The sequence below is a fragment of the Thermococcus sp. EP1 genome (genome assembly GCF_001317345.1).
Lineage (GTDB): Archaea > Methanobacteriota_B > Thermococci > Thermococcales > Thermococcaceae > Thermococcus_A.
On the sequence record NZ_JXCG01000004.1, the window covers coordinates 111,363 to 167,356 of the forward strand.

Consider the following 55,994-nt stretch of genomic DNA (forward strand, 5'->3'; position numbering starts at 1 on the left):
GAGTAGCTAAAAGTATAGAGGAAAAAATTAATCGTAGGGATATATTTGGCTCTTCTCCCCCGAGTATTTTCGTTGGAGAATACGGCTATCCAAAAGTTCGCATTGGCCCTTTAGTGCCACCTATAGAAGGGAATACCTCCCACCTCGACAGCCCTTTAAAATGGGCAGATAAAACAATAAAAGACATTCTTTACTATCGCTCTTTACTTGTTATGGGTGAGATGAAAGCGGATGTCAATATAAGGAAAAGTGGAAGACTTCTAAGTGAAGTACAAGAATTAGCCATGTCAATAAAACCTGTGGATAGTGAGATTCTACTTAAAAAGAAGCCCGTGTTGAAAGTTCTCCCAAGTGAATTTGCACCTCCCATAGGCCCAAAAGCCGAACTCCTCGACTTTGAACTCACTGAAAATCCAAAAATTCCAAAAAGAACGGACTATATCGTTAATGACGAGTTAAAAGCTGAACCAGCTATTATGCGTCTATATAACTGGGGGTTTGATGAGTACTATATCATAAGACTTCTTTCTGCCGGAATCTTAGGACTCCACAGAAAACTTGTCCCTACAAGATGGAGTATCACAGCTGTACAAGATACTATAGGGAAAAAACTTAGAAAAGAAGTTCTTCATTACGAACTAATAAATGAATTTGAGGTCTATTTTCATGAATTTCTTGGAAACAGATACGCTGTTATCCTACTGCCAGAAAGCTACGCATTTGAACTCCTTGAAGTATGGCTTAAGGGATCCCTCTTTGGAAGTGGGGAACCTGAGGTTCTTCATGACTATGAAGACTTTCGTGGAATTAAAGGATATGCAGAGCAAACTACTGGAGCGTACTACGCTGCCCGCCTAAGTGTTCTTGAAACTCTGAGAAAAAGAAGAAGACAAGCTCGGATACTAGTATTTAGGGAAATTACCCCAAGATACTATGCCCCTGTGGGAGTTTGGCAGATAAGAGTGGGAGTAAAGAAGGCTATGGAAAACCTCATAGGAAGATTCAACACACTACAAGAAGCCTTAAACGAAGTTAAAAAGTTCCTTGAACATCCATTTAATCAGTATCTTAAAAAAAGCTGGATTCTAAAGATGGAAAAACAAAGAACCCTCGATTACTACTTAAATTACCATAAGGTAACTTTTATATAGCTCCAAAGCTTAACATAAATAGGCCTTATTCTGCTAGAGGGGCCCCAAGAAGGGATGGACTATGGCTGACCTAATAGGAGCTATCAATGCAATTGGAAACTTAATCCTTCGGTTTATTATCGTAGCCCTAGCCCTCCTGGTTCGAAGAGAACTTAGGAAGAGAGATCTACATATCCTCAAGTTTTATGATCTATTGGTAATTAGTTTCATCGTCTATGCTATATCAAAGATATTCTTTTTACCTCTCAACTTAGATAGAGCTGGTCTCATTGATATAGATGAGAAAACTGCTAGAACATTAAATGGTATTGCTAACTTCCTAATAAACATTTTTGGGATACTTTTAGTCTATGCTTGGATAAAGCTGTTTAAGGGTTTAACTCAAAGATATAGGCTTATACCTATTGTCCAACCATTCCCTGGCGAACTCGCTAAGACCCTTCCCCCGGGAGTTTATATAACAAAGCACTCAGGAGAATTCTGTGAAAAGTGCAAAACTCTGTTACAAGGAAGAAAAGCGATCATAATAACACGACGGAAACCTGAAGACCTAAAATCAAAACTAGGGGTCGAAGTTCCAATTCTCTGGTTAGCAAAAGTTGAAGGTCCTGGTGTAATTTATCCACGCAATCTCGAACGCCTTGCACACGAACTCATCTCTTTTATGAGATCAGAAAAAGGACCAAAAAGTATCATAATTGATGGTCTTGAATACCTAATGGTTGAGAATGATTTTGAATCAGTGTTTAAGTTCTTGACGTCTCTAAAAGATTACGCTATCCTCACCGATACCGTGATAATCGTTCCAGTGAAGAAAGAAGCCCTTGAGAAAAGGAAATATGCATTACTTTTAAGAGAATTCCCAAAATTGGAAGAGCTTGAAGCTGTTCAAAAGGAATATTAGAGATACAAACTACCTCCAAGCTTCACCAAAGTTAAACTTTTTAACTTTTTTATTTCACTTTTACCCATGAGAAAAAAACTAGCCTTGATAAGTATTGACGGCAATGGGATGTATAATCTAAAACACATGCCCTTTTTAAGTGAACTTGCAGAAAAAGGTTTCTTCGAAGTTGTAGAGTCTATTTTCCCAACCCTTACAGATTTAGTTCATACAAGTGTTGTGACTGGAGTTACTCCCAAAAAACATGGTGTGGTTGAGAATGGATATTATGATAGAATAGCTGACAGAAAAGTAAACTTTTACGAGTATGAAGTGGCGTTTAATCCTCATGAAGTTATAAAAGCAAAGACAATAATCGATATTTTAAGAGAAACAGGAATAAAAAGTGCCTCTGTAACAGCGTATACAATGCCCCCTTTTAGTAACACTCACATTAGAATCTTTCCGCCATTCTTCAGTGATAACAATCTTTATCGTAAACATGGAAGGGATTGGAGAAAAGATCGCTGGGTTTTGAATTCAGCTCTCTATTTATACGAGGAATGCAAACCCGACCTCTTATTAGTACATTTTGCTTCTATAGACGGAATGCAACATGATTACGGCCCTCTAAGTGATGAGACTATGAAAGCTGTGGAAACTGTTGATACCGCCCTAAATACACTCTGGGAAAGATTGAGAGATGAGTATGCTTTTATAATCTTTGCTGACCACGGGCAAGAAAGTGTTCATACATGGGTTAATCTAAGGGTTTATCTCAAAAAACATGGTATTGAAACACTACGGGTTTCCTCTGGTGGAGGGGTTCATGTCTATTTAAAAGACTCTAATGAGGCTGAAGAAGCATATTATCTATTAAAACGAGCACCAGGGACTAAATATGTATTTTTCAGAGAGGATTTGCCCCATTTAGATACTCCTCAAAGTGGAGAACTCATAGTCTCAGCCAAAGAAGGTTACTGGTTCTGTTCCCACAAAGTATGTAACGGGATAAAAGGATCAAGTTACTGGGTAAAAGGCATGCATGGGTCTCTAAATGAACCCGTGATAAAAGTCCCCTTGATTTTATGGGGCTTTGAGAAAGCAAACTTAGAAAATGCAACTCTTTATGATATCGCTCCTACAATACTAAAGTTCTTTGGCATGGAAAAGCCGAAGGAAATGATCGGAAAAAGCTTACTATGAAACTATGGAACTCGTAAAGTAAAACCAAAATATTTCTAATATTCAGCCAAAACCGTATATACCTTGAGGTTCACTTTCTCAATAGAAAAATCAACTCTTTGTAATCACATTTTTTAATCAATCAATGAAAGGAGGTAATTTTACGGAATATGAATATATAGTGGTAGGTTCCGGTGCCGGAGGGGCAACCATAGCAAGAGAACTCAGTAAAAGAGGAAAAAATGTCCTAATTGTCGAAGCTGGGAAATATGAAAGGAAAATCGGAACATTTAAGGATTCTCTCAGGTATTTTGAAACGACCGGATACAAAACTCCAAGAACTTCCAAGGAAGGAGTTATTCTGTGGAGAACTATAATGGCTGGTGGTTCTACTGTTGTTTCCTGTGCAAATGGAACAAGGTGCCTTCAAGAAGAGTTTAAAGACTTTGGAATAAACCTAGAAAAAGAATTCCAGGAAGCAGAAAAAGAAATGAAAATTGCTCCCACCCCAGAGAGTCTATTATCAGAAGCTTCCTTAAGGATTAAAGAAGCATCAGAAGAACTAGGGTATACAATGGAACCAATGCCTAAATTTTTAGACTTTGCTAAATGTGCCAGATGTGGGAGTTGTACTTTTGGATGCTTTCAAGGAGCAAAGTGGACTGCATTGGATTACCTAAATGACGCCATAGCTAACGGTGCCAATGTGATTTACGAAACTAAGGTAGAGCAGATCATCTCAGAAAACGGAAATGCTAGAGGCATTAGGGGAAAAGGAAAGAATGGATACGTGGAGATTAAAGGTGACAATATCATACTAGCAGCAGGTGCCTTAAGTACCCCTATAATTCTCCAAAACTCTGGAATATCCGAGGCAGGAAGAAATTTGTTCATTGATATTCTTGTAAACGTGTACGGGAAAGCAAAAGGGTTGAACCAAGTAAGCGAACCCCTTATGGCTCTTGTGAATCATGAGTTTCATGAGGAAAAAGGATTCATTCTCTCCCCCCATATAAACGCTAACAAAACAGTTAGATTCATGGAAGCGGGAATGAAAGGCTTCATGATGCCCACAAACAAGCTCGTAGGAATAATGGTAAAAACTGCAGATGATGCATCAGGTAGAGTTTACCCTGATGGAAGTGTTTCAAAAGCAATGACCAAAGATGATTGGAAACGAGTAAATGAGGGTTCATCAATAGCAAAGGAAATCTTAGAAAATATCGGAGCTGAGCCTAAGTCTATATTAGTCTCAAAACCCCAAGGGGCACACGTCGGAGGAGTAGCTGCTATTGGAAATGTAGTTGATGAGAATCTTGAAACAAAAATAAGAAATCTATATGTCTGTGATGCAAGTGTTTTGCCAAAAGCTCCTGGATTGCCACCTATTTTGACAATAGTGGCTTTAGCTAAGTGGCTTGGGAAAACATTAGTTCACTAACTTTCTCTTTTTCCAGAAATTTGAGAATAGAGAAGAAAAGAAAATATCATCTAGAGGATTGTGCAATCCTCTCAATTTCTTCTTTCTTGCTGTATGCGAAACTCTTTGTATCTTTGTTAGCTGCAGCTATAATTTCTTCAGCCAAAGCTTCAGCGTAACTTATCTTGTTCTTATAACACTTAGCGCTTGCACCAAGGGCAATATTTCTTAATGCAACATCAAGCCTTCTCATTGGAGAAATGTCGACAGCAAGGTGGTATCTAACTCCACCAAACATGATGTTTGTGGTATCTTCTCTTGGAGCAGAGTTCTCAAGAGCCTTAACAAGAACTTGAATTGGGTTCTGCTTTGTTCTTTGCTCAATAATCTTGAATGCCTCTTTTACAACTTCATAAGCCTTTACCTTTTTGCTCATCAATGAGCGGTGTTCTCTCCTCATGAAGTGACCGCCAATTTTGTAACTTGAAGCACCACTTCTCATGACCTTGTTAATTAGTCTTTCAACTACGTGAACGTTCGCTTTGCCAAACTGTTTCTTCGCATGCCTTCCGTGGCTGTGGGGAAGGATTCTTGGTTCAAGATTAATGTAAGGTCTAAGAGATGGATCCTCAACGACAACTTCCTCAACACTCCATCTACCAAAGACCTTGAGATCTTTTGGTATGAAAAATCTCTCTTCTAGTGATTTGGCCATTAGCATCACCTTCTTGGCTTTTCTTTTTTACCTTTAACTATTTCTTTGAGGGAAGTTCTGTTAACAATGACAACCTTGTATCTAATTCCTGGGATATCACCCATAGATCCACCTTTTGGACCACCAATTCCCTCAATGATAACCTCATCGTGCTCGTCAATGTGTTTAATAGCACCATCACCAGGAGTGAACGCAGTGATTACCTTACCATTCTTGATAAGTTGGACTCTAACAGCCTTTCTCATACCTGAGTTTGGTTGCTTAGCTTCAACTGCTATTTTTTCTAAGACTATTCCTCTCGCCTGTGGTGCACCCTCAAGAGGATCGCTCTTCTCCTTAAGTCTAAGTACTCTTCTCTTATAAGTTATGTCACTCCATCTGAACTTCTTTCTCTTAAGTTTAAGCTTTCTTCCAGCAAATTCACCGTAAGGGGCTTTCTTTCCAGCCATGATCATCACCTCAAATTACTACAACTTCCTCAATTCCATGATGCCTCTCCATTAGTTCCTTGACAAGATTTATATTTTGCCCTCCCTTACCAATGGCTCTCGGCTTATCACGCTGATTGACATCAAGGAGGGCAACCTTTTTCCCATTTTTCTTTTCAGTTATGTGTACTTTTTTAACCCTTACGCCCATTGTTTTATAAATGTTCTTAATGAATTCTTCTGGATTTTCAGAATGCTCTATTAATTCAATATCCTTACCAATCATGCCTTGTACCCTTTTAACATTGCTTCCTCTTTTTCCTAATGCTAGACCCATCTCACCATTCTTTATAACGAGGACTAGCCTGTTCCTTGCCGTGTCAATTAAACAGTCGAGAACTGTAGCTCCTGTAAGACTCTCAAATAGTGCAATATATTTTATCTGATCAGTGTTTAGTTTTAGTGGCATTTTCACTTACCTCCAGCTAATGAGAGTATTTTACTTTCTCCTGGCTCTACTATTGCCATTGAAGCTATTACGAAGGGTTTACCTAGGAGCGTTCCTAGTTCCACACTAGTCCCCTCAAATTCATATACCGGTATGCTGCTGAGCTTTGCATAATAGTTGATATCATCCTTAACCTCCTTTGGTGCATTTTTAGCTATGATTATAAGCTTAGCTTCACCTGTCTTGGCAAGCCTTATAGTCTCATTTGATCCAAGGATAACCTTCCCTGTCTCAATAGCTTTTCTAAGTTCGAATGCTAAATCCATTACCTACACCTCCTTTACTCTTCTTCCACCGGTTTTTTAATTGGTAATTTCATTGCCAACCTAACGATCCCCGTTCCTACTGGAACGGGTTGACCAATTAGGACATTCTCCACAACTCCATTGAGGGGATCTACTTCTCCCCTTTCAGCAGCTTGAATCAAATGCTGAACAGTAATCTCAAACGCCGCTCTTGCGAGCACGCTTGCCTTTGCACCTACGATACCATGTCTTCCAATAGGTCTCACAATACCATCAATAGTCATCATATCAGCGACGAGCATGATGTGTCTCACATCAACCTCAAGACCTTGCTCCTGCATTGTGTTAACTATTTCCTCAATTATTGCGTTTCTTGCTGCTTCAATACCAAGTACCTGAGCTATTTCGTGAATATTGTTTGTTTTCGTCCTTGTGGGATCAACACCCGGAACTTTGAGTACTTGCTTGAAGTTTGAGCCCTCTGTGTAGATAACGTATTCGTCACCCTCTTTTCTGATGACTGTTTTTCCTACGCCTGAGAGTCCTTTTAAGCGATGCTTTTTAACTTTATCGGCAAGTCTTCTAAGAGTTGAAACATTCTTAGCTTTTTTCAGTCTAATTGTCAAGGTAGTACCTTCGGACTCTATCTCGGCAGATTTAAATGAGCGTTCAATTTTCGCTTGAATCTTCTCCATGGTTAAACCACTTTTTTCAAGTCGCTCTGGATCTATATCAACTACAAATTCCATGTTAAGTATATCTAGAGTCATGCTTCTTGCAAGACTTTCTAGTGTAGTTCCCTCAATCCGTTTTGCAACTTCACGGGCTTTTTCACTATCATACCTATGCTCTTCATCAAGATACACTGTCATAATTGGTGTTGATGGATTCTTTCTAGCATCCACTATCTCAATGATTCTTGGCAAACCTAAGGTAACGTTAATTTCAGCTACACCAGCATAATGGAAAGTGTTTAGCGTCATCTGTGTAGAGGGTTCTCCTATGGATTGCGCTGTCACAGTGCCCACAGCCTCTCCAGGCTCTACTAAGGCATGTTCATATTCCTGAACGACTTCATTAATTATTGCCTCAACTTCTGCCTTTTTCAGTTTGTATTTCTCACTATAGGAGACCAACTTCTCCAAGAGCTCCTCCCTCAACTTCTCTGGCAGGTTGGAGGCTTTACTTTCAACAAGCTTTTTGATAGTTGATCGTGATACCATGACCTTCACCCCTTCTCCCTGAGCTTTATCAATGTTCTTGTTATAATCCTATCAATATCAACAGTTTTTCCTCCCCAACTCTTCATTGGGTCCACTCCGTCCTCACCGTATCTGAACTGCACAACAATTCCTGTTGGGTCTCTCACAGTCCCATCATAGTCTACTTTGAGATCCTGCAGGGCGTTTATAAGTCTACGTTGCATGTAACCACTTTGTGCTGTTCTAACAGCAGTGTCAACGAGACCTTCTCTACCACCCATTGCGTGGAAGAAGTACTCCTGAGGTGTTAAACCGCTCTTATATGAGTTTACTATGAAACCTTTTGCTCTTGCACCAAGGTCTCCAGGCTTGAAGTGGCTTAATACTCTGCTCCTATACCCTCTATACAGCCTCTTACCTCTAATAGACTGCTGACCAAGCATAGCGGCCATCTGAGTGATGTTGAGAATCTTACCTCTTGCTCCAGTTTTGGCCATGATGACAGTGTGATTATTCATACCTAAGTACTTCTCTGCCACTTTACCAGCGTTATCTCTAGCCTCAGATAGAACCGCCATTATCCTACTTTCAAGAGTTTCCTCTAAGGTTTTACCTGGTAAAGGCTCTAACTCTCCATTCCTGTATGCCTCTATAAGTCTCCGTACTTTATCCTCTGCTTCCATTATTATTTCTCTAATTCTTGCCTTAGCCTCTCCAGGAAGATCTTCATCGTCTATTCCAGTAGTGAATCCTTTGTGGGTGATAACCCATATTGCCAATTTCGTCACTTGATCGAGGAACTGTCTAGCTCTCTCAACACCATACTCTCTAACTATAATGTCCAACAACTTACCATCTTCTCTACCATATGCCTTCTTGTCTATTGCACCACTAAGCAATTTACCTTTTAAGATGTAAACAAATCCGTCTGTAGCCACCTTTCTAATCTCTTCTTCGCTTGGAATGAGTTTCTCTTCAATAAGCTTTTCAATAGGCTCACATTGAGACGGGTCATCACATAATTTGTTTTTATACCATACTGTTAGGTCTTCAGGGAGTAGCAGGGAGAATATAGTCTTTCCACTCCAGTATTCAACGCCATTTTCAACTTTATCTGGTTTTGGAAGCTCTTTTACCTCAACTCCTGCGAACATTAGCATATGCTCCACTTCATATTTAGTGAAATATGCCCCTTCCCTAGTTAGGAGGTATCCTCCCGATATGTGGTCTTGAATACCTCCAATAATTGGCCCACCGTACCTTGGAGATAAAATATGATTCTGGACTTCCATCAAAATCCTAGCTTCTGCTTGGGCCTCTTCTGTTTGTGGTACGTGAAGGTTCATTTCATCTCCATCGAAATCAGCGTTATACGGTGGACAAACTGCTAGATTGAGCCTAAACGTCCTATATGGCATTACTCTAACCCTATGGGCCATGATACTCATTCTGTGAAGTGAGGGTTGTCTATTGAACAGAACAATATCCCCATCTAGGAGATGTCTTTCAACAGTCCACCCAATATCAATCATGTTGGCGATAGTCTCTCTATTGCTTTCCATGAGACGAATCCTTCTACCTTGTGGGTCTATAACATAGTTTGCTCCAGGATATTTTTCTGGGCCATTGAGAATCATTTTCCTTAATTTTTCAATATTGAATTCAGTGACTTTTTCTGGAATAGTAAGCTCCATTGCCACTACCAAAGGAACTCCCACTTCATTTATACTTATCATGGGGTCTGGACTGATTACTGTACGAGCAGAGAAGTTAACACGCTTACCACTAAGGTTCTTCCTGAATCTTCCCTCCTTACCCTTAAGTCTTTGGGCAAGAGTCTTAAGAGGCCTTCCACTTTTGTGTTTTGCCGGAGGAATTCCTGAGGTTTCATTGTCAAAATATGTAGTAACGTGATATTGCAGAAGATCCCAAAGGTCTTCGATAATAAGTTGTGGGGCTCCAGCTTCAATGTTTTGCTTTAAACGTGCGTTAATTCTTATAATATCAACAAGTTTGTGTGTAAGGTCATCCTCAGCCCTTATACCACTTTCAAGTGTTATTGAAGGTCTCACATTGACTGGTGGAACTGGCAGAACTGTAAGTATCATCCACTCAGGCCGTGATTTCTCAGGATCAAGTCCCAAAAGTGGCAAATCCTTATCGATAATCTTCTCAAACCTATCTCTTATCTCACTAGGCATCATTCTGTGTCTATATTCGTTTCCTTCTTCGTCAGTTCTTATCTCCCAATATATTGTTGGTCTCTCAAATTTTATTGGAAATTGAGGGGCCCCACAGTGAGGGCATACCATTCTTTCTTTTGCTTTTTTATGAATCTCTGAGATTAATGCATCAATTTCGCTCTTTCTAGCCTCGTTTATACTCAACTTAGCCATATACTCTTCAATCTCATCATCTGTAAGCTTAATTCTTCCACATTCCCTACAAGTGCTCTCAAGAGTCCTGTAAATTGTTTTAGCAAATCCAACGTGGATCACTGGTCTTGCGAGTTCTATATGTCCAAAATGACCAGGACACTCCTTATAATTGGCACCACAAGTTTCACATCTAAGATTAGGGTCTATGACCCCCAATCTTCTATCCATTAGACCCCCATCTATTGGATAGCCATCCTCTGAGTAAGTGTCTGGAACTGTGATTTCTGCAGCACTCATTTTTCTAATTTCTTGAGGGGAGAGCACACCAAACTCAATACTCCCAATGACCTTTTTCATTGAATGCATGACTATCACACCCTCTCCTTAAGTTTTAATGATGGTCTAATACCCATCGCCTTTATCTCGTCAAGCAACAACTTGAATGCATAACTCATCTCTACCCTACTTATATTCTCCTCTTCTCCACATACGGGGCAGTAAACCTTATCCCTACGCTTATCTTCGACTGCTAAATGTCCACAGCTCTCACATACCCATACTTCTGTCTTATCGCTTTCCTCTAGCAATCTTTCAACTAATAGCATTGATGCCCCATGTCCTATAAGCACATCACGTTCCATTTCACCAAATCTTAAACCACCTTCTCTAGCTCTACCCTCAGTTGGTTGCTTTGTAAGAACCTGTACTGGTCCTCTTGAACGGGCGTGGAGTTTATCAGCTACCATATGGTGGAGTCTCTGGTAGTAGATGACACCTACAAAGATATCTGCCTCAAGCTTTCTCCCTGTGATTCCATCATACATAACTTCTCTTCCAGAGTGCTTGAAGCCAAGTTCTTCTAGTTCTTTTCTAAGTTTTTCCTCTGGTTCTCCAATAAATGCAGTTCCATCGATCCTTCTTCCTTTTAGAGATGCTACCTTTCCACCTATTGCTTCAATTAGCTGACCAACAGTCATACGAGATGGAATACCGTGTGGATTAACTATGAGATCGGGTACTATTCCATTCTCTGTCCAAGGCATGTCCTCCTGAGGAACTATAAGTCCAATCACACCCTTCTGTCCATGTCTTGAGGCAAACTTATCTCCAAACTCTGGGATTCTAAGGTCTCTAACGGTTACCTTAACGAGTTTAGTACCATCTCCTGTTTCGGTGATAATAACCTTGTCCACAATACCCTCTTCTCCGGGTCTCATTGTAACACTTGTTTCTCTTCTTCCCTGTAAGATTCCAGCTCCCAAACTGGTTTGTTCTTCAAGGAATCTCGGTGGAGATGTTCTTGCAACTAGAACATCTTTTCCCCCAACCTTTGATTCTGGGAATGCTATTCCATCTTCATCAAGATTTCTATAGTACTTTTCACCTAAGAATCCTCTAACGGTTGGATCTGGGATTTCAAACTTATCAGTTTGTCCACCCATGTATTTCTTTTCTTCAGCTTCATATGTCCTGAAGAATGTTGATCTTGCCAGTCCTCTCTCAATTGAGGCCTTATTCATAATAACAGCATCTTCCATGTTATATCCACTATAGCTAAGAATTGCAACAACAAAGTTTTGACCAGCAGGCCTTTGTTCAAAACCTACAGCTTCCATAATTCTCGAGTTAACAAGTGGAACCTGTGGGTAATGCATCAAATGACCTCTAGTATCAACTCTTATTCTGAAGTTAGCCCATCCCAAACCAAGGCTCTGCTTGGCCATACCAGCTCCATAGGTGTTTCTTGGAGCAGCATTGTGCTCCGGATATGGAACGAGCGAAGCAGGTAATCCTAGGATGGCAGCAGGCATTATTTCCAAATGTGTATGCTCCTCACTAACTTCCCACGGCCAAGTGGCAACGTAAGCATTCTCTTCTTCCTCAGCATCGAGGTATTCAATAACACCCATTCTCACCAAATCGCTCCATTTTAATGTTCCGTTCTTTATCGCTTCTATATGCTCCTTGGTCAATTTTGGAACACCATTTTCCACTATAATGAGGGGTCTTCTGACTCTACCATCGTCGCTGTTGATGTAAATTTCCCTGACATCTTCATAGTATGCTACGTTTATCACATCGCTTATCCTTCCTGCCCGTCTGTCGTCTTTTATTCTGTTAACCAATGCCACACCATCTCTGTAAGTACCAATAAGAACTCCATTAAGGTAAATTCTCCAGTCCTCCGGTTCAGGCCTTTTCTCCTCAATATGAACTATTCCAAGACTCTCTAAATATGCAAACACTTCTTCCTCAGAAATTGCTGTAGTAATCTGGGCCATAAGAGATAAGTTCTTAACCAGTCCACAATTGGGACCTTCTGGGGTCTCAGTGGGGCATATTCTTCCCCAATGGGTTCCATGCAGATCTCTTGCCTCAAAATGAGGCTGATCTCTGCTTAATGGAGAAGTAACTCTTCTTAAGTGAGAAAGTGTGGACATGTAGTTAGTTCTATCAAGCAATTGACTAACACCAGTCCTTCCTCCCGGCCAAGCCCCGGTTGCAAGAGCATGTTCAATTCTTTCAGTTAATACATCCGGTCTCACAGAGTTCCTCACAAACCTTTGGATATCCTGAAAAGTATATTTTTCTCCTTTTCTTTGGTAAGTCTTAGTTAGTTGATATTGCATGTCCTTCACAAGTTGACCAAATGCAACTCTGAAGAGATCTCTTAAAAGGTCACCAGCGAGTTTAAGTCTTTTACTGGCATAGTGGTCTTTATCGTCTTCGCCTCTTAGTCCAAGTGAAAGTTCAATAACTTTGAGTGCCATCATTCCTAGATAGTATGCCTTCTTTATCCTGTCTTCAGGGGTCACTCCCATGTGTGGAAGGAGATTGTTGTCAATTATTGATTGGGCCCTTCTAAGCCGGTATTCTCTTGGTTGTCCAGGCATTGCTTTTTTCCCAATGTAATCCAAAGCCTCTTCTTGAGTTTGTACATCACTTGCATCTTCCAAGTTATCAAAGAGAACTTGTTGAACTTCAGGGTTATTGCTCACGGCATCAACTATCTCTTTATCACTTTCGAGTCCAAGGGCCCTCATAAGGTGCACAAACTTAATAACTCCTGGTACATTGGGGATTGAAACATACAACAACCCATCTTTTCTTCTTTCCACAGTTATTAATGCCCTATAACCATGCCTATATGAGAAACACTTTGCTATATACCTATTCTGCCTTTCATCAATTTCAACAAGAGTTCTGTTTGGAGCTAAATCCTCGATAGATACAATAACCCTTTCAGAACCATTAATAATGAAATATCCTCCTGGATCTCTTGGATCCTCTCCATATGCTATAAGCTCTTCAGCACTTAGGTTGTAAAGGCGACAGATTTTAGACTTAAGCATTACCGGAAGTTCTCCAATCCTAACTTCCACAGGTTCTTGTTCAATTCCCTTTACGACTGGTATCATCTCCAAGAAAATTGGAGCGGAGTAAGTTAAATTTCTAATTCTAGCATCTATAGGGTATAAAGGTTTTCTTTGCCCGTGGGCTTCCTGGAATTCTGGCTCTCCAAGCCTTATCCTTCCAAATTTAACTTCAAAGTCTGGTATATCTGGCTTAACCCCACCAAATTCGTTAATTACCTCTTGCATTCCATGGTCAATAAAGGCATTATAAGAATCAAGATGCTGTCTTACAAGCCCTTTTTCATTCCAGTAGCTTTTCATAACATGCCAAAGATCATCCGGAGTAACCTCAACAACAGTAGGACCTCTCATGTTCTCACCTCAAAACCTCAATCTTCAACAACAATCCTATAATAGTAATAAACCCCCGCAGTAGGGCTTTTTCTTTTTATTTCTATTACATCCCCAACCTTAGCCTCAAGTGCTTGAACTACCGGATCACTTGCCTTGATTTGTGGTAACTGAGAAGGCTTAATATTGTATTTTTTCAGTAATTCTTCCTTCTCTTCCTCATTGAGTACCCTATGCTCAGGAACTAACACATGATCAAATATTGTAAAGGTTTTTTTCGCCGTCACAGAGAATTGCCCCCTTTAAAATTTTTTAGAAGGTACACCCTCTCACTACCTCCAGCTTTTAATTTGAGTATATAAGCTTTTCGAGAGTTTAGTCTGAAGGAGGGTTTATATTGTTTGCGTAAAGTTTAAGAATTCCCTTGAAACGCATGAGAGGCTATTGATGTGCGCTTATGCACATTTTGATGGTGGGGCCGCCGAGATTTGAACTCGGGTCACGGGCTCCCAAAGCCCGCAGGATAGACCAAGCTACCCCACGGCCCCATTGTAATGACTGGAGCCCCGGGCGGGATTTGAACCCGCGGCCTGCGGATTACAAGTCCGCCGCCCCACCAGGCTAGGCTACCGGGGCACCGAAATGAAGAAGGCCCTAGTGAGTATATAAACTTTTCGCTAAAACCATACCGTAAGCTTTATAAATGCACTTATACTCCCTATCATTGGGTTCGTGCCGCCGTAGCTTAGTCGGTAGAGCGCCGGACTGTTAATCCGGTGGTCGCCCGTTCAAGTCGGGCCGGCGGCGCCAATCAATTATGGGCCCGTAGCTCAGCCTGGTCAGAGCGCGCGGCTCATAACCGCGTGGTCGGGGGTTCAAAGCCCCCCGGGCCCACCACTTCCTTTTCAAAAACAAGCCACTCTTCTTGAGACTCTAAATCCACTAAATATCCGTATAATAAACCTTCTTCAAATTCTAACTTTAATACGCACTTTCGTTTAGTTAAAAGTCTTTTATGAACCCATTCAGGAAGTTTTTCTGGATCTATCCAGATGAGGAAATCCTCAACATAAATTCCAATTAAGTGATGATTTTTGAAGAGATATCCTCTAATGTGTAATAGTTCAAAATACCTAGTTTTACCAGATTCCATAATAGAAAAATATTTCACTTCTGATGCCATAGGATCCCACCACAATAAACTTAGAACTTAAAAGATTTTAGGAACTCGGTGAAACGAAAGTTCCACAGATCACAGTTTCTCATTAAAGAATTTAAGAGTTTAAAATAACTTGATTGTTCAAAAGAAACCATGAGAAACAGGTGTTTTGGCGGGCCCGCCGGGATTCGAACCCGGGACCTTCGGCTCCGAAGGCCGACGCCCAATCCCCTAGGCCACGGGCCCTCAAAAAAGTTATAACAAGTGTATACATAAAAGTTGCGGTGATAAAATGATACTGCCAGATCATAAAATTAAGAAAGAAATATTAATCGAACCTTTCAATGAAAAGTCTCTTCAGCCAGCAGGCTATGATCTAAGGGTTGGAAAGGAAGCTATGGTAAATGGGAAGTTCATAAATGTCGAGGAGGAAGGAAAAGTCATTATCCCTCCCAAAGGCCATGCATTGATACTAACCTTAGAAAGAGTAAAACTCCCTGATGACGTCATGGGAGATATGAGACTAAGGAGTACCTTTGCAAGAGAAGGCCTTTTAGGGAGTTTTGCTTGGGTTGATCCAGGATGGGATGGAAATCTCACCTTGGCATTGTTCAATAGTTCTGAAGAAGAAGTAGTACTCCATTATGAAGAGCGGTTCGTACAAATAGCATTCCATCGCCTTGAGGAACCCTCAAGCAACCCTTATCGTGGTAGTTACCAAGGCAGTCAACACTTAAAGCTTTCAAAAAGAAAAATAAGATAAGCTTTATTCTCTTCAATTTTCATAGTTAGATTAGTACTATTACCATGCTACAAGAACCTCAAAAATGGTTTTACATAGAAATATAAGTGAAAGGAGAAAATAGAAGGGAGTTCAGCCGAAGAGTGCACCAAGTCCAGCGAGAGCCTCTTCTTCCTTCTCCTCTTCCTCTTCTTCCTCTTCTGCTGGAGCTTCTTCTGCTGCAGCCTCAGCAGCTGGAGCTGCAGCTGGAGCAGCTGCAACTGCAACTGGCATTGCAGCTTTCTCAATGACTTCCTCAATGTTAACTCCCTCAAGGGCTGCAACTAGAGCCTTCACTCTTGCTTCATCAACTTCCACACCAGCAGCTTGAAGGAGGTTCTTTATGTTCTCCTCAGTTATCTCCTTACCAGCAGCGTGTAACAATAAAGCAGCGTATACATACTCCATCTCCTTACACCTCCAAGTTATCTTTATTTTCCCATTATTAGATGCGCATCAGCCAAATAAGGCTCCCAAACCAGCGAGAGCCTCCTCTTCTTCCTTCTCCTCTTCCTCTTCTTCTTCAACTTTTTCCTCAGCCTCTTCAGCTGGCTGAGGCTGAGCCGCTATAACTTGTGCTTGTTGGTTTAAAAGCTCTTTGGTCTTCTCGTCAAGCAACTCCTCTGGTAACTCTTGAGCTATGAGCAATGCAATTCTGAAGGCCTTGCCAAGTATATCTCCAGCAGTCTCTTTGGTAACATAGCCTGCTTCCACAGCGACATTCTTTGCACCAAGGAATGCCTTTTGTATAATTGCTTCAATTGTTTGCTTTGTTGGATATGCTACGTTAACTGACAAGTTAAACGCGTGCATATAAGCTTGTTGAAGCATGCTAATGTATTGTGCCTCATCAATTGCAAGTACCTCTGGAGTGTAAACAATACCATCCTCATAAGCTGCGAGTAGCTTGAGACCTACTTCAAGAGGCTCAATTCCAAGCTGGTTAAGTATATTAGCCAGTTGAGGAGTTATAATCTCGCCTGCTTTTAATACAACTGTATCTTTTTGTATTGATACCTTACCTTTCTCAATTCTTGCAGGAATTCCTAAAGCTTGCATCTCACCAACAAGGGGTCCGGGGGACAGTGGTGTCGGACCTGCTGGAACTACAATGTCTCTTGGTGCTGGAACTCCAGGTTTTGCTGGAGCTGGCTTTTTGCTTTCTTCAAGGAATTTATAGAGCTTAAAGGGATTCATTTCAGTTACAAGTATTCCTGCTCCACCCTGAATGTGATCAACAAGCTTCTCAATCTCAGGATTTCCAAGTTCTTGTGCTGCCTTTCTGAGGGCAATTTCAATTAATGTATTTCTTGAAACCCTGAAAATTGCCTTACCCCTGAGGCTCTCTCTCATCTTTGATAATGGATAAGCTGGAACATCTGCCACATCTACCAGTGCAATTACTGGATAACTTTTGATAAGCTCAGCAAGTTCTTCTACTTCTTTTTTCTTCCACTCAGCAACATGAGCCATCTATATCACCCCTCTATTTTTACAGCTGGGCCCATTGTCGTTTTGACGTATGCTGACTTGACTTGGTTTTCTCCTCTCTCAAGTTTTCCTATTATTGCATTGAGCACTGTCTCAATGTTTTCAGCGAGTTTCTCGTCTTCCATAGCCTCAGTGCCAACTGGGGCATGAACTACTGGGTTGTTCTTAAGTTGTATTCTAACGGTCTTTTTAAGTTTCTCAACAAATGGGGTAAGGTCTGTCACCATTGGAGGAACTACTACAGGCATTTTGTTTCTTGGACCTAAATACCTACCCAGATACCTACCAATCTTTGGCATCAATGGGGCAGCCGCAATGAAAAAGTCGTAGTTCTTTGCTATTTTCCTCGCAGCCCTTGGATTGCTCCCCAATTCTTCTAATTCCTCACCACTAATTACCCTAAGCCCGAGCTTTTTAGCCGCCTCGGCAACGGCACCATCAGCGATGACCGCGATTTTTGGTTCCTTCCCACGACCATGTGGCAGAATAACCTCAAGCTTAAACCTATTCTCAGGTTTTTTAAGGTCAATATCCTTGAGGTTTACTGCCACTTCGAGGGTCTGTGTGAAGTTACGCGGCTTAGCCCGGGCCTTTGCCTCCTTCACCGCTTCCACGATTTTTTGCCTATCAAAGGCCATTTTTCTGACCTCCCTCTTTTTTATTTAAACTGGAAGGAAAAATCAAAAATTCGTAAAAGAGGAGATTTTTAAACTTTTCCCTCACTCTTCCTTTGCAAATACTTCATCATAAATTCCTTCATCAATCTCTTTCTGCACTTCTCTTGGATCCTTGCCTTCAATAGTGACACCCATGCTTAAAGCCGTCCCGATAACCTCCTTAGCAGCTGCTTTTAAGTCAGCTGCTAACATTTGCTGTTTCTTTGCTCTTGCAATTTTAATTACTTGCTCCATTGTTAGATTACCCACAATGTTTCTTGTAGGCTCATCCGATCCTTTTTCTAGACCCAGTTCCTTCTTTATGAGTTGGCTTACTGGTGGGGTTCCTACTTCTATCTCAAATTGCCTTGTCACTGGGTCAACAATGATCTTAACTGGAACCTGCATTCCAGCGAAGTCTTTAGTTGCTTCATTTATCCTGTCAACAACTTGCTTAACATTTAATCCCAGTGGACCAATAGCTGGACCCAATGGAGGACCGGGAGTAGCTTTACCACCTTCAACTAACACCTCAACGATTTGTTTCTTTGCCATTCTCTTCACCCCTCTACTCCTCTGAGCGTTTGCTTATAAGCCTAACGTATTCTCCCCTAACAGTTACGGGGATTGGTACTATTGCTCCAATTAGTTCAACAACAATCTCATCTTTTGATTCATCAACTCTGACAACTTTAGCTTTCTCACCCTTAAATGGACCAGCAATTAATTCAACGATATCTCCTGGCTCAAATCCACTAACAGCAGGTTTCTCTTCGAGAAAATGCTCTATTTCACTAAATGAGATTGGCCCTGGAAGTGTACCTTTCGCATGCCTGATGCCTCTTATTGCCTCATCCACCGCAGCTTTTTCTATGGCCTCAACAAAAATATATCCCCTAACTTTTGAGGGGGATAATATAGCCATAATGGGCAAGCTGTAAGTTTTGGCCTTACTGTAAATAAGCTTGGCTGTATTCTCCTCTTGGCCTACTGTTACACGTACTGCAAATATTTTGTTCTCACTCATCTTTATCACCGATTAATCTTCAAGTTCCTTGAACTAAAGAGCCAATAACACGGATGAGCATCCCAATAATGCCAACCAAAATTATTCCAATGCCCGTTATTTTAGCAGCAAGTTTGTATTCTTTCCAACCCGGTTTTTTTGTGACTAGGAAAACCCTCTTGGACTCAGAGAGGAAACTTTTAAACTTTTCCATATAGCTCTCTGCCATTTTCCACACCCCTCACAACCTTCAGAGTTGACTATTCATAGAGTATTTAAAAGTTATCCTTATTACCCATTAGACCTACAACTTTAGGAAAAATTCATGAAAAAGTAAAAGACAAAACAAAACCCTCTAAAGCTCAGTTAAATCAATTTTAACGACCTTTCTTTCCTCTTCAAAAGAATATGGTGCCTCTGCTTCTTCAACAACAGCATATGGGGAGCTTACTCCAGTAACGACAACCATCACTCTTATTGTCTTCTCAAGATCATGGTCTAACTGAATTCCCCAAATAACCTGGGCTTCTGGATCAAGTTTACTTGTAACCAGTTCTATTATTTGTTGGGCTTCCTCAAGTTTAACATCGCTTCCAGCAATACTTATCAATGCTCCCTTAGCACCACTTATATCAACATCCAAGAGAGGACTGTTCAAAGCCTGGTTTGCAGCTTCTAATGCCCTCTTTTCACTGTCGCTCTCTCCAATACCGATCATAGCAATGCCACCGTCTTTCATCACGGCCCTTACATCAGCAAAGTCCAAGTTGATTAGACCTGGTCTGGTTATGAGTTCTGTGATGCCTTTAACAGCTTGCACAAGAATCTCATCTGAAACCTTAAATGCCATTTGGATTGGCAAATTCGGAGCAACTTCCATAAGTTTATCATTGGGGATCACAATTACAGTATCACTGTTCTTTCTGAGTCTCTCAAGACCATACTCTGCATTTTTAATCCTTCTTATTCCCTCAACTGTGAATGGGAGTGTGACTACTGAAACTGTTAGAGCTCCCATTTTCTTTGCAAGCTCGGCAACTATTGGGGCCGCACCAGTACCAGTACCCCCACCAAGACCACAAGTGATGAATACCATATCGGCCCCTTCAAGAGCATCCCTAATATCCCTTTCACTTTCTTTCGCTGCTTCTTCACCAACTTTTGGATTGTTTCCTGCACCAAGTCCTCTTGTAAGGTCCTTTCCAATCAAGATCTTTTTATGTGCTCTTACCTTTAAAAGGTCTTGAGCATCAGTATTGACAGCAATTACTCTTGCTCCTTGAATCCCAACTTCCATCATCCTATTGATAGTATTACATCCAGCCCCACCAACACCAATAACATAGATTTTTGCTTGCACCTGTTCCAAAATTCTCTTAAGTTCTTCATCAATGTCAGAAGTTGGTGTTTGAACTTCAACTGGAGTACTTGCTCCTGCAGATGTTCTTTCTATTGCATTTTCAATCAATTTCAACATCTTTTCACCCTCCGGCCGATAACAGTTCTAAATGTTTTTTCACATTCTCTACATATATAAACCTTAGCTAAGTTAGTTCAACTGATATTTAAATGTGTACTTTTAAACCTTTAAACATTTCGCTTCTTTGTTAGTCCTTAATAAACTCCAAATCAAATTCTTCTGCAATAGCCCTAGCCATCTGTTTCGTTTCCCCTTTACTACCTTTCCAATCTACGTAAATACCATTTACTACACCTGAAGTTCTGTTTATAGCTTTAAGAAGCATTTCCTTTGAAATAGGATGTGCATATTTTGCCACTATGTGAGAAAATGCAAGTTCCGAATTTAAAGCAGCCTTGGTTTGTTTTGGAGCATAATGGCCGCCACCAATCCCAATTACTGTTTTAAAGTTGTGATTTCTATCATAATTGTTAATCACGTACAAGATAGTCTCTGCAACAATCTCCCCTGCTTTATCGTTTTTCCACTCGTCCTCACTAGATCCAATTTCTATAAATAAAGATGGCACATTAAGTTCACTTGGTCCGTGGTGCGTGGCTTCATAACATACTGTCCATCCCAAATCATTAAGTTCACTTAGCTTTAAAAGTGCCAGTTTCATCGCTACTGGTTGGGAAAGAGCCAAACTCTCGTCTTTTCCTCCATACATAGCTTTTCCCCAGTTACCTGTAACATGCGTTGTTAAAGCGGGCAATCTTTGCTGACTTGAGTGCCTTGATGCAAATACTATAATCTCAGGAGTTATTCCAAGCTGTCTTTTTATCTCCAAATCAAGGTTATCATAGTATATCATTTCCCTATTTGTAGTTAGTAAGATGATCTCTCTGTTCTGATAGACCACACTATCATCAAATTCTTGGTCGGTTTCTTTAAATCCGAAATTTTCAGTTAATTTTTGTCTAATGTTCATAGAAGCCAAATCCACTTTTGTTGTCATTACAACTTTCATTTTATATCCCCTACAAATCACTGAGAAAAATCATAAAAACTTTTGCCTACTTCTTAAGTGGGATGATAGTCTTTTCCTTAATCGTGGAGCCATCTCAAAAACAGAAAATGGAAAGAAAATGGAAAGAAAATGTACTCAGTAACCTATGAATCAATAATAAACACAGGAAAACTAGTACTGGTGTTATGTAATGTACCTACTAGCAATCTCCTTAACAGAATGTTCCAAAAAACCTAAGAAAAGAAATAAGATTGATTATTGATGCAATAGGATTGACAGGTGCAACACTTCATCTCGTCCCAGTAGCCCTAGGAGGTACCGTAATTATTGCTCTTAAGTTATTTAGAAAACTCAGAAGTTAACCTCCTCCCCTTCTTGCTTTTTCTAATTCTTGAATAATTGTTTGAGTTAAGTTTTGAATGTTTTGAGCTGCATTTAATACTGTCTGCCTAACTATTCGAATTACCACAAAAACAATTATCAATATAATAGCTACCATCATCAAATACTCTATGGCTGCTTGAGCATTTCTTTTCATGTTTATCCCCCAAATGCTTGAGCTATTTGCTTTGCCACGAAACCTGATGCAATAATAAACCCAACTGCAACTGCACTAGTTATGATCACAAAGTCCACTAATTTGTCCAATACATACATTAATATCTTTTTCTCTTTTTCATCCATTCTAACCACCATATAAAGAATAACTATCAAAGATCTTAATAAATGTTTAGTCAAAAAGAAAAGATGGTTAATAAAGCATAACTTCAAAACCAAGTTCACTCAAAAGGTCCGCAAGTTCTTCACTATCCACATACACTAGCAGATGATGGTTCCCTAGAGTTCCATCAACGAAATCTTTTGCTTCTTCTATTTTAAGCTTTAATTGGGTTCTACATCTATATTCACTCCTCTCTTGACCCAAAACTTCAACTCCTGCTACCACTGCCTTTCTTCCTCTGATTTTTAGTAAAGAGGCCTTCCCTTTTGGAAGATTTACTGCAACACCCACGCCTTTTCCACTTTCAAAGTGTGATCTTAAAATATAGTTGGCAATTAGTGGAGCAGTACAGTGAGCCAAGATTATATGATTCTCTCCATAATCTGCTATGTTACCCATAAAAGCTGGTTTATCAAAGAATCTTCTCACTATAAGCATCCCCAATAGAGAATTTAGCTCCCCTTCACATGCGGCGGGAATTCCCTCTGCATTCAACATTGCTAATGCCAAACAGGGAGTTGCATTAAGTTTGTTAAGCATTTCAAAGCATCCTATGGCAAATCCATCCAATTTGTAATCATTAATTATTTTCTTAAGAGCCACATATATTCTACCAGCTTTTACAAGATCTTCCCTTTGTGGCTCTTTAATCTCCTTGGCTTTTGCAATAATTTCCTCCACAGCCTTCCAGCCTTCAGCTTCAGTAGTTGCATCATAATACTCATAGAATTTTTTCAAACTTATATGAATATAAGGAAGTCCGAATTTCTCATTTATCAGCCAAATCGAAGTCCTTCCTATAAGACCCAACCTAATGTTGAGGAATTTATCAAGCATGTTTTTTATATCCTCATACCCTAAAAGGGCTGCTTTTAGTTCACTAATACTCTTCACAAGTGCTGTCGGGATTAGGTTGTCCCTAAAATATTCCCTAAGCTCAATAGCCGCAGCAATGGAGTTATTGAAAGAGTCTCCAAAAAGAATTATCGGCTTTCTGTAATAAACAAATTCTTTCAAAGCATTTTCAGTCCCTCCTGTAAGAGGATAAATAACAATGATGTCTACATCCTTAAAGTCCACCTCTCTAGTGTCTGATTTTGAAGATATAAAAGTGCCTCCTTCTATTTCAAATTCATCCACAAGTTTCATTAAAAACTTGGAAGCTTTTTCTTCAAAGGCCTTAGGGTCTGCTATTTCACTAATTCCAAACGCTATTCCTACTTTCATCTCACCAACCTCCAGAATGTTAAGGAGTAGAAAGAATTTAAGGTTACCGTTTTAAGGTCTGAGATACAATAATAGAGTGTGATAAAAATGATTCGCTTTATCCTTGATACAAGTATTTTTGTAAATCCCGATATTAGAAATAAGTTTGGAGAAAACCCTACCGAAGCTATGAAAAAATTCTTAGAATATGCTGAGCGTCTTTTTGGGAGAGTAGAGTTCTATATGCCACCTGGAATTTACAAAGAGGTCACCCATTTTGTTGAACTTGAAGAGGTTTCTCCAAATATAGAAATTTATATTGTAAAGAAACCACCCAATGTTCATGATATTAAAATCCCTGCTTTCGTTGTTTATGAACTTATTGAGGACATACGAAGAAGAATTGATAAAGGACTTAGAGTCGCAGAAAAGGCAGTTAGAGAGAGTGTAGTAGATAGTCAGAACGTAAATACAATAATACAAAAACTTCGGAGAAATTATAGAAAAGCTTTAAGAGAGGGAATAGTTGATAGCAAAGAAGATTTTGAGCTTATATTACTTGCCAAAGAACTGGACGCCACAATAGTCTCTGCAGATGTCGGTATTCTAACATGGGCCCAGAAAATGGGTATTAAATGGATCGATGCTGCCCGGTTCAAGGAAGTTCTAGATGAGTTAATAGAAAAGGTCTGAACTTTTTCCAAACTAACCTCTTGGAATTAAAAGACATGTTTATGAAAGAATTAGAGAAGAATCAAATTTGTTCTAGAAGTTTCTTCCTCTTTTCTTCATACTCCTCCTGAGAGAGCACGCCCATATCGTAGAGTTCTTTGAGCTTTTTAAGCTTTTCAAGCGGATCTTCTTGTTTAATTGTGGTTTTCCTTGGCTCCATTCGTATCCCCCTACTCACGATTTCCCTTGGCTTATGAATTATCCACTCCTCACTCATTAAGTGTTTCTTTCTCTCAATTAAAACCGGTTCAACAGCAATTTCGTTTAGTGCATCTCTTATGGCCCCTATTGCTTTTTTTGCTTCCTCTTTATCCATTCTTGGTAGTACAATTTCACTTCCATCTTCCCTTTTGATTAGAAATTCAGAATAGAGCTTTCCAACTTTGGTATAAACTAGTTCAAGTTTCTCATACGGTATCGCTGTTAGTTCATATCTCCCCAGAATTTTCTCATCTATGTACATAATCCTTCTATCAGTTACCACAAGCCACTTAGGCTTTGCTTCAAGACTAAATTTCTTTCTTATTGCATAGAGAACCTTTTCATCTGGGGCAAGGTTTTCCAAGACTCCTTTCGGAAGTTTTTCTTTCATGCACTCTCACCATTTTACATTTCCCATTTAAGAATATATAACCTTGTCCGTTGCTTTCTTAAATTAATAAAAGAAAACAAATAGAAAATTCACTTTCTTCTCCCTGACCTCCTCCCCGCCGTAACATTCAGTATACCTCAATATTTGTCAAAATTAACTGAAACAAAAGGCAAAATCGGGATTGGTAATTATATTACCCCCAAGATGCTCAATGAATAAAGTTTATTATGCCAAATAACTTAACTTATGGTTAGGTGATTTCATGAATTTTGAAAGAAAAGTTCTCATTGGGATGGTTCATCTCAAATCCCTGCCAGGCTCATATCTTTATGAAGAAAACTTTGATGTAGTGCTCGAACATGCCATCAGAGAAGCAGAAAAGCTTGAACAAGCAGGTTTTGATGCAATAATGATTGAAAACTTCAATGACATACCGTTTTCAAAAACTGTTGAACCAATAACGATTGCTGCTATGAGCGTTATTTCAAAGTCTATTAAAGACGTGATTTCACTACCACTTGGCATAAATGTACTGAGAAACGATGCCATAGCAGCCTATTCAATAGCATATACAGTGAAAGCTGATTTCATTAGGGTGAACGTACTAACTGGAGTTGCTTATACAGATCAAGGAGTGATTGAGGGAGTAGCCAATGAACTTGCTAAGCTGAGAAAATTGCTTCCATCAAAAATAAAAATCTTTGCCGATGTCCACGTCAAGCATGGATATCATTTTGGGGATTTTGAAGAAGCTCTAAATGATACGATCGAAAGAGGTTTAGCAGATGCTGTAATAATAAGTGGACAACGAACGGGAAGTGAAGTAGATTTAAAAAAGCTAAAGATAGCTAAAAATATTTCAAATGTTCCAGTCTTAGTTGGTTCTGGCACCACTTATAATAACTTACCAAATCTCTGGCCATATGCAGATGGATTCATTATTGGAACATGGATCAAAAAAGATGGGAAAAGCCAAAATGATATTGATCCAGAACGAGCAAGAAAAATTGTTGAGCTAGCAACAAGACTTCGGAAAAATCTTTGAGATATCTTTCCCCGATCTCACCTTTTTGATATATTATCTGGGCTAATGCTCAGTTTTCAATATACCAGTTCTAAATGAAAACACCCTGTCTTGAGGAGGACTTTCAGAAGGTAATGAGATATTACTTATAGAAGTCTCTCTTCTAAATCCAACTAATAACTCGATGAGAGGTCTTTTCAATCTTCCGGTTTTGGTGCACAGACAAAGGAGGTATTGATAATGAAAAAAGGTTGGATATTATTGAGCTTAATGATCAGTCTAAGCTTGATATTATCTTCAGTTACTGCACACTTCGATCCTCCGGGTTCTCCTGCGATCCAAGTAGACGTTTATCTTCTCGGAGTTTCCCTTAGCGAAGATATGGACGATGGGTGGAACGGCTATGCTGATATCGTAGGAAACTATAAAATAGTTCATAAGGGTCACGAAAGTAAGAACGGGAACATTGAAATGATATACTATGACTGGGACACTCTAAAAGGAAAAATGGGCTACATCCGCAAGAGACTACTCTACAGCCATAAAGAGTGTTCTCCACTGAATGAGATAACTATTGACGTGGATTTGGAGGAATACAACGACATTTTATCTAATAGTGCAATAGGGTCTGGTTCTATAAAGATAAGCAAGCCGGGGAAATACACAATAGATTCCGGAAAAGGAAAGCTATTAATAGAAGTTAAAACTACTCCAGCAGTTCTTTATTCCGATGAGTGCTCATATTTCTATGATCAACCAAATGACTATGCAAGCAGCATTGTGACGAGCTCTGGGGGATATGTTTACGACTGGCAACTTGCAAACATGATGAAGATGTGGATAGCCAAGAGAACGGGCTATGCGAATATGGTCTTCATCTTCAACCAGTGCTTTGGCGGAGGAATGATTGATGACCTTAAAGAAAAGCTTAAAGGCACAGGCGATGCGGCCTTTTTGAGCGCATCTAAACATGATGAACCTGCGTGGGGCCTTGCTGATGGGTACACACCAGCCAGCTGGCCCGAAATGGGGAGAAGAGGATTCACTCGACCTGAGGGTTACTACCCAAAGGAAATTGGAGAGGAGTTAGAAAGGACAGGTGGAGATGCCCCAACAATGAAAGAAATGGCCAAAAGAGCCGAGCAACAAGATGCACGCGGCCCCTATGGGTTAGGGTTCAAGGAAACTCCTCAGTACACTTCGGTGGGAAATGGAGATAATATTAAGATAGGAAAAAAAGCTGATGGTTCAGATGTTGCAAGCAAGCATGCTATCCTCTTTGCTGGAGACGCGGATAGCAAGAGGCACTGGAACAACCTCGATAGAGCATATAAAGCACTTAAAAAACAGGGTTTTACGGATGCCAATATAATAACTCTGGCTGGAAATGGGAAAACCATGCCAGACGGCACAAATGTCCCGAACTATGTGGATGGGCCAGGGACAAAAAAGGCCCTTTTTGAGGCTATTATAAACGTGAGCAAAAAAATGAACAAAAACGAGCAGCTCATATTTTGGGTCTCTGATCATGGAAATAGAGAAAGGACAGAAACAGCCCTTGATAAAGCGATAAAAGATCCCGTAAAGCAGACGGTGCCCCCACGGGAGACTGCTAAAAGACCCGAACAAATTTCTTGGGATCTGGATGAGGAATTTTTAAAAGTGATAAAGCTCGATCCGAACAACCAACCCTACGTAAGCATACTCGTTGAAGCAACTCCTGTGGTTATTGAATATGGAGAGTATTTCCTTGAGAATATAAAACTCTATGTAAATGAGAACGAGTTAGAGTTAGAGCTAATCGAGCCCATCATTGCATATGATGAGGAACCAGATTTGGATGCCTATGAACTTGTGTATCTTGTGGATGAGAGGATTCTGAGAGAAGAAAACCTCATTGAGGTTGAATGGTCAGGAAATGCAGAAATGTTCGTTGAGTACAATATAATGGGGCTCATGATAAGCACAGGAGGCATAAATGAGCTTGAACCCGAAGTCATTGAAGTTGTTGAGGAACAAACTCTCTTTGAGCTTCTGAGAGAATATGTGCCCATATACAATGAAAATGCCGATAATCTGCCAGGATTTATCAAAAGAATAGCTGGAAATGAGAGGATAGACCTCGAGATAACGCTTGAAAACAAAAGCATCCTCAACATGGGCGTCGTGACGGAAAATGGCCGCATAGTGGAATTTTCAAAAGGCAAAATTTCAAAGCCGACGATGAGGGCATGGACAAGTGAAGACGTTGCAAGAAGAATCATAAACTCAGAACATCCTGTAAGTACTGGAGTAAACGCTCTAAAAATGGGGGAGATAAGATACAGCGGTGTCGGGTTTAGGAGAACTCTAAGGATCCTTGCTGTGAAAATAGTGATAAAAGTGTACAGGATCGTGGAGGTCATAGGAGATCTTTTTGGTTAATTTTTTTCCTTTTTGAGTTTTTCTATTATATATTCCGCATACCACTCAGGCCAGTTTTCGTCCCTCTTTCCAAGCTTCTTTTCATATTCAGCATGTGCCGTTTCGGCTTCTTTTAGAAGTTGAATAAGCTTTTCTTTTGTAATATTACACATCAATGTCACCAAGAAAGAAGTGAACTTACTAATATTTAAGAATTTAGAGAACAGAAAACCTCCAAAAACAAATTGTGGTGCGGTGGCCGGGATTCGAACCCGGGTCACCGGCTTGGAAGGCCGGTGTCCTAGACCAGGCTAGACTACCACCGCATGTAGCTGTTTTAACATGAGTGGATTTGGATTTATAAAGTTTGCGATGAGGAAGGTTTTTAAATCACTTCCAGAACAAGGTTATGTACATGTAAAAATCGGTTTTAGGTGAAGGATATGAAGAAGCTTGCAATTATTTTAAGTCTTGTACTTATGGCAACAGCACTGGGATGCATCAATCAACAAACACAAACAACCCAGACAGAAGAGCAAAAACTCGTTGTTTACTCGTACGACAGCTTTGAATATCTTGCAAGCGAAGTAATTCCAAAGTTCGAGGAGAAGTATGGGGTCAAAGTTGAACTACAACTTATCGGGGATGCTGGAGAGGTACTAAACAGACTTATCCTAGAAAAAGACAGTCCAAGAGCAGACTTGGTTATAGGCATAGATAACAGTCTTTTGGCAAAAGCTATCGAAGCTGGAGTCCTAGAAACATATAAACCTGAGAACATAAAACTCATTCCCGAAAACCTAATATTTGATCCAACATTCCATTTAACTCCTTATGACTATGGATACATAGCAATAAACTATAGAGAAGATATGATCCAGAACCCACCAAAGAGTCTTGAAGATCTTACAAAACCAGAATGGAAAGGCAAACTTGTTATTGAAGACCCAAGAACAAGTTCTCCTGGTGCAGCGTTTCTCCTATGGACAATAGCAGTTTATGGTGACGAAGGATATCTCTACTACTGGCAAAAGCTTAAGGAGAATGATGTTCACATAGTTAAGGGATGGACAGAAGCTTGGACAGCATTTATGAACGGTGAATTCCCTCTCGTGCTTAGCTATGCAACTTCTCCTGCTGCAACAGTCTATTATGATAATATAACCTATGTAAAGGCCATAGCATTCGAAGAAGGCAACTACATGCAAATAGAAGGAGCGGGAATAATAAAAGGAGCAAAGAACAAGGAGTTAGCAAAGAAATTCATAGAATTTATGCTCACTGAAGAGTTCCAGAGTGCAATTCCCACTAACCAGTGGATGTACCCAGTGAATCCAAATGTCAAACTTCCAGAAGTCTTTGAATACGCAGTACAACCAAATGAGATAAAGCCAGTAACTCTCGAGCCAACTTACATCAAAGAAAACTTTGAACGCTGGATCAAAGAGTGGACCGCACTTATGGTAGAAGGAAAAAGTCCAGAAGAGATAATAAATGCTCGTACGTGATCTTTTTCTTTTATCCAATTATTGAAAACTGCTTTATTCTTACTCCCACTCTTTTTGGTAGATTTTTGATAGAGAATGGAATTTCACTTAGAAAGCGTTCTGCTATTATTATTTTTCCCTCTACATCGATTTTAAATCTTATTCTACCAGGCGAAAGCTCGTAACTCACTATCTCACCGGTTTTTCCTTCTTCGATATACACACTTTCAGGTCTAAAAAATATCTTCACCTTTCCTTCTCTTCCAACATTGAAACAAAGTTCCCCAAGACACGCTTTTCCCTCTACAGCTTTAAGTTCTAAGATGTTTGATAGTCCAAGAAACTGAGCTACAAACTCAGTGTTTGGATTATAGTAGAGTTCTAATGGAGTCCCAATCTGTTCAACTTTTCCAATATTCATCACAGCAATTCTATCACTTATTGCCATTGCTTCCTCTTGATCATGGGTAACATAAATTGTGGTTATCCCAAGTTCCCGCTGAATTCTCTTTATCTCACCTCTAAGTCTCTCACGAATCTTTGCATCAAGATTTGAGAGAGGTTCATCCAAAAGAAGAACTTGGGGTTCTATTACCAGAGCTCTGGCCAAGGCCACTCTTTGTTGTTGGCCTCCGCTAAGCTGTTCTGGATATCTCTTCTCAAAGCCTTTTAGCCCTACTAATTCAAGTGCCCAGATCACTTTTTTCTCTATTTCATTCCTAGAGATCTTCCTGACCTTTAACCCAAATGCTATATTATCAAAAACATTCATATGAGGAAACAAAGCATAATCTTGGAAAACTATACCAATATTCCTTTCGTATGGTGGAACGTTATTCATAAGCTTCTCACCAAAGTAGACTGCCCCTTTATCTGGCCTTTCAAAGCCAGCGATTATTCTTAGCGTTGTGGTTTTTCCACAACCACTCGGTCCAAGAAGAGTCAAGAATTCTCCTGCTTTTGCCTCTAGATGGGGAATCTCAAGCTGGAAATCTTCCCAAGACATCTTTATCCCTTCAAGCCTAACCCTCACCATATCTCTTCACCCGTTCTCTCGATGACTATAAAAGCTATTGTGCTAACTAATATTAAGAGTACAGACATTGCCGAAGCCGGCCCCAATTGCCGAGAACCTAAGAATCGATAAATTGCTATTGTGATTGTGGTATATTCTGGCCTATAAATCATGTATGTGGCTCCAAGTTCAGCTATACTCATGGCAAAAGCAAAGATAGCTCCAACAATTATCCCACCAAATGCCAATGGAAGCTCAACTTTTAGAAATGCACCAAGTTCATTGACTCCCAGACTCATTGCAGCTTCCTTTAAGTTTGGATTTATTTTTTTCAGACTAGTTGAGACAGATCTTAGAACAAACGGATAGGCTATTATTGTATGAGCAAAGACTATCAAATACCATGTACCAAGAAACTCAAGTGGAGGCTTATGGAAAGCTCTTATGTATCCCAATCCAAGTGTAATTGCCGAAGAAGCTAGGGGGAGCATTACAATAGCATCGAAGAAATTTTTCCCTTTAAACCTCCACCTATACATGATGTATGCTATACTCAGGGCCAAGAACGTTGATAGAATCACTGCAGAAAAACCAAACAAAAGAGAATTCCTAATTGCAGTTATACTGTTTGCACCAAATATAGGATTATATTCAGGAGAAAAAACTCTTCTGTACCATTCGAGTGTGAAACTACCCCCATATGTGAAAGAATGATAAATAACGGCAAGGAGAGGGGATAATATAAATAGAAAAACCACAAGAGAATAAAAGATTATCAACAAACCTCTCACACTTATGAGTTTTTTAAATGTTAAATGAATAGGTTCTCTAAACACTTTTTGCTTCTCAGCTTTTGCATATAAGTCCAAACTTTTAAGGTAGAGATACATAAAAATAAGGCTTAAGAAAATTTGGATTATTGCCAGTGCAGCGCCAGTCTTAAAATCAAGGAGTGTCATTATGGAGGTAAAAATATCTACCTCTATAGTAGCATACTGGTACCCACCTAGAATAAGGGGGATAGAAAAACTCAGAAAACAGAAAACAAATGTTAACATAGAAGAAGCAAAAATAGCAGGCATGAGCATTGGTAGAGTTACTTTTCTAAAAAGTGTGAAACCCCTTGCCCCAAGGCTTATTGCAGCTTCCTCATAGTGAGGATTTATGCGTTGCCAAAGTGAAGATACCATTCGAACAACAACAGGAAAATTGTAAAACGCATGAGCAAGAATTATGGCCTTCCAAGAGTAAAGGATCCCCAAATCCCTTCCTAAAATCTGAGTTATGATCCCTACACGGCCAAAAAGGAGAATAAATCCTAAAGCAACCATAATACTTGGCATCACAAAAGGAACAGTTAGAATGGCTTTTAGAATACCTTTTCCTGGAAATTCATATTTTGCAAATATGTAAGCTCCTGGAAAACCAAGAAAGAGTGTCAAAAGTGTGGAGGCCAATGCTTGCCAAAATGTGAAAAATATAACTCTCCTATGGTAGCTGTTTGAAAGAACTTGGAGAATATACCTTAATGTGAACCCATTCTCCCACAAGCCTTCCTTTAATATACTAGTTAAAGGGAAATAGAAAAAGAGTACCAGGAAAGCTAAAGGAAATACTAAGATTGCACTCCTCCACCTCATTTTCATCGTGTTTTAGTGAGTTATAGTATTTTATAAGTCTGTTGTCCAATATGCCAAACCAATGTATCTATCAGCTCCCCCATAGTAGAGGAGAATTTTTCCACCATGTTCAACCATGCCTTCTAGGAAAACCACATTGTTAACATAACCCCATATCTCCCATTCATACTCTGGAAACATTATAGGATTCTCAGTTCGTGCAATGAGCTCTCTTGGATCATCCTTACTAAAGATCGCTGCTCCAACTCTGTACTTTAGTGTTCCTTCCTCTTTGCCAGCACTATTGTATATCAGGAGTATTTTTTCATCCATAGAAACTAAGGGCGGGCCTGGTTCTACTAAAACATTATCAAAATTTTCTTTCCTAGGAGAAAGAACTGGCTCCTCTATATATTCCCAGTTTATTAAGTCTTTTGAAACTCCCATCCAAATGTGAGAATCTCCAAAATACATGATATACTTACCTCTAAAATCTCCATCTCTAAGCTTCTCAGGAAGGATTGATCCACTTTTTGTCCACCCTTCAATATTGTTTTTCTCATATTTGAAATCCTCAAATATTGGCCCATGTTTCTTCCACGTTAAGAGATTCTTTGATGTAGCCAAGCATAATCGAGCAGTTTTTCCATCATAACCTGTGTAGGTCATGTAATATGTTTTTCCAACTTTTACAACTCGAGGATCTTCTACCCCTGCACTCTCCCATTTGTATTCGGGCTCTATGACGGGTTCGGGATGTTGTAAGAAATTAATTCCATCTTCGCTTATTGCAAGTCCAATTCTGCCTGTAATCTTGTCATCTTTGGATTCAGCCCTGTATAGCATCACAATCCTATTTCTCTCCTTAATAACAGCTGGGTTGTATGTATTTCTTGAATCAAAACCTTCCTCTGAAGGCGAGATAATTGGTTGTGGAAGTTTTTCAGGTGGTTCCACTAGAATGTTCCTTCCCTCAATCCTAAACAGTTTCTCAAAAGATTCTCCCTTCAAGTCTAACAACCTCCTTACCCTTAGCTTTAATCCAGTGTGACTTCCCTCTAAATACAACCCGAGTAGTGATTCTAATACCCTCTGGCAAAGAGGGATCTACAATAAGCTTTTCATCCACTCTTAGACCTAATAACGCTGTAAGAAATGCAAAAACACTTGCTGCACTCCAAGCTTGAGGAGCATTTGCCCGCGGACAAAGGAGAGGATACTCACTCTCAAGCCCGCTATAAAGCTCAGGGAGTTGAGCATTGGGAAGAAGCTTTGCAGCTTTAAGCACTGCCTCAGAAAGTATTCTCACTTTTTCTTTTTCTCTTCTCAAGGAAAGTCCAAGAGCTATTATTGCATTGTCGTGAGGCCATATACTCCCATTATGATAACTGAATGGATTATAGGCTTCTTCTTTTGAACTTAAAGTTCTAATGCCCCATCCAGAAAACATATCCTCTTCGAATAGTCTTTCAGATATCTCCTTTTCATACTTAGCTATGCCAGTGAATAATAGATGGCCTACGTTTGAAGATACGACTTTAGATGGGTTATTTTCACCATCTAAAGCCAAAGCATAAAAGTTCCCAGTCCAAAAGTCTTTATTAAAGCGTTTCTTTAATTTTTTAGCTTCCCTTTCGAGCATCTTTGAATCAAGGAAAGTAAGTTCAAGTAAAGCAGCATCCCTTAGAGCTTTGTAGGCATACCCCTGAACTTCAACCAAGGCAATAGGATGCTTTGTTGGAAGGCCCTTTTCAGTGGGGATCCCCTCCTTTGAGTCCTTCCATCCTTGATTTGCTAACATCCCCGCCTTATATCTTATATACCCCCCTCCCTCCTCTAGTTTTCTCAGAATCCACTCAACAGCAGCTGTTAAATTAGGTTTAAGCTTTTCTATGAGGTCCTTATCTCCGCTCCACTGTAGATATTCTGAAGCAAGAATGATGTAAAGTGGGGTGGCATCTACAGTTCCATAGTAAGGGGCAAAGGGAATTCTCTTTGCATGAGAAAGCTCTCCAAAACGAAATTCATGAGGGATTTTACCAGGTTCTTCTTCATTAAGTGGATCAAACTTCTTTCCTTGGATCTTTGCAAAGAACCTTAATGTGCCTTGGGCATATTGGGGATAATATGGAAGTAAGAACCAAGAAGTTATGATACTGTCTCTTCCAAATGGACAAGCATAGTAGGGGATCCCTGCAAATGGAACCATGCCATGGTTGGTGTATGCTGTTAAAGCAACCAAGTCCTCTACTGCTCTCTCAAAGATCCTATCTAACCAAGTCATGTTTGTAGAGACTACATTGGGCAAATTAAGACTTTTTTCAGTAAGAAAAACATCTAACCGATCTCTTGAGATTCGAGGAGAAAACTCAACATAGAAAATCTCCTTCTGAAGAGGTTCTAAGGTCACTTCAGCAAATAACATGTTCTTTTCTCTTTGAAGATTCGTTTTTAGTTTTAAATTTCTCTCAATTTTATCCTTTCCCAAATAGAGATACTCGCTTTCCTCTTTGAAAGATCGTTTGACTCGTCGTTTTATTTTCTCTCCCCCAAATTTTCTAACCTCAAAGACATCCTCAATAGGGACCTTAAATGTATACTCTATCCTAAGCTCTATGACCTCTCTCGATGTATTATATAGCTGAAATTCCTCCCTATAAGTCCAATCATCTCTTATCTCCCTTTTTCTCAGCAAAACTGCTCTGTCCCCTATTGAAAAATGAGAATACGCTTTTCTTGAACCTTCCTGAGCAGCCCCGATAAGCACGCTATGATGATTTAACTTAAGTCTAACCCCCCTCAAAAAGCGTGTGTCAAAGATGTAAAAGCCATCGTAGGTTCCTTTCATATCCCCATTTTCTCTGGTAACCACAAAAGCTCCATTGTAAGATAAGATAACTGACATCTTATCACCTCAAAATTAAAATCAGAGAGAGTGCAAAAACAACTCTACATCTCTTTCATTCCCTAGATCTATAGCCTTAACCCCCCAAAGTTTTGCCACAAATTCTATTTCACTCCTAAAATCTCCTGGAACTGCAGAGAGATGGTTTGCACCCATAACATTCAGGAACTTCTCTTTATCGAGAGGATTCTTTATGGCCGTATGCGGCCATTGTTTTCCCCATCGTAGCTTTGACTCTATTTCATCAGTTATTTCAAGGCTTTCTCCAATGAAGTAGAGAAGATAGTATTCCCCTGCTTTTCTTATGAGTCTTGCAAAAGTTAATAGTGTTGATGGAGTTCTATACGTTAAGGCTCCTCCACTTGCACCTTGGCATTGAGGCTGAATAGTAGTAGCCCTCAAGTTTTTCTCAGGCTCTTCACTAAGATCTGCATAGTATAGAGAAGAGGCTCCACAATTAGCTATTAGTACAACGTCATCATCAACATATTTTATGTCACCAAAGAGAGGTGGCTTCCCACTTAAGTAGAAAAGCAAAGCTGAGCTTATTGTTCCTTTTATGTCCCCCTCGCACGTGGCTGGAATAACCGGTTTTTCACCCTTTGCATCCCTATTGAATGGGAAGAGTGCTGGAATTAGACAAGCTGTAACACCATAAACTTCGCTTAGTTCTGGCTGGCATTTTATAGAGACTGCAGCAGTTTCTCCTTTATATTCTTCCCATATATCCTTGGCTGCCAGATATATCGCTATTTGTCTCCTTAAGACTTCTGGTGTTAACATCGTGTCATCATATTTAATATTCATGTTTTTGTGGATCCAATCAAAAAACTCCTCAACACGAATCCTTTCTTTCTCATCACTAAGCATTGAATCCGCTTTCTTAATTATAAGATACTGATCAAAAAGAAGAAAGTCCCCAATGAACCGTTTCAACCTTGGGAGATCATCCATAAGATGCTCCATTCCGAGGGTATATGGAGCTCCCCACAAAAGTAAAGACTTTCTAGAAAGCTTCGAAACTGCCTCAACTGCCCTTGCCCAGGCTTTTACTTTTTCAACATCGCCCTTAAGCCTTGTATGGTGCAAAGCATAGTAATTTACAGAACTTTCCCAAAGGGAGGCGCCAACAGATGTTATGCAAGTAGTTCCAGCCCATGCTGGATCATCATCGGCATATAAAAGAAGTGGTTTATTTGTCTCTTTTGCTAAGAGAGTTATAAGATTGCTCTCAGTCCAATGCCATAGACCAAGAATAATGCCACTGATGTCCTGTGATCCTATGAGCTTAGAGGCTCTAATTACTTCATCCTTATCCTCTATTCCGAAGTTTTTACCATTTTTCAAGGATTCATATTTTCCAAGAGCTCTGTTAACATCAAAAACCCTAAATCCAGAATCTTCCAAGTCTTTTACAAGTTTTTTGTGTTTCTCAAGAAGAGCATTTTCTCTTTCTATGGAAAGAGATGTCTTTCGTGGGTCTGTAAAGGTTACAACGGCGAGCATATCACATCACCTTATGCCCAGATAAGCATGAACTGTTTTTAAAATTTAAGGAAAGAAAAAATCTTAAAGTACTACCTTTTGTGTTGTTTTATCAAATATGTGAATCTTCTTCATGTCAAAAACAATATCGATCTCTTGTCCCTCTTTGACTAAAGATTCAGGTGGGAATTTAGCAATAAAAATCAGATCATCAGCTTTTAAGTAAACAATCTTTTCTCCTCCTAAATTTTCTATAATGTCTACAAAAACCTTGGCCATGTTCTCTCCTGGAACCTTCACTTGTGCAAACAGCGCATCATAGATATCCTCGGGCCTTATGCCAAATATAACGCTTTTACCGACATAGCCTTCCTCTTGAAGCAACTCAAACATATCGTCTAACAGTTTGAGTCTAAATGCTCCAAAATCTACAAATCCATCCTCACTTACGGTAGCCTCTAAAAAGTTCATTGGTGGAGACCCTATAAATCCAGCAACAAACATATTTGCAGGTTTATTATAAATATCAGTTGGAGTGCCCACTTGATGCAGAGCACCATTGTTCATAACAGCAATTTTATCTCCCATTGTCATGGCCTCAACTTGATCATGAGTCACGTAAATAGTGGTGACACCAAGTTGACGTTGCAATTTCTTTAACTCTGCCCTCATCCTGACCCTAAGCTTTGCATCAAGATTTGAAAGAGGCTCGTCCATAAGAAAAACCTGAGGTCTTCTTACAATAGCCCTTCCTAGCGCCACTCTCTGTCTCTGACCACCAGAGAGTTCTCTTGGTTTTCTTTTGAGCAACTCTGTTAATCCCAACATTTCAGCAACTTCTCTTACACGTTCATCAATTTCCTGCTTAGGAACCTTTCTCAGCTTTAATGGGAAGGCAATGTTATCGTAAACAGTCATATGAGGATACAGAGCATAACTCTGAAAAACCATAGCAATATCCCTATCTTTAGGTGGAATGAAAACACCTTTCTCTGGATCGACCACGAGTTTTTCACCAATGTATATCTTTCCCTTAGTAGGTTCTTCAAGACCTGAGATCATTCTAAGCGTTGTTGTCTTACCACAACCACTTGGACCTAGGAGTATTACAAACTCCCCGTCTTTAACTTCTAGATTTATATCCCTAACAGCTACGACGTCTTCAAACTTCTTCCATACACCAATGAGTTTTACCTCTGCCATTCAACTCACCCTATCATAAATTTTATGTCCGTGCTTTCATAATCTTCAATGACAGCAAAGATGCCTCCTACTTTTACTATACCCTTTTCCGTCTCTAAATGAATATTACTAACAGCTTTTCTAAAAGAGAGGGTATACCCTACAACATTTCCATAGATGTTCTCTATTTCACCAGTTTTTACGTTTCTGCCGATAATCTCTGCTATTATAGGGGTAGACTCTATATGTCTCTTAACGAAGTCTGAAGCATGAAACATTGCAAAGAATCTGATATCCTGTGGATTAGCTATGTATTCCCTCTCTAATGAAGATTCCTTGAAAATTTCAATTATGAGGCTATACTGGGAGAATATTACCTCTGGATAGGTAGCTTTAAAGCTTGGCGGAAAACTCGGTCTAAAACTCACATTTTGAATATTAACCACCTCTTTGCCATCAGCCATGCCAATCAAATGGTTTAATTTATAAAACTGTCGAACAAAGAGGTTTCCCGCTCCTTCAAATTCCAGGAGATTAGGTATTCTATCAATATAAAGGGAAACTGTTACTCCTTTTTCAAGGGTTTTTAATAGCTCCTCTTGTATATCTTCAAAAAACTCACTAGGAGTCACTACTATAACTTCATTTTTTGCTGATTTGAGGGTTTCTCTGAACATCTCAAGGGCTTCTTCAAAGCTCTGACTCCTCCATATTGCTGGTCTCTGTTCCTCACGTTTGAACTTTTTAAGCTCACTTTCCAGTTTCTCCATTATACTCTCAAGCTCTTTTTTGAACCTAAAAAAGGCTATTCTTGGGGAATATGCCGCATAAACTTTAGGAGTTCCTTCGATTTCAGTTACGAAGCCTCTAATTTTAAGAGATGAAATAGTGTCATAAACTCTATTGTAAGGAATTCCACTTTTGGAAGATATCTCCTTCGCAGTACTTGGGCCATGAACAAGGAGTGTCCAATAAGTTAGGATTTCATATTTCGTAAATCCAATTTCACTCAGCGCGTGTAAGATTTCAGGATGTATCTCCATTTTTGTCACCTAAAAATATTAAGAGTCAAGTTAAAAAGAGTTTAGGATATCAAGGTACCTCTCAAGATGTTTTGTTATAATGAAGTGTTCTTTAACCCTCTTCTTTGCCTTTTCTCCCATAGTCTTTGCTACTTCTGGATGCCTAAGAAGATAAATCGATTTTTCAACGGCCTCATTGATATCTTTTACAAGGAACCCTGTTTCACCATCGACTATTTGAAGTCTTATTCCTCCAACTGCTCTTCCAATCACTGGCTTTTCCTTCCACATAGCTTCTGTAATTGTTAACCCAAATCCCTCCCTTATGGACATCTGCAAGATTATATCACTTGCCCGTTGAAAAACATTAACTTCCCTTGCATGAACTCCAGTGAGATTCGTGAGTACCTTGACATCATAGTCCTCTCCTATTTTTCTTAGAGTCTTTTCAAAGTATATCCATCCTTCTGGGTCATCATGAGCCATCACTCCAACCAGTAAAAGTTGCACATCAGGTATTTTCTCTTTGACTTTTCTATAGACATCAATGACATCAAAAACGCCTTTCCAGGGGTCAAAACGAGCCACTTGAGTCAATATTGGCCTATCTGGATCCACATCAAATTTTTCGAGAGTTTTCAGTATCTCATTTTCGGTTAACTCTTTGTTCTTTTCACTAAGTGGATCAATTGAGGGTGGCATTATGACTACTTTTTCCTTTTCTAGATCTTCCTGAACATATTCTCCCATGTGGAATATATAACGATCGTATTTTTCCACAAACCCTCTTAAAAACTTCCAGAATTGCATATTGGGATCGCTTAGGTCAATATGACATCTCCATATCCACGGCTGTTTTTTCTCGTAGAACCCTATTAATGGTGCTGGTTGAGGGTCGTGTATTAGGACATAATCAAAAGCACTAGGATCAAACTCTTGAGCATTCCTTTTGTTGATTTCTATGTACAAAGATTTCATTTCTTCAGTTAGCTTGAGGTCTTTGTTTCCTTGAAGAGCATTATGAAAGCTCTTTGTAACATTAAAAAACTCATTCGTTCCCTCAATAACAAACCATTTTGTATCAAGCCCAACGTTCCTCATTAACGGAACCAGGTTATGTAAAATTTCCGCAACGCCTCCACCAAAAGAAGTGGAGTTAACATGAACAAAGCTTTTGTCTTTGAGATTTTCTGCCTTCTCTTTAAGTTCATATAAAGCTTTTTCCCCTATTATTTCTACATAGTCTTCAAGCCTCTTTCCTTCTCCTCCAAATTTTGTCACTTCAAACATTTTCATTCCTCCTTTCATTTTTCTGTTGACCATCCTATCATACCACTTATGTAATACCTTTGGAAAAGTGTATACACAAGCAATGGGACGAGTAAGACCAAGATTGATGCGGCTGTTAACACTCCCCAATCAACAAAATACTGTCCCCTAAGTAACGGAAGTCTTTGTGTAGCCACGTATTTTTCCGAATCCTGTAAGAAGACTAAAGCAAGGAAGAAGTCACTCCAAACCCATGTGAATTGGAGTATTGCTGCCGAAATTAGTCCTGGTAGTGCCATTGGAAGAACTATTTTATAAAATATCTTAAAATCCGATGCCCCATCTATCTTCGCGGCTTCTTCAACATCTGTTGGAAGCATTGCAAAGTAATTTCTCATGAAAAATATTATCCATGCCAAGCCCCAAGCTGAGTGAACAAGTATTAAACCCTGAAATTTGTTTAACAAATGGAGATTTCTAAGAAGGAAGTACAATGGTACTATAGTCATTTGCTGAGGTAAGGCCATTAAGAAAACTATAAAAGCAAAAAGATAGTGTTTTATAGGAAAGCTGTATCTTGCAAAAGCGTATGCAGCTAACGCAGCTACTAAAAGAGGTATAATTGTCGATGGAATTGCTATTATCAGAGAATTTTTTAGACCCTCACTTATCGGAAACATTGGATGATTAAAAGCATTAACAAAATTCTTTAGCGTTATAGTAAATGGGCTGAAATGCCACCATCCACTCACAATTTCCTTATAAGGTCTTATTGAAGCCATTAACACTCCTATGAATGGTATTAACCAAATCAACCCTAAAAACCATGCAATACTGGTTGAAACTATGTATTTTCTGAGCTTGTATTTTGGCATATCCATCTTTACCCCCTCCTCCTAATTAGCCATAGGGCAGGTATGATAGTTAGCATGGTCAATAACACTGCCACTACTGCTGCATAGTTGTAGTTGAGAGCTCTTGCAAAGTAATCCCACATTTGGAGTGCAAGAACCATTGAAGCTCCACCTGGTCCTCCTCCCGTGGCCACATAAACGATATCAAATATCTTGAGATCCCACAAGAGGGTCATTGCTACTACTACTATTGTTATTGGCTTTAACAAAGGCCATGTCACATTTTTAAAGATCTGAAACCTACTAGCACCATCTATTAAGGCCGCTTCGTAATAATCCCTAGGTATTGAAGCTAATCCTGCTGAGTACATTAGCATGCTAAAACCTGTCCATATCCAGATTGACCCCAAAATAGCTGCAAACAATGCAGTCTCTGGATACGCTGTCCAAGTGATCGCCAATCTTTCAATTCCCAATGCATTAAATATGGCTGGTACAACTCCTGCCCCTTCTTCAAAAAGAAAGCGGATGATCAAACCTCCAACAATCATAGGAATTACCATTCCCAAAAAAATTATTGATTTGATTACGGAACTCCCTTTAACCTCCTTCTTTCTTAATAAGAGAGCAATTCCTAATCCCAAAAATACAGTGACTGGAAGATGAATCGCTATCCACACCACATTATGCACAAGAGCTCCCCAAGGGGGAGACTTTGTAGGAAATCTTTCAAGATTTACAATATCAGAACTTAAAAGCACGTTTTTATAATTTTCTAACCCTACGAATTCATCACCAAAAAAGAAGCTAAGGTATATAGTCTTAAATACGGGATATATCACGAATGGAACCATTAAAATCAAAGCTGGTAAAAGAAAAAAGAGAGAAGCTAAAGACCTAGGCCTTTTCATTAGGATCCCCCTTTCATTCTTTTGGGAACTTTTCATCAAGTGTCTTTAGAACATCATTCAATCTATCTGGTTGTACCCATAGAAGTTTTAGTTGGTCCCAGAATGTTTTTTGCCATTCTCCTCCAACGCTATCATCCAAATCCGGTGCTGACTCAACGTTGGCAACAACTTTAGCAACGTCTTTCATTGGTTCCCAGTAATCATCCATTGTAACTTCTTTCCATGTTGCAAGCTTTCCAGAGCTGGTTCCAACGTGGATCCTTTGTCCTTCTGTGGCTAGGAACTTAGCAAGTTCTAATGCCTCAGTCGGATGGGTTGTGTACTTTGGTACCATGAAGTAATCCGGTGCAAGCACCATAGCCTTAACACCAGGTAACGATATAAGACCCAAGTCTGTTGGATCTTCTACCATTCCAGTTAGCCAAGTTCCCATAAAGTAGAGTGCATAATCTCCCTTCCACCAGAGATCTACAGCGGATGTCCACTCTATTGGGTCGCTGAAATAACCAGCATTCAACAGTGGAACGAGTCTCTCCTCAAATATGCTTCTTACTTGTGGGTCTTGCCACTTAACTTCACCATTTATGAGCTTTTGTTGAAGTTCTGCCCCTCCAAAAGTCAGGATAAAGTGTTCAGTTACATCAGAAATGGGCCACCCAACACTGTCTCCACTAACTATTGGTGCCTTTATCCCAGGTATCTGTTTTATTTGTTCAAGCAATGCCACAAATTCATCCCATGTCTCGGGCGGTTTTAATCCATGTTTTTCAAAGAAGGATTTTCTATACCAGAAACCGGGCTTGGCTGCTGCTGTGAATGGTGCCCCATAAATCTTTCCATCAACTGTGGTTGTGTCTAAAATCCCAGGAACATATTCGTTTGGATTAATGACTTCATTAAGTTCCATTACATGGCCTTTTTTAGCCATGTCTGCAATGAACCATCCCCACATGAAGATTATGTCCGCAGGAGTGTCTCCTGACTCAAATTGCAAGGGTAGAATTGTTGAAAGGTCTTCAGCTCTATAAGTCTTATACTCAATTTTTATGTTTGGATGCTCAGCTTCAAAGGCCTTAATAACTTCTTTGAACGCATCAAACTCGGCCCCAGACCAAGGCCCTATCACTTTCAGGGTAATTTGCTCTTGGATTTGGGTTGTAGTTGTTGTAGTAGTTGTGGTCTCTCCACCAATACATCCACTTGCTACAACTGCCACTGCCAAGAGTCCTATCAACAAAAAACTAAACCATATTTTCTTAACACTCATAGGAACACCTCAGTATGGGTATATACTAAAAGTATATATATCTTATTGCTCAAAGTTGTACATACATTTTAGGGGATATATGGATTAACCACCTACAAAAAAGCATTAAAACCATCATTTTACCTGGAACTCAAATAATTCAAACAAGTAACCAAAAACTATTCACTTTAAGTATAATAAACAAAGACATTTAAACCTTTATGACTACCTAATAAAGGGGGCAATAACATGATAATCTCGATAGGAGAAGTTTTAATAGACTTCATTGCAAAGGAAGAGGGAAAGCTAAAGAACATAAAAGAATTCGAAAGACATCCAGGAGGAGCACCAGCCAATGTTAGTGTTGGATTGAGCAGGTTGGGAGTAGAAAGTGCATTGGTAAGTAAAGTAGGAGATGACCCCTTTGGAGAATTTCTCATCGAATCTCTCAACAAGGAAGGAGTAGAAACCAAATATATAGTAAAAGATCCAGAAAAACATACTGGAGTAGTTTTCGTTCAACTCATAGGGGCAAAACCGGAATTTATACTTTACGATGGAGTGGCTTATTTTAACATGAAACCTCGAGATATAAAAGTGGATATCGAAAAAGCAGAGCTCATTCATTTTGGGAGTGTACTCTTTGCAAGAGAACCAAGTAGATCCACTATATTTAGAGTGCTCAAGAAATCTAAAGGAAAAGTTCCTATCAGTTACGATGTTAATATAAGACTTGACCTTTGGAGGGAAAGAGAAGAAGAAATGGTCAAAGATATCGAAAGAGGTCTTAAACTTGCTAATATAGTCAAAATAGGAGACGCCGAATTAGAATATCTCCAAAAAAATGGAATCGAGATAAATGATTTCAACTTTGCTCTCGTGGCAATAACAAAAGGTGCCAGAGGTTGCACCATTTTACACAGCGATCTTAAAGTTGATATCCCCTCCTATGAAATTCAACCTCTCGATACTACCGGTGCGGGGGATGCCTTTATGGCAGCTCTTTTGGCCAGTTTAAAATATATGAACAAGCTATATACTTTAGAGTTCTCAAGAGAAGAGCTGAGAGAAGCTGGACGTTTTGCTAATTTTGTGGCAGCACTTTCCACGACAACAATGGGGGCATGGAGTGTACCCACATTAGAGAAAATCAAGCGTTATGAGAAGTTTCATTTTCTTCCATGACTTCCTCTTCCTTCTTGCCAAAAAGACCAATTAAGTCATGAAGTATTGCCAAATCAATGCCAGCATTAAGAGCCTGGGAAAGCGAACCTGCCATCAACATTAAAAGGGCAAAAAAGAAGTCTATCCCTTTGTATACTATGGTAACCTTCACAGCTCGGTTTTTTCCTTTAATTATGCCCCACGCGAGGAGAAAATTTAGCAACCCAAAGCCCAAAAGCATGGACTTCTCAATTCCACTAGCTTCAGCAGAATAATACAAAAGAAAAAGCGATTGAAGAAAAAGTAAATATACTGCAAGTTTCATTAACCCCCCCTCAAGTACCTCTCAAATGCCTCAACATATTTAAACCCATCGTCGGGAAAAATCAAGACTGCTGTTCCACTGTACTCATTGCGGAGTTTTTCGAGAGCTTTGACCACTGCACCAGAGCTCAGTCCTATTAACAACCCATCTCTCCTTGCAATCTTTATTGAACCTTCCATGGCCTCCTTTTGGGTAACTTCAACCACTTGATCTATATCCACTTGGAAAAACCATTTAGGCCTCGTTTCAAGTCTTTTTATTCCTGGTATCTTCTCCCCCTTGGCTGGGACCACCCCAACGACTTTTGTATTATAGTGTTCCTTAAAGTATTTAGCAATTCCTGCTATATGGCCCGACGTTCCCACTCCAGCCACAATGACATCAGCTTGCTTTCCTATACTTTTAAGTTGCTCTTCAATTTCTCTAGCTGTATATTTATAGTGCGCCTCAAAGTTGTCATCGTTTTCAAATTGGTTTAAATTCACCGCTCCAGCCTCCTCTGCTTCCTTTTTAACAAATTCTATCATCGCTGGATCAATTGTCTCGAATTCAGTCTTTATGAGTTCTGCTCCGAGGACATTTAGAAGGATTTGCGTGCTCTTTGGTGTAGGTTTAGGAAGATATGCCCTGAATTCAATTCCTAAGATGTTTGCCATTGCTGCCATAGATATTCCAACGTTGCCTGAAGTTGCCTCAAAAAGAATCCTTGTTCCGTTGATGTCTTTACGGTCAAGAGCCTTCATGAGAAGATTGAAAACTGCTCTGTCTTTTATGCTTCTGCTGAAAGGATTAAAGAACTCTAGCTTGGCAAAATACATCCCCCCTCTCATCTGAAAGGGAAAGCCTAACTAGGGGGGTCGGCTTGAACTTTTCAAACAACTCAAGAGTATTTTGAAAAACGTTCATTTTTGATCACCGTTCGAGATTCCATATTGTGTTTATAAACATTGCTTTTGCGGCAATAACCCTAAGAAAAAACCTGAATTTAATCCTCAGATACAAATACTAAGATATCATATTATTTCTCAATATTTAAAGCCAAGAATATTATCCATGCATTTATAAAAAATGCTCCCAGAAGTTCTGGAATTGCAAGCCCTTTGAATACTTCGGTAAGATACAACATAACAAAGAATACTGTTACACTCCCAAGAACCCATAGAAATCCAGATTTCATACCTCTCTTAATCATTTTTAGACCACCATAAAGAATATCCGCAAAAATAAACAAGTAAAATGCGACTGCAAAAAGAGAGTGTGGGCTATACTCTTCGGGGAAAACCCCCACAAATATTAAACATAACATTCCAATCAGAAACAGAGGAGTAGTTAACTTTCTCCTAGCAGTTTCAATTCCAAATAAAAGTCCAAGAGAACCAACGAGAATCATTAAAGAGTTAAATACATAAGATATTGGATTATAAATAGAGCCCATATCGCTTAGAGCATTCTCAGTAACAGAAAACCAAGGATTTAGATAGATCACTATTCCAAGACCACCAAACGTAAAAATTGGAAGTAGAAGACCCAAGATTTTCAGCCACTTGGTCATTGTCGTTCCCTTTCTTTAAATCTTCGTTAAAATCAACCCCCTATAACTAGACAACTCTCATGATAGTGTCAAGGGATTTTCTTCTTGCCCTTGGGATAATCTTCTCAGTAGGATAACCAACAGGGATTACCCCAACAAGATACCAGTTATCTTCTAAGCCTGCCATCTCCCTAAGTTCCTTTTGATACTTATCAAGACTTGTTACTCCAATGTAACATGTTCCAAGGCCCAGCTCAACAGCTTTGAGCATAAGATTCTCTATTGCTCCCGCAGCACTCTCTATAGCCCACATAAATTCCAACTGAGTATATTTACTATCTTTCAAAACCCCTATTCCCTTCTCAATGAAAACACCAATATACACAGGGGCCCTATACATCCCGTTTTCAAGTATCTTTGACTTTAGCTTCTCAAGTTTTTCCTCTGGTAATCCTCGCGCTTGATAATATTCAATGTGAGATTCAAACATTATCTCATGAATTCTTTTTCTTGCTTGCTCACTTTTATAAATCACAAAGAGCCAGTTTTCCAAACCACTTGCCGTTGGAGCTCTTATTGCTGCCTCTATAAGGGCTTTTATCTTTTCCTCTTCAACCTCTCTATTATCATAATACCTTATAGACACTCTTTTGGATATCGCCTCTTTTAGTTCCATAAGCTTCACCAAAAAGAATAGAACTTCTCAAGTTAAGATATTTTCGATAGAACAAGAAGTGGTGAAGAAATTAAAATGTTGAAAGGCGTTTAACCGCCACCAATTCTCATTTCAAACTCTTCTACTGGAACTTTGAAGTCTTCTCTGCTTGTTATGTCGCCTCTGTTAAAGAGAACTTCTCTAGCCAACACCCAGTAAATAAGAGCTAATGCTTTTCTTCCTTTATTGTTTGTTGGTATTGCTAGGTCAACATAACTTAACAAGTTCTCAGTGTCTACAAGAGCGACTATTGGGATTCCAACGTCAATTGCCTCTTTCATAGCTTGGTGATCTGCCCTTGGATCTGTAACTACAAGAACATCTGGCTCAAAGAAATTCTTGACTAATGGGTTTGTCATCGTTCCTGGGAGGAACCTTCCAGGTATTGATCTTGCTCCTGTAATTTCTCCAAACTTTTTAACTGGCTTCTGACCATACAGCCTAACACTTACTGCCAATATTCTATCAGGATCAAACTTTGCAAGGAACTTACCTGCTGCCCTAAGTCTTTCATCTGTTTTTCTGACATCAAGCACATAAAGACCATCTTGTCTGACTCTGTATATAAAGCGCTTCATATCTTTTGTCTTCTGCTGTGTTCCAATGTGAACACCTGCAGCTAGATATTGATCAAGTGGAACTAAATATTCCTCCATCTTTCTTCACCCCTCAAATGTTATTATCCTTCCTCTTTCACCCAAATCCTCCGCTATCCTAATAAGCTCGTTTATTTTAATAAGAGAGCTCTCTTGGAGTATTATGGCGGGACACTTAAAGCCCACTGCCAAGTGGGACAACGCTTCATCAGCAGATTCATATTTTGCTTCAGCCAATATTGGCGCTATCCTTTCAGACTTGACATCATTAATCAAATTGTAAAGATCTGTAAGAGTTCCTAAGTTAATTGGTTTAATTGAAAGAGCGTTGTAATATCTTCTATCAAGTATATCCTTTGTTTTGAAGAGATATTCCCCATCAATAAATACTCCATGAGTCCCAGCTATAAGTTCAAGGAAGAGTTCTTCCTCCCCTAACGGCTTAATGTAAGCAATATTATAATCCTCAACCGCCTGGAGTACATCCTCAATTTTCATCTCTCTCTTTTGTATCAATCCTAGTGCAACTTCAAGTCCTAGTTCATCACCTGCCACTTCTGAAGCCTTTGAAAGTTCTTCTAAACTGATTCCTTTACTGTTCTCTTTAATTTTCACCATAGCATCAATTACATCTGAGATCTCCATTAAATCCCTGACAAGCACAATGTACTCAAAATTATCATCTTCAGCAAATTTGAGCATTGGAACTGGGAGCTCAGTGGTAAAAGTCCCTCCAATGTAACTGTACAGAGGCACTTTTTTCACGTTCGCAGCGGCCTTTGCAACAGCTACTGAAACTGCTAAAGCTGTGTTGGCACCAATATGGCTCAAATCCTCAGTCCCATCTATCTCCCAAAGATAAGAGTCTATAAGCTCTTGTTCTTGAGAATCAAAGCCAATTAACTCTGGACCAATTATTTCATCAACTTCACTCACAGCCCTGTGTGCCTCCACGATATATAAGGAGGGATTTTCGTCAATAGGGGCTGCAAATCTCCCAAAGCCGGAAGTAGTAATAACGTCAATCTCAACAGAGTATTTGCCACCTTTAAGGACTGAGATTCTGCCAACTACATTTTCAATTACTGTCATCAGATCACCTAACTAGGCCTTATAACGGTTATTGGGATTATCCCCTTTTCAAACTCTACTATTGCAGCATCCAACGGGCTCGCTCCTTCTGGAATATTAATTAACACCGGTGCGCCCATAGCTATCTGCAACGCCCTTGCACCTATAATCCTCGCCTTTTCAAATCTTGTATATCTAAACATCACATATCACCCATGCAAATTTTGGTGGGGCCGCCGGGATTTGAACCCGGGTCTCCGGCACCCCAAGCCGGGAGGATGGACCAAGCTACCCCACGGCCCCTCCAAAGAAATGTGGTTGTTTTAGTACACCCTATAATGCATGATCTCATCTATGAGTTCAACATGACTTAGGAGCATTCTTCTACAGCAATATCTTTCAAGTCCAAGGTCATCAAGGACTTTCTCTGGATCTTCTCCTTTTTCAACACGCTCTTTGAATATGTAATACTTATCTCCAATCACCTTTCCACAGGTGAAACATCTCACGGGAACTATCAAACGAACCACCTTTTTAGTTTTTAGATTTAAGGAAATTTTAAAGGGAATCAACGGTAACTCTTTTGCCTTTTTGCTCTTGGACCTTTTGTAGAGCGGTTTGGTTTGTGCGGCTCTGTTCTTCTTGAGTCACCAACAAGCATAGTTCTATCGTACTTCATAAACTTTTCTTTGAGGTTCATGTCCCCAGTCCACTCTACTAATGCTCTCGCTATTGCAATTCTGGCTGCTTCAGCTTGTCCCATAAAACCTCCGCCTTCAACCTTAACATCAATATCTACTTTACTTAGTATTTCTTCTCCAGCAAGAACTAATGGCTCCATTATTGTGAATCTGGCTATTTCTGGCTCAAGTATCTCAACAGGCTTGTAGTTAACTCTCACTCTGCCCTTCCCTTCCCTTATAGTAGCTCTCGCAACTGCACTTTTTCTTTTTCCTGCGGTTTGAATTATCCTCATTATCATCACCTCAGAATTTTCCACCAAGGAACTTAGCAACCTCTCCAACTGTCACATATTTAGGAGTTTTAATTCTTGACATGTGGGCTTCAATTATTGTTTCAAACTCCTTACCCTCAAACTCTTTTGGAACTCCTGCATATACTTTAAGCCTCTTAAATGCTTTTCGTCCTCTCTCTGTCTTCCATGGGAGCATTCCTCTGATGGTTCTCCTAACTAGTTCGTCACTTCTTTTTGGATAGAATGGTCCTTTTCTCGGATTTGTTCTTGTCCTGAGTTCTGTCCTTTGCTTATACTTTTCAAAGATAAACTCCCTGTTCCCAGTGATTATTGCCTTCTCCGCATTGACAATAATGATCTCCTCTCCTTCAAGGAGCATTTTTGCAACTTTTGATGCAAGTCTCCCAAGGATTAACCCTTCAGCATTAATAATTCTCATGGCTCATCACTCCATTATGATTACTCCACTACCTTTTGGGTTTCTCTCGACGAGATCTTCAATTGCTATCGCTTCTCCACCAGCTTGGAGGATCTTTTCTTTTGCTTTTTCACTGAACTTCCATGCTGCCACAATGACCTTATGATCTAATGTCCCAGCTCCAAGAACACTTCCAGGCACTATTACAATGTCTCCTTCCTTTGTATGCCTATTTATTCTGCTAAGGTTTACTTCAGCTCTTTGTCTTCTTGGCCTCTCTAAGCGCCAAGCTACATCCTTCCATATCTTAACATCCTCTTCATTTGACTTCTTTCTTAGATAGCGAATGAGTCTTCTCAAATTAATATCAGTTGGACCAGTCCTCTTCATGAGCATTCCTCCTTTCCTACTTCTCGCACCAAGGGACGGGGTGATCATCATGGTGCGGGGGCGGGGATTTGAACCCCGGAACCCCTACGGGACGGGACCCTAAATCCCGCGCCTTTGGCCAGGCTCGGCAACCCCCGCGCTATTCGGCTAATTTATGAAGCTCGTTTATAAATTTATCGCTCTTTCTCATTAGAATTTTAAGTGCTAAGCTTACAATTTCCTCAACAGGGAGTTCTCCGTTACTTTCCACTGTAAAGACAAATGTATTGGGGATTACCTCTTCTTTTATTTTGTTCCCAATGTACTGCTCAAATTCCCTTGGAATGTAAAAGCTTGTTATTGTAGTTAGTATCAATTCATCCTCAGTCTCTTCAATGGGGAGCTTTTTCCTTTTTGCAATTTCCTTAATCTTTTCCCAATTTGGGATTTCTTTACTTACATGAACTTTTGTTAAGTATTTGTAGTAAGCAAATCCCGGTTGCCATTTGACATGATCCTTTCCTTTTCCTAATTTTGCATATGCATTAAAAACTAAGCGTTGTCCCTCTGCGAGTTTTACTATAGGGATATTTGGAGTCACTGGCCTTACATCAGGATCATCACTCTTCAAATCACCTGAGTACACTATAGCCGGACCCTCAGCTTCTAAACTTAGAGTAACAGTGTAATCCTCTAACTCCATGCTATCTAGTTCAAATCTATCAAAGGGGGTTGTTAGAGGGATCAATGCTAGTCTATGAGCTATTATCTCATCAAAAAGGGCTGAATCATTTTCATAGAACTCCACTTCATCGATCGCAAAAGTTGGGACTTCTCCCAAGATAGTTCTCCTAAGTGCATTTGCAAACGCAACATCTACTCCTTCCAAAATAAAACGGATTGCATCATCTCTTTTTTCAAGAATCTTTATTTGCATTTTTCTCACCAAAAAAGAGGTTTTAAGGAAAAAATCAAACTCTTCTTCCCCTTCTACCGCCTTTTGGCCTTGTGCCATCGTGCGGTATAGGTGTAGCATCCTCTACTCTCCCTATTCTAAGACCTGCTCTTGCAAGTGCTCTAATTGCTGCTTGAGCACCGGGGCCTGGGTTTTTGCTTCTGCTTCCTCCAGGAGCTCTAACTTTTATATGAACTCCAGTGATGCCCTTTTCAATGGCCTCTTCTGCTGCCCTCCTAGCAGCAATCATTGCTGCATAGGGTGATGATTCATCTCTGTCTGCCTTAACTACCATCCCACCGCTCCATTTTGAAATAGTCTCAGCTCCAGTTAGATCTGTTATATGAATAATCGTGTTATTGTAAGAGGCATAGATGTGGGCCACGCCCCATTTTTCTTTTTTCTTTATATTAACAACTTGTTGTTCCTCACTCATTGTGCCTCACCCTTCTGAGCCTCTTCAATCATCATTCTTTCAGGATGTTGAGAATTCGCAAATGGTGATGCTCTTGAATATGTTATCCCGCTTTCTTCCTCTTTGAGTACTAGGTAACTTGGTGATCTGACTACTTGGCCATTTACCTCAATATGTCCGTGAACAATTAGCTGTCTTGCTTGTTTGATTGTCCTTGCTAGACCTTTTTTGAATACCAATGTTTGAAGCCTCCTCTCAAGAATATCATCTATTGTAAGTGAAAGAACATCATCAAGGTGTGCCCCTTCTGGGAGCATACCAAGTCTCACAAGTCTTTGAAGAAGCTGAGCCCTCTCAATCTCTGCCTGTTTTCCTCTCGCAGCTAGTAAACGCCTGGCTCTTCTTCTAAAGTTCTTGAGTTGAGTTTCGTGCTTCCATAGCTCCTTTTTATTTTTAAGAGCGTATTTTTGAACCAATACCCTCTCTCTATCAAGTCTTTCTTTAATCCATGGATGAGAGGGAGTTTCATACCTTTTCCTTTGTCTTTTTGGATCTCCCATTTATACCACCTCACTTCTTCCTTCTGCTAACACCAAGTGTAGAACCTCTTCTAAAGTTCGACTTAGTCCTTTGTCCTCTTAGTGGCAGACCAAGCTCATGCCTGATACCCCTGTAAGCCCTGATTCTCCTGAGCCTATTAACATCTTCACGCCATGCCATGACGAGTTTTGCCCCAGTAAGATGTAGGTCTCTTCCACTTTCATAATCTTTAGGTCTGTTAAGTATCCATCCAGGAATACCATACTTTCCAGGATCTTCAAGAACTGCTTCAATAGCCTTTACTTGCTCTTCTGTAAGATAACCCGCTTTCATCTTTGGATCTAAACCTGCAACCTTGCATATTATTGTTGCAAAGTTTACACCTATTCCTTTGATCCCAGTAAGGGCCAATCTAAGTTGTTTGTGGCCATCTATATCAACATTTGCTACACGCACGATATGTCTAAAGTCAGCCATTATAATCACACCTCCATATCTCAATCCTTTAAAGAGGATTTTGGCGCCGGGACGGGGATTTGAACCCCGGCGGGCAAACGCCCACGGGCTCTCAAGGCCCGCGCCATCCCAGGCTAGGCTATCCCGGCATACACTCTAAAGCCCGAGCCCTTCGCAAGTTCAACCACTTCTTTAAAGCTCTCCTCCATTAAAGTCTTAATATATTTTGCGCCTTGATTAGTGCGAATTACAATTTGAAGTAATCCTCCATCGTAGAGATGAAGGGGTGCATTTATAACTATTTCCCTCAACACATCCTTACCCGCATGTACTGGAGGGTTTGTAATTATGCTATGAAACTTTTCACCTGTGACGGGTTCATAAAGATAACCCCATCTTACCTCGGCATTCTTAATGTTATTGATTTTTAAGTTTTTCTTCGCTATGTTCACAGCCCTCCTATTAACATCCGTCATTACAACCCGCTTCACAAATTTAGAGGCAACTATACCAATAACACCATATCCGCAACCAAGATCAAGCACTTCCCAGTCTTTATCTAACACTGCACTCTCTATTAGGAGTTGGGTCCCTCTATCAAGCTTTCCAAAGGAAAAAACACCGCTAGCAGTGATGAATTTAAAATACTCCCCTCTAATAAATACTTCAATCATTTTAGTTTTCAGTGGTACTTGTGGTTCTTTAGAGTAATAATGGCTCATGATCGAAGGTTAGCAAAGGAGTTTATAAATCTAAGTGGGAGAAAAGAAAACACTCTACCACATTTTCGGATACCAATCTCGTGGCATAAATACCTTTTCAACATCTACTGCAATCCCTTTTGCCTTCGTTAACATCTCTTGAGTGCTCATTTTTGCTTTACCTAATGCCACAAGCTCGTCTTTGAGAGTCATTATTGCAATTAAATCACCCGGCTTAATACCTTTATGAAGCCTCACTATGCCTGGAACCGCTAAATCAGCACCATGGGTAACCGCTGCCACTGCTGAATCCCTAATCCAAACTTTAGGTAAATGTTCTACTGCCTTTTCCATTGGCTGAATTGAATTTCTAAAGTAACTCTCAATCCCATCATCTTTCCAGAAATGATAAGCATCTATTAAATCATGAAGGCTTACAAGTGTCTCATCTTCTCGGAAAGGTCCACTTCTGCTTCTTCTAAGTTCAGCCATATGTGCCCCAACACCCAAAGCAAGGCCCATGTGATGAATGAGAGAACGTATGTAAGTACCTGCTTCAACACCGACCCTAAAAAGAACGTCTTTACCATCAATTTCTAAAACTTCAATATAGTAAACTTTTCTAGTCCTTAATCTCCTTTTAACAGCACTCCTCAATGGCGGTCTTTGAATGATCTCTCCTTCAAATTCCCTCATGACAGCTCTTATCTTATCCTCTGAAACACTTCCATGAAGATGCATTAAAGCAATATACTCTTTTCCGGCAGGCAAAAGAGCCTGCACAACTCTAGTAGCCCTCTCAAGAGCTACTGGTAAAACTCCCGTAACCTTCGGGTCGAGAGTCCCCCCATGACCAGCTTTTTGAAGATTAAGCAGCTTCTTAATCCATGCCACAACCTCGTGGCTAGTTGGACCAGGAGGCTTGTCAAGATTTATCACACCAAACTGGAGATGAAGTTCAATAGGCCTCCTCTCTGGAGGATATCCCCATTTTGGATTGGTCTCAGCATTCTCATCCTTTATAACAACCTCTCTCTTGAGATCAGCAGGAAGTACGAGCTCTCGCTTTTTCCTTTTCTTAGCCATTCTCCTCACCTACAAAAAATTGAAAGAGATGGTTATAAATCTTTAGAATACTCCCATCATGATTCCTACCCCACTCTATGAGAGACTATCAAAAAGTAACCTAAAACACTTCTTCTAGGAATGAGAAAGACTAAAAAAGCCTTCTTAAGCCGGTTTTCCTTTTTTAGAGCATGTACAAGATATCGTATGAATGACTTGGATATGTATAATAAGCATGTTTTAGATCCTTAGCTGTTAGGCCCAGTTTAATTGCAAGAGCAAAGATGTTCACAATTTCCTCTGCATTTTGACCAAGCAAATGTGCTCCAAGAATCCTATTTCCTTCTCCGATTAGAATCTTATAACATGAATACTTTTGATTTATTCTAATGGAGTTGTACCATTTTGAAGTATCGCCTTTTTTTATGATGAATTTGAGGCCCTTTTTCCTAGCCTCCTCTTCCTTTAAGCCAACAGAGGCCATTGGAGGGATTGTAAAGACTACTGTAGGTATTGCAGTATAATCAATTTTCACATGGTTTCCTTTGATAATATTGTTTGCAGCTATACTTCCCTCTACTGCTGCAACTGGTGTCAATGGTAAACCACCTTTGGCGCAATCTCCAGCAGCATAAATATTCTCATTCGTTGTTTGCATATATTCATTGACCTTTATCCCTTTCTCGTCATATTCAACGCCAGCCACTTCCAGCCCGAGGTCATCCACATTGGGTATCCTCCCCGCTCCGTGAACTACGAGATTAACCTCAAAATTTCCTTGCGGAGTTTTCACAACAAATGAGTCTGCCCTTTTCTCCACTTCCTTCACGGGAGCGTTTGTCACAACCTTTATGCCCCTCTCCTCAGTGGCTTTGATGAGACTATCAACTATATAAGGCTCAAAATTCTTCAAGGGCCTTTCACTTCTGTGAAGTATTGTCACAGAACTCCCAGCGCGTGCTGCTAAATGTGCAAATTCAAATGATATATACCCCCCACCGATGAAAACTATCCTCTCCGGCAACTCATCAAGTTCAAGAAACTCATCGCTGGTTATAACATGCTCCTCTCCCGGAATGTTAAGTTTTCTCGGCTTTGCACCTGTTGCTACCAAAAACTTGTCAGAGAGTATGACCTCACCGTTTACCTCTATTCTATCCTTGTCTATAAACCGAGCGCTCCCATGGATCGTCTCCACCCCTGCTTTTTTGAAAGCCCTCTCAATCCTCTCTGGAAAACCTTTAGTCCATTCTCCCTTAAAAGCCATGAGCTTTTTCCAATTTATATACACTTTTCCTTCAATGCCTTTGTCTTTCATCCTTTCGGCCCAATCTACAAGCTCAGCTCCACCAATGAGAATTTTCTTCGGGTCACAACCTCTTAGAGCACATGTTCCCCCAAATGACCTCTCATCAACAATAGCAACACTCAGCCCAGCCCTTGCAAACTTATAAACAGCAGAAGAACCAGCTACACCAGTTCCAATAACAACCACATCAAACTTTCTCATCTTCTTCATCCCACATTATCTCAACACCCTTCCAAAAGGCAATATAATCTTTAATTGTGTTTGCCGCTTCTTTAGGATTCGGGTAATACCATGCAGCATCTTCATTTACCTTATCTCCCACAACAACATGATAGTAACTTGCTTCTCCTTTCCATGAACATGTTGTATGG

At 39.8% G+C, this 55,994-nt stretch carries 61 protein-coding genes and 9 tRNA genes (2 of these 70 cut by a window edge); 12 read left to right on the plus strand and 58 right to left on the minus strand.

What is annotated here, in order from left to right:
- The 4 genes from EP1X_RS05040 to EP1X_RS05055 form a co-directional block, all read left to right on the plus strand.
- Positions 1-1,151 carry the 3' portion of an Nre family DNA repair protein gene (locus tag EP1X_RS05040; protein WP_055282323.1) on the plus strand. The gene continues 94 nt to the left of window position 1, outside the view, so only the last 1,151 of its 1,245 coding nucleotides appear in the window; the start codon falls outside the window, past its left edge; it ends in the stop codon at positions 1,149-1,151.
- Positions 1,152-1,212: 61 nt separating this feature from the next.
- Positions 1,213-2,055, plus strand: a complete 843-nt coding sequence (locus EP1X_RS05045) for a DUF835 domain-containing protein (RefSeq protein ID WP_055282326.1) — start codon at positions 1,213-1,215, stop codon at positions 2,053-2,055.
- A 66-nt stretch (positions 2,056-2,121) separates the two neighbouring features.
- A complete protein-coding gene (locus tag EP1X_RS05050; RefSeq protein ID WP_055282327.1) occupies positions 2,122-3,240 on the plus strand; it encodes an alkaline phosphatase family protein in 1,119 nt (372 codons plus the stop codon).
- 124 nt (positions 3,241-3,364) lie between these two features.
- The gene (locus EP1X_RS05055; RefSeq protein WP_055282329.1) at positions 3,365-4,660 is read left to right on the plus strand and encodes an FAD-dependent oxidoreductase; all 1,296 of its coding nucleotides are present in this window, start codon (positions 3,365-3,367) and stop codon (positions 4,658-4,660) included.
- A 46-nt stretch (positions 4,661-4,706) separates the two neighbouring features.
- On the opposite strand, the gene EP1X_RS05060 is transcribed toward EP1X_RS05055, so the two are convergent.
- From EP1X_RS05060 to EP1X_RS05105, 10 genes are all read right to left on the minus strand, one after another.
- Positions 4,707-5,354 (minus strand): 30S ribosomal protein S7, encoded by a 648-nt coding sequence (locus tag EP1X_RS05060; protein ID WP_055282330.1) that lies wholly within the window; start codon positions 5,352-5,354, stop codon positions 4,707-4,709.
- A gap of 5 nt (positions 5,355-5,359) precedes the next feature.
- Positions 5,360-5,803 carry a 30S ribosomal protein S12 gene (locus EP1X_RS05065; RefSeq protein ID WP_055282332.1) on the minus strand — a complete coding sequence of 148 codons (444 nt, stop codon included), beginning with the start codon at positions 5,801-5,803 and terminating at the stop codon, positions 5,360-5,362.
- Between the two features lie 10 nt (positions 5,804-5,813).
- On the minus strand, positions 5,814-6,251 hold the full coding sequence (locus tag EP1X_RS05070) for a NusA-like transcription termination signal-binding factor (RefSeq protein ID WP_055282334.1): 438 nt from the start codon (positions 6,249-6,251) through the stop codon (positions 5,814-5,816).
- A gap of 2 nt (positions 6,252-6,253) precedes the next feature.
- Complete coding sequence (locus tag EP1X_RS05075) at positions 6,254-6,556, minus strand: 50S ribosomal protein L30e (RefSeq protein ID WP_055282335.1); 303 nt, start codon at positions 6,554-6,556, stop codon at positions 6,254-6,256.
- Between the two features lie 14 nt (positions 6,557-6,570).
- Positions 6,571-7,758: a DNA-directed RNA polymerase subunit A'' gene (gene rpoA2, locus EP1X_RS05080; RefSeq protein ID WP_055282337.1), complete on the minus strand. Its 1,188-nt coding sequence runs from the start codon at positions 7,756-7,758 to the stop codon at positions 6,571-6,573.
- Positions 7,759-7,763: 5 nt separating this feature from the next.
- The gene (locus tag EP1X_RS05085) at positions 7,764-10,481 is read right to left on the minus strand and encodes a DNA-directed RNA polymerase subunit A' (protein ID WP_055282535.1); all 2,718 of its coding nucleotides are present in this window, start codon (positions 10,479-10,481) and stop codon (positions 7,764-7,766) included.
- A 5-nt stretch (positions 10,482-10,486) separates the two neighbouring features.
- Positions 10,487-13,843: a DNA-directed RNA polymerase subunit B gene (locus EP1X_RS05090; RefSeq protein ID WP_055282339.1), complete on the minus strand. Its 3,357-nt coding sequence runs from the start codon at positions 13,841-13,843 to the stop codon at positions 10,487-10,489.
- 17 nt (positions 13,844-13,860) lie between these two features.
- Positions 13,861-14,109, minus strand: coding sequence for a DNA-directed RNA polymerase subunit H (locus EP1X_RS05095; protein WP_055282341.1), 249 nt, complete (start codon positions 14,107-14,109; stop codon positions 13,861-13,863).
- Positions 14,110-14,292: 183 nt separating this feature from the next.
- Positions 14,293-14,370 (minus strand) — tRNA-Pro (locus EP1X_RS05100).
- A gap of 11 nt (positions 14,371-14,381) precedes the next feature.
- Positions 14,382-14,458, minus strand: a tRNA-Thr gene (locus tag EP1X_RS05105).
- Between the two features lie 98 nt (positions 14,459-14,556).
- Between EP1X_RS05105 and EP1X_RS05110 the strand changes: the two genes are divergently transcribed.
- A tRNA-Asn gene (locus EP1X_RS05110) sits at positions 14,557-14,632 on the plus strand.
- A 9-nt stretch (positions 14,633-14,641) separates the two neighbouring features.
- Positions 14,642-14,719: transfer RNA gene (locus EP1X_RS05115), tRNA-Ile, on the plus strand.
- A gap of 432 nt (positions 14,720-15,151) precedes the next feature.
- Here the strand turns inward: EP1X_RS05115 and EP1X_RS05120 are convergent.
- A tRNA-Arg gene (locus EP1X_RS05120) sits at positions 15,152-15,227 on the minus strand.
- Positions 15,228-15,273: 46 nt separating this feature from the next.
- On the opposite strand from EP1X_RS05120, the gene dcd reads away from it, so the two are divergent.
- Positions 15,274-15,744, plus strand: coding sequence for a dCTP deaminase (gene dcd, locus EP1X_RS05125; RefSeq protein WP_055282343.1), 471 nt, complete (start codon positions 15,274-15,276; stop codon positions 15,742-15,744).
- 111 nt (positions 15,745-15,855) lie between these two features.
- Here dcd and rpl12p read toward each other — a convergent pair whose 3' ends face one another.
- From rpl12p to EP1X_RS05175, 11 genes are all read right to left on the minus strand, one after another.
- Positions 15,856-16,170 carry a 50S ribosomal protein P1 gene (gene rpl12p / locus EP1X_RS05130; protein WP_055282345.1) on the minus strand — a complete coding sequence of 105 codons (315 nt, stop codon included), beginning with the start codon at positions 16,168-16,170 and terminating at the stop codon, positions 15,856-15,858.
- A 48-nt stretch (positions 16,171-16,218) separates the two neighbouring features.
- Positions 16,219-17,235 (minus strand): 50S ribosomal protein L10, encoded by a 1,017-nt coding sequence (locus tag EP1X_RS05135; protein ID WP_055282347.1) that lies wholly within the window; start codon positions 17,233-17,235, stop codon positions 16,219-16,221.
- Between the two features lie 5 nt (positions 17,236-17,240).
- Positions 17,241-17,891 carry a 50S ribosomal protein L1 gene (locus EP1X_RS05140; protein WP_055282349.1) on the minus strand — a complete coding sequence of 217 codons (651 nt, stop codon included), beginning with the start codon at positions 17,889-17,891 and terminating at the stop codon, positions 17,241-17,243.
- Between the two features lie 81 nt (positions 17,892-17,972).
- Entirely contained in the window at positions 17,973-18,464 is a 492-nt protein-coding gene (locus tag EP1X_RS05145; protein ID WP_055282353.1) for a 50S ribosomal protein L11, read from the minus strand.
- A 13-nt stretch (positions 18,465-18,477) separates the two neighbouring features.
- Entirely contained in the window at positions 18,478-18,936 is a 459-nt protein-coding gene (locus EP1X_RS05150) for a transcription elongation factor Spt5 (RefSeq protein ID WP_055282357.1), read from the minus strand.
- Positions 18,937-18,955: 19 nt separating this feature from the next.
- Complete coding sequence (locus EP1X_RS05155; protein WP_055282362.1) at positions 18,956-19,144, minus strand: protein translocase SEC61 complex subunit gamma; 189 nt, start codon at positions 19,142-19,144, stop codon at positions 18,956-18,958.
- 126 nt (positions 19,145-19,270) lie between these two features.
- The gene (ftsZ, locus tag EP1X_RS05160) at positions 19,271-20,392 is read right to left on the minus strand and encodes a cell division protein FtsZ (RefSeq protein ID WP_055282364.1); all 1,122 of its coding nucleotides are present in this window, start codon (positions 20,390-20,392) and stop codon (positions 19,271-19,273) included.
- 130 nt (positions 20,393-20,522) lie between these two features.
- Positions 20,523-21,344, minus strand: a complete 822-nt coding sequence (locus EP1X_RS05165; RefSeq protein WP_055282366.1) for a D-aminoacyl-tRNA deacylase — start codon at positions 21,342-21,344, stop codon at positions 20,523-20,525.
- Between the two features lie 358 nt (positions 21,345-21,702).
- On the minus strand, positions 21,703-21,882 hold the full coding sequence (locus EP1X_RS05170; protein WP_055282368.1) for a class III signal peptide-containing protein: 180 nt from the start codon (positions 21,880-21,882) through the stop codon (positions 21,703-21,705).
- A 2-nt stretch (positions 21,883-21,884) separates the two neighbouring features.
- Positions 21,885-22,040, minus strand: a complete 156-nt coding sequence (locus EP1X_RS10135; RefSeq protein WP_172672597.1) for a hypothetical protein — start codon at positions 22,038-22,040, stop codon at positions 21,885-21,887.
- 55 nt (positions 22,041-22,095) lie between these two features.
- Positions 22,096-23,292: a hypothetical protein gene (locus tag EP1X_RS05175; protein WP_055282369.1), complete on the minus strand. Its 1,197-nt coding sequence runs from the start codon at positions 23,290-23,292 to the stop codon at positions 22,096-22,098.
- Between the two features lie 87 nt (positions 23,293-23,379).
- On the opposite strand from EP1X_RS05175, the gene EP1X_RS05180 reads away from it, so the two are divergent.
- The gene (locus EP1X_RS05180) at positions 23,380-23,964 is read left to right on the plus strand and encodes an RNA ligase partner protein (RefSeq protein WP_055282370.1); all 585 of its coding nucleotides are present in this window, start codon (positions 23,380-23,382) and stop codon (positions 23,962-23,964) included.
- 61 nt (positions 23,965-24,025) lie between these two features.
- On the opposite strand, the gene EP1X_RS05185 is transcribed toward EP1X_RS05180, so the two are convergent.
- Entirely contained in the window at positions 24,026-24,595 is a 570-nt protein-coding gene (locus EP1X_RS05185; RefSeq protein WP_055282373.1) for a PH domain-containing protein, read from the minus strand.
- 262 nt (positions 24,596-24,857) lie between these two features.
- On the opposite strand from EP1X_RS05185, the gene EP1X_RS05190 reads away from it, so the two are divergent.
- Positions 24,858-25,640 (plus strand): BtpA/SgcQ family protein, encoded by a 783-nt coding sequence (locus EP1X_RS05190; RefSeq protein ID WP_055282375.1) that lies wholly within the window; start codon positions 24,858-24,860, stop codon positions 25,638-25,640.
- Between the two features lie 219 nt (positions 25,641-25,859).
- Positions 25,860-28,043 carry a hypothetical protein gene (locus EP1X_RS05195; RefSeq protein ID WP_055282378.1) on the plus strand — a complete coding sequence of 728 codons (2,184 nt, stop codon included), beginning with the start codon at positions 25,860-25,862 and terminating at the stop codon, positions 28,041-28,043.
- Here EP1X_RS05195 and EP1X_RS10065 read toward each other — a convergent pair.
- Complete coding sequence (locus EP1X_RS10065) at positions 28,040-28,195, minus strand: hypothetical protein (protein WP_156300709.1); 156 nt, start codon at positions 28,193-28,195, stop codon at positions 28,040-28,042. The two genes, EP1X_RS05195 and EP1X_RS10065, sit on opposite strands and share 4 nt — an antisense overlap.
- 75 nt (positions 28,196-28,270) lie before the next feature.
- Positions 28,271-28,348, minus strand: a tRNA-Gly gene (locus tag EP1X_RS05200).
- Positions 28,349-28,465: 117 nt separating this feature from the next.
- Between EP1X_RS05200 and EP1X_RS05205 the strand changes: the two genes are divergently transcribed.
- On the plus strand, positions 28,466-29,530 hold the full coding sequence (locus tag EP1X_RS05205) for a thiamine ABC transporter substrate binding subunit (protein WP_055282380.1): 1,065 nt from the start codon (positions 28,466-28,468) through the stop codon (positions 29,528-29,530).
- Between the two features lie 10 nt (positions 29,531-29,540).
- Here EP1X_RS05205 and EP1X_RS05210 read toward each other — a convergent pair whose 3' ends face one another.
- The 11 genes from EP1X_RS05210 to EP1X_RS05260 form a co-directional block, all read right to left on the minus strand.
- Complete coding sequence (locus EP1X_RS05210; RefSeq protein ID WP_055282382.1) at positions 29,541-30,545, minus strand: ABC transporter ATP-binding protein; 1,005 nt, start codon at positions 30,543-30,545, stop codon at positions 29,541-29,543.
- The gene (locus EP1X_RS05215) at positions 30,539-32,164 is read right to left on the minus strand and encodes an iron ABC transporter permease (protein ID WP_055282384.1); all 1,626 of its coding nucleotides are present in this window, start codon (positions 32,162-32,164) and stop codon (positions 30,539-30,541) included. Before EP1X_RS05215 ends, EP1X_RS05210 begins: the two co-directional genes overlap by 7 nt.
- Positions 32,165-32,194: 30 nt before the next feature.
- A complete protein-coding gene (locus EP1X_RS05220) occupies positions 32,195-33,154 on the minus strand; it encodes a glycoside hydrolase family 130 protein (protein WP_055282386.1) in 960 nt (319 codons plus the stop codon).
- Positions 33,135-35,048, minus strand: coding sequence for an amylo-alpha-1,6-glucosidase (locus EP1X_RS05225; protein WP_055282388.1), 1,914 nt, complete (start codon positions 35,046-35,048; stop codon positions 33,135-33,137). Before EP1X_RS05225 ends, EP1X_RS05220 begins: the two co-directional genes overlap by 20 nt.
- Before the next feature lie 21 nt (positions 35,049-35,069).
- The gene (locus EP1X_RS05230) at positions 35,070-36,554 is read right to left on the minus strand and encodes an L-fucose/L-arabinose isomerase family protein (protein WP_055282390.1); all 1,485 of its coding nucleotides are present in this window, start codon (positions 36,552-36,554) and stop codon (positions 35,070-35,072) included.
- A gap of 63 nt (positions 36,555-36,617) precedes the next feature.
- Positions 36,618-37,736, minus strand: a complete 1,119-nt coding sequence (locus EP1X_RS05235; protein WP_055282392.1) for an ABC transporter ATP-binding protein — start codon at positions 37,734-37,736, stop codon at positions 36,618-36,620.
- A 5-nt stretch (positions 37,737-37,741) separates the two neighbouring features.
- The gene (trmB, locus tag EP1X_RS05240) at positions 37,742-38,758 is read right to left on the minus strand and encodes an HTH-type sugar-sensing transcriptional regulator TrmB (RefSeq protein ID WP_055282393.1); all 1,017 of its coding nucleotides are present in this window, start codon (positions 38,756-38,758) and stop codon (positions 37,742-37,744) included.
- A 30-nt stretch (positions 38,759-38,788) separates the two neighbouring features.
- Positions 38,789-40,027 (minus strand): trehalose synthase, encoded by a 1,239-nt coding sequence (gene treT, locus EP1X_RS05245; protein ID WP_055282536.1) that lies wholly within the window; start codon positions 40,025-40,027, stop codon positions 38,789-38,791.
- 14 nt (positions 40,028-40,041) lie between these two features.
- Positions 40,042-40,887 (minus strand): carbohydrate ABC transporter permease, encoded by an 846-nt coding sequence (locus tag EP1X_RS05250; protein WP_055282395.1) that lies wholly within the window; start codon positions 40,885-40,887, stop codon positions 40,042-40,044.
- Between the two features lie 2 nt (positions 40,888-40,889).
- Positions 40,890-41,771, minus strand: a complete 882-nt coding sequence (locus tag EP1X_RS05255; protein ID WP_082391486.1) for a carbohydrate ABC transporter permease — start codon at positions 41,769-41,771, stop codon at positions 40,890-40,892.
- Between the two features lie 13 nt (positions 41,772-41,784).
- Complete coding sequence (locus EP1X_RS05260) at positions 41,785-43,038, minus strand: ABC transporter substrate-binding protein (protein ID WP_055282398.1); 1,254 nt, start codon at positions 43,036-43,038, stop codon at positions 41,785-41,787.
- A gap of 228 nt (positions 43,039-43,266) precedes the next feature.
- Here EP1X_RS05260 and EP1X_RS05265 point away from each other — a divergent pair, with 228 nt between their 5' ends.
- Positions 43,267-44,202 carry a carbohydrate kinase gene (locus EP1X_RS05265; protein ID WP_055282400.1) on the plus strand — a complete coding sequence of 312 codons (936 nt, stop codon included), beginning with the start codon at positions 43,267-43,269 and terminating at the stop codon, positions 44,200-44,202.
- On the opposite strand, the gene EP1X_RS05270 is transcribed toward EP1X_RS05265, so the two are convergent.
- The 22 genes from EP1X_RS05270 to EP1X_RS05370 form a co-directional block, all read right to left on the minus strand.
- Complete coding sequence (locus tag EP1X_RS05270; RefSeq protein WP_055282401.1) at positions 44,168-44,506, minus strand: hypothetical protein; 339 nt, start codon at positions 44,504-44,506, stop codon at positions 44,168-44,170. The two genes, EP1X_RS05265 and EP1X_RS05270, sit on opposite strands and share 35 nt — an antisense overlap.
- Positions 44,506-45,324 (minus strand): cysteine synthase family protein, encoded by an 819-nt coding sequence (locus EP1X_RS05275; protein ID WP_055282403.1) that lies wholly within the window; start codon positions 45,322-45,324, stop codon positions 44,506-44,508. The genes EP1X_RS05270 and EP1X_RS05275 overlap by 1 nt, the downstream gene beginning before the upstream one ends.
- A 200-nt stretch (positions 45,325-45,524) precedes the next feature.
- A complete protein-coding gene (locus tag EP1X_RS05280) occupies positions 45,525-46,058 on the minus strand; it encodes a DUF998 domain-containing protein (protein ID WP_055282407.1) in 534 nt (177 codons plus the stop codon).
- A gap of 46 nt (positions 46,059-46,104) precedes the next feature.
- Positions 46,105-46,713, minus strand: coding sequence for a nitroreductase family protein (locus EP1X_RS05285; protein WP_055282409.1), 609 nt, complete (start codon positions 46,711-46,713; stop codon positions 46,105-46,107).
- 89 nt (positions 46,714-46,802) lie between these two features.
- Positions 46,803-47,408 carry a 30S ribosomal protein S2 gene (rpsB, locus tag EP1X_RS05290; RefSeq protein WP_055282410.1) on the minus strand — a complete coding sequence of 202 codons (606 nt, stop codon included), beginning with the start codon at positions 47,406-47,408 and terminating at the stop codon, positions 46,803-46,805.
- Between the two features lie 6 nt (positions 47,409-47,414).
- Positions 47,415-48,440, minus strand: coding sequence for a hypothetical protein (locus tag EP1X_RS05295; RefSeq protein WP_055282412.1), 1,026 nt, complete (start codon positions 48,438-48,440; stop codon positions 47,415-47,417).
- Positions 48,441-48,448: 8 nt separating this feature from the next.
- Positions 48,449-48,622 carry a DNA-directed RNA polymerase subunit K gene (locus tag EP1X_RS05300; RefSeq protein ID WP_055282413.1) on the minus strand — a complete coding sequence of 58 codons (174 nt, stop codon included), beginning with the start codon at positions 48,620-48,622 and terminating at the stop codon, positions 48,449-48,451.
- A gap of 22 nt (positions 48,623-48,644) precedes the next feature.
- Positions 48,645-48,722, minus strand: a tRNA-Pro gene (locus EP1X_RS05305).
- Positions 48,723-48,742: 20 nt separating this feature from the next.
- Complete coding sequence (locus EP1X_RS05310; RefSeq protein ID WP_055282415.1) at positions 48,743-48,940, minus strand: DNA-directed RNA polymerase subunit N; 198 nt, start codon at positions 48,938-48,940, stop codon at positions 48,743-48,745.
- Positions 48,941-48,987: 47 nt separating this feature from the next.
- A complete protein-coding gene (locus EP1X_RS05315) occupies positions 48,988-49,395 on the minus strand; it encodes a 30S ribosomal protein S9 (protein WP_055282417.1) in 408 nt (135 codons plus the stop codon).
- Between the two features lie 10 nt (positions 49,396-49,405).
- The gene (rplM, locus tag EP1X_RS05320) at positions 49,406-49,834 is read right to left on the minus strand and encodes a 50S ribosomal protein L13 (protein WP_055282419.1); all 429 of its coding nucleotides are present in this window, start codon (positions 49,832-49,834) and stop codon (positions 49,406-49,408) included.
- Between the two features lie 6 nt (positions 49,835-49,840).
- A complete protein-coding gene (locus EP1X_RS05325) occupies positions 49,841-50,203 on the minus strand; it encodes a 50S ribosomal protein L18e (RefSeq protein ID WP_055282539.1) in 363 nt (120 codons plus the stop codon).
- Between the two features lie 50 nt (positions 50,204-50,253).
- Positions 50,254-50,341: transfer RNA gene (locus EP1X_RS05330), tRNA-Leu, on the minus strand.
- Between the two features lies 1 nt (position 50,342).
- Entirely contained in the window at positions 50,343-51,119 is a 777-nt protein-coding gene (locus EP1X_RS05335) for a DNA-directed RNA polymerase subunit D (RefSeq protein ID WP_055282420.1), read from the minus strand.
- 34 nt (positions 51,120-51,153) lie between these two features.
- Positions 51,154-51,573 carry a 30S ribosomal protein S11 gene (locus tag EP1X_RS05340; RefSeq protein WP_055282422.1) on the minus strand — a complete coding sequence of 140 codons (420 nt, stop codon included), beginning with the start codon at positions 51,571-51,573 and terminating at the stop codon, positions 51,154-51,156.
- Positions 51,570-52,112, minus strand: coding sequence for a 30S ribosomal protein S4 (locus EP1X_RS05345; protein WP_055282424.1), 543 nt, complete (start codon positions 52,110-52,112; stop codon positions 51,570-51,572). Before EP1X_RS05345 ends, EP1X_RS05340 begins: the two co-directional genes overlap by 4 nt.
- 10 nt (positions 52,113-52,122) lie before the next feature.
- The gene (locus EP1X_RS05350) at positions 52,123-52,569 is read right to left on the minus strand and encodes a 30S ribosomal protein S13 (protein WP_055282541.1); all 447 of its coding nucleotides are present in this window, start codon (positions 52,567-52,569) and stop codon (positions 52,123-52,125) included.
- Between the two features lie 41 nt (positions 52,570-52,610).
- Positions 52,611-52,697 (minus strand) — tRNA-Ser (locus EP1X_RS05355).
- Positions 52,683-53,270 (minus strand): class I SAM-dependent methyltransferase, encoded by a 588-nt coding sequence (locus EP1X_RS10015; RefSeq protein WP_082391488.1) that lies wholly within the window; start codon positions 53,268-53,270, stop codon positions 52,683-52,685. Before EP1X_RS10015 ends, EP1X_RS05355 begins: the two co-directional genes overlap by 15 nt.
- A 54-nt stretch (positions 53,271-53,324) precedes the next feature.
- Complete coding sequence (locus EP1X_RS05360) at positions 53,325-54,335, minus strand: RNA-guided pseudouridylation complex pseudouridine synthase subunit Cbf5 (RefSeq protein WP_055282426.1); 1,011 nt, start codon at positions 54,333-54,335, stop codon at positions 53,325-53,327.
- A 163-nt stretch (positions 54,336-54,498) separates the two neighbouring features.
- Entirely contained in the window at positions 54,499-55,824 is a 1,326-nt protein-coding gene (locus EP1X_RS05365; RefSeq protein ID WP_055282428.1) for an NAD(P)/FAD-dependent oxidoreductase, read from the minus strand.
- Positions 55,811-55,994: the 3' portion of a DUF427 domain-containing protein gene (locus tag EP1X_RS05370; protein WP_055282430.1), read on the minus strand. Its footprint extends 128 nt past the window's final position; only the last 184 of its 312 coding nucleotides appear in the window; its start codon lies off the right edge, out of view; the stop codon is at positions 55,811-55,813. Before EP1X_RS05370 ends, EP1X_RS05365 begins: the two co-directional genes overlap by 14 nt.

Excerpts from the sequence above, each read along its gene's own strand:
- EP1X_RS05045 (WP_055282326.1), top strand. The coding sequence starts at position 1,213 with ATGGCTGACCTAATAGGAGCTATCAATGCAATTGGAAACTTAATCCTT.
- EP1X_RS05050 (WP_055282327.1), top strand. The coding sequence starts at position 2,122 with ATGAGAAAAAAACTAGCCTTGATAAGTATTGACGGCAATGGGATGTAT.
- EP1X_RS05055 (WP_055282329.1), top strand. The coding sequence starts at position 3,365 with ATGAAAGGAGGTAATTTTACGGAATATGAATATATAGTGGTAGGTTCC.
- EP1X_RS05060 (WP_055282330.1), bottom strand. The coding sequence starts at position 5,354 with ATGGCCAAATCACTAGAAGAGAGATTTTTCATACCAAAAGATCTCAAG.
- EP1X_RS05065 (WP_055282332.1), bottom strand. The coding sequence starts at position 5,803 with ATGGCTGGAAAGAAAGCCCCTTACGGTGAATTTGCTGGAAGAAAGCTT.
- EP1X_RS05070 (WP_055282334.1), bottom strand. The coding sequence starts at position 6,251 with ATGCCACTAAAACTAAACACTGATCAGATAAAATATATTGCACTATTT.
- EP1X_RS05075 (WP_055282335.1), bottom strand. The coding sequence starts at position 6,556 with ATGGATTTAGCATTCGAACTTAGAAAAGCTATTGAGACAGGGAAGGTT.
- rpoA2 (WP_055282337.1), bottom strand. The coding sequence starts at position 7,758 with ATGGTATCACGATCAACTATCAAAAAGCTTGTTGAAAGTAAAGCCTCC.
- EP1X_RS05085 (WP_055282535.1), bottom strand. The coding sequence starts at position 10,481 with ATGCATTCAATGAAAAAGGTCATTGGGAGTATTGAGTTTGGTGTGCTC.
- EP1X_RS05090 (WP_055282339.1), bottom strand. The coding sequence starts at position 13,843 with ATGAGAGGTCCTACTGTTGTTGAGGTTACTCCGGATGATCTTTGGCAT.
- dcd (WP_055282343.1), top strand. The coding sequence starts at position 15,274 with ATGATACTGCCAGATCATAAAATTAAGAAAGAAATATTAATCGAACCT.
- rpl12p (WP_055282345.1), bottom strand. The coding sequence starts at position 16,170 with ATGGAGTATGTATACGCTGCTTTATTGTTACACGCTGCTGGTAAGGAG.
- EP1X_RS05135 (WP_055282347.1), bottom strand. The coding sequence starts at position 17,235 with ATGGCTCATGTTGCTGAGTGGAAGAAAAAAGAAGTAGAAGAACTTGCT.
- EP1X_RS05140 (WP_055282349.1), bottom strand. The coding sequence starts at position 17,891 with ATGGCCTTTGATAGGCAAAAAATCGTGGAAGCGGTGAAGGAGGCAAAG.
- EP1X_RS05145 (WP_055282353.1), bottom strand. The coding sequence starts at position 18,464 with ATGGCAAAGAAACAAATCGTTGAGGTGTTAGTTGAAGGTGGTAAAGCT.
- EP1X_RS05150 (WP_055282357.1), bottom strand. The coding sequence starts at position 18,936 with ATGAGTGAGAACAAAATATTTGCAGTACGTGTAACAGTAGGCCAAGAG.
- EP1X_RS05155 (WP_055282362.1), bottom strand. The coding sequence starts at position 19,144 with ATGGCAGAGAGCTATATGGAAAAGTTTAAAAGTTTCCTCTCTGAGTCC.
- ftsZ (WP_055282364.1), bottom strand. The coding sequence starts at position 20,392 with ATGTTGAAATTGATTGAAAATGCAATAGAAAGAACATCTGCAGGAGCA.
- EP1X_RS05165 (WP_055282366.1), bottom strand. The coding sequence starts at position 21,344 with ATGAAAGTTGTAATGACAACAAAAGTGGATTTGGCTTCTATGAACATT.
- EP1X_RS05170 (WP_055282368.1), bottom strand. The coding sequence starts at position 21,882 with ATGAAAAGAAATGCTCAAGCAGCCATAGAGTATTTGATGATGGTAGCT.
- EP1X_RS10135 (WP_172672597.1), bottom strand. The coding sequence starts at position 22,040 with ATGGTGGTTAGAATGGATGAAAAAGAGAAAAAGATATTAATGTATGTA.
- EP1X_RS05175 (WP_055282369.1), bottom strand. The coding sequence starts at position 23,292 with ATGAAAGTAGGAATAGCGTTTGGAATTAGTGAAATAGCAGACCCTAAG.
- EP1X_RS05180 (WP_055282370.1), top strand. The coding sequence starts at position 23,380 with ATGATTCGCTTTATCCTTGATACAAGTATTTTTGTAAATCCCGATATT.
- EP1X_RS05185 (WP_055282373.1), bottom strand. The coding sequence starts at position 24,595 with ATGAAAGAAAAACTTCCGAAAGGAGTCTTGGAAAACCTTGCCCCAGAT.
- EP1X_RS05190 (WP_055282375.1), top strand. The coding sequence starts at position 24,858 with ATGAATTTTGAAAGAAAAGTTCTCATTGGGATGGTTCATCTCAAATCC.
- EP1X_RS05195 (WP_055282378.1), top strand. The coding sequence starts at position 25,860 with ATGAAAAAAGGTTGGATATTATTGAGCTTAATGATCAGTCTAAGCTTG.
- EP1X_RS10065 (WP_156300709.1), bottom strand. The coding sequence starts at position 28,195 with ATGTGTAATATTACAAAAGAAAAGCTTATTCAACTTCTAAAAGAAGCC.
- EP1X_RS05205 (WP_055282380.1), top strand. The coding sequence starts at position 28,466 with ATGAAGAAGCTTGCAATTATTTTAAGTCTTGTACTTATGGCAACAGCA.
- EP1X_RS05210 (WP_055282382.1), bottom strand. The coding sequence starts at position 30,545 with ATGGTGAGGGTTAGGCTTGAAGGGATAAAGATGTCTTGGGAAGATTTC.
- EP1X_RS05215 (WP_055282384.1), bottom strand. The coding sequence starts at position 32,164 with ATGAGGTGGAGGAGTGCAATCTTAGTATTTCCTTTAGCTTTCCTGGTA.
- EP1X_RS05225 (WP_055282388.1), bottom strand. The coding sequence starts at position 35,048 with ATGTCAGTTATCTTATCTTACAATGGAGCTTTTGTGGTTACCAGAGAA.
- EP1X_RS05230 (WP_055282390.1), bottom strand. The coding sequence starts at position 36,554 with ATGCTCGCCGTTGTAACCTTTACAGACCCACGAAAGACATCTCTTTCC.
- EP1X_RS05235 (WP_055282392.1), bottom strand. The coding sequence starts at position 37,736 with ATGGCAGAGGTAAAACTCATTGGTGTATGGAAGAAGTTTGAAGACGTC.
- trmB (WP_055282393.1), bottom strand. The coding sequence starts at position 38,758 with ATGGAGATACATCCTGAAATCTTACACGCGCTGAGTGAAATTGGATTT.
- treT (WP_055282536.1), bottom strand. The coding sequence starts at position 40,027 with ATGTTTGAAGTGACAAAATTTGGAGGAGAAGGAAAGAGGCTTGAAGAC.
- EP1X_RS05250 (WP_055282395.1), bottom strand. The coding sequence starts at position 40,887 with ATGGATATGCCAAAATACAAGCTCAGAAAATACATAGTTTCAACCAGT.
- EP1X_RS05255 (WP_082391486.1), bottom strand. The coding sequence starts at position 41,771 with ATGAAAAGGCCTAGGTCTTTAGCTTCTCTCTTTTTTCTTTTACCAGCT.
- EP1X_RS05260 (WP_055282398.1), bottom strand. The coding sequence starts at position 43,038 with ATGAGTGTTAAGAAAATATGGTTTAGTTTTTTGTTGATAGGACTCTTG.
- EP1X_RS05265 (WP_055282400.1), top strand. The coding sequence starts at position 43,267 with ATGATAATCTCGATAGGAGAAGTTTTAATAGACTTCATTGCAAAGGAA.
- EP1X_RS05270 (WP_055282401.1), bottom strand. The coding sequence starts at position 44,506 with ATGAAACTTGCAGTATATTTACTTTTTCTTCAATCGCTTTTTCTTTTG.
- EP1X_RS05275 (WP_055282403.1), bottom strand. The coding sequence starts at position 45,324 with ATGTATTTTGCCAAGCTAGAGTTCTTTAATCCTTTCAGCAGAAGCATA.
- EP1X_RS05280 (WP_055282407.1), bottom strand. The coding sequence starts at position 46,058 with ATGACCAAGTGGCTGAAAATCTTGGGTCTTCTACTTCCAATTTTTACG.
- EP1X_RS05285 (WP_055282409.1), bottom strand. The coding sequence starts at position 46,713 with ATGGAACTAAAAGAGGCGATATCCAAAAGAGTGTCTATAAGGTATTAT.
- rpsB (WP_055282410.1), bottom strand. The coding sequence starts at position 47,408 with ATGGAGGAATATTTAGTTCCACTTGATCAATATCTAGCTGCAGGTGTT.
- EP1X_RS05295 (WP_055282412.1), bottom strand. The coding sequence starts at position 48,440 with ATGACAGTAATTGAAAATGTAGTTGGCAGAATCTCAGTCCTTAAAGGT.
- EP1X_RS05300 (WP_055282413.1), bottom strand. The coding sequence starts at position 48,622 with ATGTTTAGATATACAAGATTTGAAAAGGCGAGGATTATAGGTGCAAGG.
- EP1X_RS05315 (WP_055282417.1), bottom strand. The coding sequence starts at position 49,395 with ATGAGGATAATTCAAACCGCAGGAAAAAGAAAAAGTGCAGTTGCGAGA.
- rplM (WP_055282419.1), bottom strand. The coding sequence starts at position 49,834 with ATGAGAATTATTAATGCTGAAGGGTTAATCCTTGGGAGACTTGCATCA.
- EP1X_RS05325 (WP_055282539.1), bottom strand. The coding sequence starts at position 50,203 with ATGAAGAGGACTGGTCCAACTGATATTAATTTGAGAAGACTCATTCGC.
- EP1X_RS05335 (WP_055282420.1), bottom strand. The coding sequence starts at position 51,119 with ATGCAAATAAAGATTCTTGAAAAAAGAGATGATGCAATCCGTTTTATT.
- EP1X_RS05340 (WP_055282422.1), bottom strand. The coding sequence starts at position 51,573 with ATGAGTGAGGAACAACAAGTTGTTAATATAAAGAAAAAAGAAAAATGG.
- EP1X_RS05345 (WP_055282424.1), bottom strand. The coding sequence starts at position 52,112 with ATGGGAGATCCAAAAAGACAAAGGAAAAGGTATGAAACTCCCTCTCAT.
- EP1X_RS05350 (WP_055282541.1), bottom strand. The coding sequence starts at position 52,569 with ATGGCTGACTTTAGACATATCGTGCGTGTAGCAAATGTTGATATAGAT.
- EP1X_RS10015 (WP_082391488.1), bottom strand. The coding sequence starts at position 53,270 with ATGAGCCATTATTACTCTAAAGAACCACAAGTACCACTGAAAACTAAA.
- EP1X_RS05360 (WP_055282426.1), bottom strand. The coding sequence starts at position 54,335 with ATGGCTAAGAAAAGGAAAAAGCGAGAGCTCGTACTTCCTGCTGATCTC.
- EP1X_RS05365 (WP_055282428.1), bottom strand. The coding sequence starts at position 55,824 with ATGAGAAAGTTTGATGTGGTTGTTATTGGAACTGGTGTAGCTGGTTCT.